The 57,671-nt window shown below is 43.1% G+C and carries 44 protein-coding genes, 1 tRNA gene, 1 other RNA gene and 1 other annotated feature (2 of these 47 cut by a window edge); of the genes, 4 read left to right on the forward strand and 42 right to left on the reverse strand.

Annotated features, from left to right (window positions below; genetic code table 11):
• The 22 genes from proB to LJE09_RS03185 all read right to left on the reverse strand — a co-directional run.
• Nucleotides 1-662, reverse strand: partial view of a glutamate 5-kinase gene (gene proB / locus LJE09_RS03080; RefSeq protein WP_227310956.1) — the 5' portion only. It extends 196 nt beyond the left edge of the window; 662 of the gene's 858 nt are visible here — the first part of the coding sequence; the start codon lies at nucleotides 660-662; its stop codon lies off the left edge, out of view.
• Nucleotides 663-766: 104 nt separating this feature from the next.
• Nucleotides 767-1,261, reverse strand: coding sequence for an rRNA maturation RNase YbeY (ybeY, locus tag LJE09_RS03085; RefSeq protein WP_022381407.1), 495 nt, complete (start codon nucleotides 1,259-1,261; stop codon nucleotides 767-769).
• Nucleotides 1,258-2,268 carry a PhoH family protein gene (locus LJE09_RS03090; RefSeq protein WP_008703224.1) on the reverse strand — a complete coding sequence of 337 codons (1,011 nt, stop codon included), beginning with the start codon at nucleotides 2,266-2,268 and terminating at the stop codon, nucleotides 1,258-1,260. The genes ybeY and LJE09_RS03090 overlap by 4 nt, the downstream gene beginning before the upstream one ends.
• A 140-nt stretch (nucleotides 2,269-2,408) precedes the next feature.
• Entirely contained in the window at nucleotides 2,409-3,593 is a 1,185-nt protein-coding gene (locus tag LJE09_RS03095; protein WP_227310957.1) for a sporulation protein YqfD, read from the reverse strand.
• Entirely contained in the window at nucleotides 3,587-3,871 is a 285-nt protein-coding gene (locus LJE09_RS03100) for a YabP/YqfC family sporulation protein (protein WP_020993926.1), read from the reverse strand. The genes LJE09_RS03095 and LJE09_RS03100 overlap by 7 nt, the downstream gene beginning before the upstream one ends.
• A gap of 73 nt (nucleotides 3,872-3,944) precedes the next feature.
• Nucleotides 3,945-4,481, reverse strand: coding sequence for a DUF2284 domain-containing protein (locus LJE09_RS03105; protein WP_118341928.1), 537 nt, complete (start codon nucleotides 4,479-4,481; stop codon nucleotides 3,945-3,947).
• Nucleotides 4,482-4,519: 38 nt separating this feature from the next.
• On the reverse strand, nucleotides 4,520-4,999 hold the full coding sequence (gene rlmH / locus LJE09_RS03110; protein ID WP_022381411.1) for a 23S rRNA (pseudouridine(1915)-N(3))-methyltransferase RlmH: 480 nt from the start codon (nucleotides 4,997-4,999) through the stop codon (nucleotides 4,520-4,522).
• Nucleotides 5,000-5,049: 50 nt separating this feature from the next.
• The gene (locus tag LJE09_RS03115; protein ID WP_022381412.1) at nucleotides 5,050-6,141 is read right to left on the reverse strand and encodes a chitobiase/beta-hexosaminidase C-terminal domain-containing protein; all 1,092 of its coding nucleotides are present in this window, start codon (nucleotides 6,139-6,141) and stop codon (nucleotides 5,050-5,052) included.
• A 13-nt stretch (nucleotides 6,142-6,154) separates the two neighbouring features.
• Entirely contained in the window at nucleotides 6,155-8,845 is a 2,691-nt protein-coding gene (locus LJE09_RS03120; protein WP_227310958.1) for an FtsK/SpoIIIE family DNA translocase, read from the reverse strand.
• Between the two features lie 42 nt (nucleotides 8,846-8,887).
• Nucleotides 8,888-9,766, reverse strand: coding sequence for an undecaprenyl-diphosphate phosphatase (locus LJE09_RS03125; RefSeq protein WP_020993930.1), 879 nt, complete (start codon nucleotides 9,764-9,766; stop codon nucleotides 8,888-8,890).
• 262 nt (nucleotides 9,767-10,028) lie between these two features.
• Entirely contained in the window at nucleotides 10,029-10,925 is an 897-nt protein-coding gene (locus LJE09_RS03130; protein WP_008703238.1) for a YihY/virulence factor BrkB family protein, read from the reverse strand.
• 231 nt (nucleotides 10,926-11,156) lie between these two features.
• Nucleotides 11,157-12,218, reverse strand: coding sequence for an aldose epimerase family protein (locus tag LJE09_RS03135; RefSeq protein ID WP_022381415.1), 1,062 nt, complete (start codon nucleotides 12,216-12,218; stop codon nucleotides 11,157-11,159).
• Between the two features lie 78 nt (nucleotides 12,219-12,296).
• A non-coding RNA gene (gene ssrS / locus LJE09_RS03140) (6S RNA) lies at nucleotides 12,297-12,478 on the reverse strand.
• A gap of 92 nt (nucleotides 12,479-12,570) precedes the next feature.
• Nucleotides 12,571-14,061, reverse strand: coding sequence for a threonine synthase (gene thrC, locus LJE09_RS03145; RefSeq protein WP_022381416.1), 1,491 nt, complete (start codon nucleotides 14,059-14,061; stop codon nucleotides 12,571-12,573).
• Between the two features lie 283 nt (nucleotides 14,062-14,344).
• Nucleotides 14,345-15,181, reverse strand: a complete 837-nt coding sequence (locus tag LJE09_RS03150) for a cell wall hydrolase (protein WP_020993931.1) — start codon at nucleotides 15,179-15,181, stop codon at nucleotides 14,345-14,347.
• Between the two features lie 195 nt (nucleotides 15,182-15,376).
• Nucleotides 15,377-17,890, reverse strand: coding sequence for a methyltransferase domain-containing protein (locus LJE09_RS18105; RefSeq protein WP_227310959.1), 2,514 nt, complete (start codon nucleotides 17,888-17,890; stop codon nucleotides 15,377-15,379).
• Nucleotides 17,891-18,348: 458 nt separating this feature from the next.
• A complete protein-coding gene (gene pflA, locus LJE09_RS03160) occupies nucleotides 18,349-19,089 on the reverse strand; it encodes a pyruvate formate-lyase-activating protein (RefSeq protein ID WP_022381418.1) in 741 nt (246 codons plus the stop codon).
• A gap of 18 nt (nucleotides 19,090-19,107) precedes the next feature.
• Nucleotides 19,108-21,363: a formate C-acetyltransferase gene (gene pflB, locus LJE09_RS03165; protein ID WP_020993932.1), complete on the reverse strand. Its 2,256-nt coding sequence runs from the start codon at nucleotides 21,361-21,363 to the stop codon at nucleotides 19,108-19,110.
• A gap of 406 nt (nucleotides 21,364-21,769) precedes the next feature.
• Nucleotides 21,770-23,425 carry a 2-isopropylmalate synthase gene (locus LJE09_RS03170; protein ID WP_022381421.1) on the reverse strand — a complete coding sequence of 552 codons (1,656 nt, stop codon included), beginning with the start codon at nucleotides 23,423-23,425 and terminating at the stop codon, nucleotides 21,770-21,772.
• Nucleotides 23,426-23,519: 94 nt separating this feature from the next.
• Nucleotides 23,520-23,783, reverse strand: a binding site (T-box leader).
• A gap of 95 nt (nucleotides 23,784-23,878) precedes the next feature.
• Nucleotides 23,879-23,952, reverse strand: a tRNA-Pro gene (locus tag LJE09_RS03175).
• A 164-nt stretch (nucleotides 23,953-24,116) separates the two neighbouring features.
• Nucleotides 24,117-24,527, reverse strand: coding sequence for a hypothetical protein (locus LJE09_RS03180; RefSeq protein ID WP_227310960.1), 411 nt, complete (start codon nucleotides 24,525-24,527; stop codon nucleotides 24,117-24,119).
• 124 nt (nucleotides 24,528-24,651) lie between these two features.
• Nucleotides 24,652-25,893 carry a DUF1015 domain-containing protein gene (locus LJE09_RS03185; protein ID WP_022381423.1) on the reverse strand — a complete coding sequence of 414 codons (1,242 nt, stop codon included), beginning with the start codon at nucleotides 25,891-25,893 and terminating at the stop codon, nucleotides 24,652-24,654.
• Nucleotides 25,894-26,151: 258 nt separating this feature from the next.
• Here LJE09_RS03185 and dpaL point away from each other — a divergent pair, with 258 nt between their 5' ends.
• From dpaL to arcC, 4 genes are all read left to right on the forward strand, one after another.
• On the forward strand, nucleotides 26,152-27,381 hold the full coding sequence (dpaL, locus tag LJE09_RS03190; protein WP_022381424.1) for a diaminopropionate ammonia-lyase: 1,230 nt from the start codon (nucleotides 26,152-26,154) through the stop codon (nucleotides 27,379-27,381).
• Between the two features lie 145 nt (nucleotides 27,382-27,526).
• A complete protein-coding gene (locus LJE09_RS03195; protein WP_025581111.1) occupies nucleotides 27,527-28,837 on the forward strand; it encodes a YgeY family selenium metabolism-linked hydrolase in 1,311 nt (436 codons plus the stop codon).
• A gap of 206 nt (nucleotides 28,838-29,043) precedes the next feature.
• Nucleotides 29,044-30,237: a knotted carbamoyltransferase YgeW gene (ygeW, locus tag LJE09_RS03200; protein ID WP_008703264.1), complete on the forward strand. Its 1,194-nt coding sequence runs from the start codon at nucleotides 29,044-29,046 to the stop codon at nucleotides 30,235-30,237.
• 201 nt (nucleotides 30,238-30,438) lie between these two features.
• Nucleotides 30,439-31,383 carry a carbamate kinase gene (gene arcC, locus LJE09_RS03205; protein WP_008703267.1) on the forward strand — a complete coding sequence of 315 codons (945 nt, stop codon included), beginning with the start codon at nucleotides 30,439-30,441 and terminating at the stop codon, nucleotides 31,381-31,383.
• Here arcC and LJE09_RS19095 read toward each other — a convergent pair.
• The 20 genes from LJE09_RS19095 to nifJ form a co-directional block, all read right to left on the reverse strand.
• Nucleotides 31,319-31,612: a DUF6783 domain-containing protein gene (locus tag LJE09_RS19095; protein ID WP_368196351.1), complete on the reverse strand. Its 294-nt coding sequence runs from the start codon at nucleotides 31,610-31,612 to the stop codon at nucleotides 31,319-31,321. The two genes, arcC and LJE09_RS19095, sit on opposite strands and share 65 nt — an antisense overlap.
• A 175-nt stretch (nucleotides 31,613-31,787) precedes the next feature.
• The gene (locus tag LJE09_RS03210; RefSeq protein ID WP_022381426.1) at nucleotides 31,788-32,474 is read right to left on the reverse strand and encodes a nucleotidyltransferase family protein; all 687 of its coding nucleotides are present in this window, start codon (nucleotides 32,472-32,474) and stop codon (nucleotides 31,788-31,790) included.
• 6 nt (nucleotides 32,475-32,480) lie between these two features.
• Nucleotides 32,481-33,197 carry a selenium cofactor biosynthesis protein YqeC gene (gene yqeC / locus LJE09_RS03215; protein WP_055059498.1) on the reverse strand — a complete coding sequence of 239 codons (717 nt, stop codon included), beginning with the start codon at nucleotides 33,195-33,197 and terminating at the stop codon, nucleotides 32,481-32,483.
• Nucleotides 33,157-34,035, reverse strand: coding sequence for a selenium-dependent molybdenum cofactor biosynthesis protein YqeB (gene yqeB / locus LJE09_RS03220; protein WP_055052752.1), 879 nt, complete (start codon nucleotides 34,033-34,035; stop codon nucleotides 33,157-33,159). Before yqeB ends, yqeC begins: the two co-directional genes overlap by 41 nt.
• Nucleotides 34,032-34,532 (reverse strand): xanthine dehydrogenase subunit XdhC, encoded by a 501-nt coding sequence (gene xdhC / locus LJE09_RS03225; protein WP_008703273.1) that lies wholly within the window; start codon nucleotides 34,530-34,532, stop codon nucleotides 34,032-34,034. The genes yqeB and xdhC overlap by 4 nt, the downstream gene beginning before the upstream one ends.
• Complete coding sequence (xdhB, locus tag LJE09_RS03230) at nucleotides 34,529-35,413, reverse strand: xanthine dehydrogenase subunit XdhB (RefSeq protein ID WP_227310961.1); 885 nt, start codon at nucleotides 35,411-35,413, stop codon at nucleotides 34,529-34,531. Before xdhB ends, xdhC begins: the two co-directional genes overlap by 4 nt.
• 15 nt (nucleotides 35,414-35,428) lie before the next feature.
• Nucleotides 35,429-37,702 (reverse strand): xanthine dehydrogenase subunit XdhA, encoded by a 2,274-nt coding sequence (gene xdhA, locus LJE09_RS03235; protein WP_055052750.1) that lies wholly within the window; start codon nucleotides 37,700-37,702, stop codon nucleotides 35,429-35,431.
• Nucleotides 37,703-38,041: 339 nt separating this feature from the next.
• Entirely contained in the window at nucleotides 38,042-38,533 is a 492-nt protein-coding gene (locus LJE09_RS03240; RefSeq protein ID WP_022380733.1) for a 4Fe-4S binding protein, read from the reverse strand.
• 2 nt (nucleotides 38,534-38,535) lie between these two features.
• Nucleotides 38,536-41,118, reverse strand: coding sequence for a selenium-dependent xanthine dehydrogenase (xdh, locus tag LJE09_RS03245; RefSeq protein WP_022380732.1), 2,583 nt, complete (start codon nucleotides 41,116-41,118; stop codon nucleotides 38,536-38,538).
• Between the two features lie 428 nt (nucleotides 41,119-41,546).
• On the reverse strand, nucleotides 41,547-44,546 hold the full coding sequence (gene ygfK / locus LJE09_RS03250; protein WP_055052749.1) for a putative selenate reductase subunit YgfK: 3,000 nt from the start codon (nucleotides 44,544-44,546) through the stop codon (nucleotides 41,547-41,549).
• A 113-nt stretch (nucleotides 44,547-44,659) separates the two neighbouring features.
• Nucleotides 44,660-45,991 (reverse strand): putative aminohydrolase SsnA, encoded by a 1,332-nt coding sequence (ssnA, locus tag LJE09_RS03255; protein WP_008703281.1) that lies wholly within the window; start codon nucleotides 45,989-45,991, stop codon nucleotides 44,660-44,662.
• 306 nt (nucleotides 45,992-46,297) lie between these two features.
• Complete coding sequence (locus tag LJE09_RS03260) at nucleotides 46,298-46,897, reverse strand: histidine phosphatase family protein (RefSeq protein WP_022381051.1); 600 nt, start codon at nucleotides 46,895-46,897, stop codon at nucleotides 46,298-46,300.
• Complete coding sequence (locus LJE09_RS03265; protein WP_022381052.1) at nucleotides 46,890-47,270, reverse strand: bifunctional adenosylcobinamide kinase/adenosylcobinamide-phosphate guanylyltransferase; 381 nt, start codon at nucleotides 47,268-47,270, stop codon at nucleotides 46,890-46,892. The genes LJE09_RS03260 and LJE09_RS03265 overlap by 8 nt, the downstream gene beginning before the upstream one ends.
• 10 nt (nucleotides 47,271-47,280) lie before the next feature.
• On the reverse strand, nucleotides 47,281-48,057 hold the full coding sequence (locus LJE09_RS03270; protein ID WP_008703284.1) for an adenosylcobinamide-GDP ribazoletransferase: 777 nt from the start codon (nucleotides 48,055-48,057) through the stop codon (nucleotides 47,281-47,283).
• Between the two features lie 45 nt (nucleotides 48,058-48,102).
• Nucleotides 48,103-48,645, reverse strand: coding sequence for a bifunctional adenosylcobinamide kinase/adenosylcobinamide-phosphate guanylyltransferase (locus LJE09_RS03275; RefSeq protein WP_022381053.1), 543 nt, complete (start codon nucleotides 48,643-48,645; stop codon nucleotides 48,103-48,105).
• Entirely contained in the window at nucleotides 48,645-49,697 is a 1,053-nt protein-coding gene (gene cobT / locus LJE09_RS03280; RefSeq protein ID WP_022381054.1) for a nicotinate-nucleotide--dimethylbenzimidazole phosphoribosyltransferase, read from the reverse strand. The genes LJE09_RS03275 and cobT overlap by 1 nt, the downstream gene beginning before the upstream one ends.
• Nucleotides 49,698-49,721: 24 nt before the next feature.
• On the reverse strand, nucleotides 49,722-50,138 hold the full coding sequence (locus LJE09_RS03285) for a GtrA family protein (protein WP_022381055.1): 417 nt from the start codon (nucleotides 50,136-50,138) through the stop codon (nucleotides 49,722-49,724).
• A 14-nt stretch (nucleotides 50,139-50,152) separates the two neighbouring features.
• On the reverse strand, nucleotides 50,153-51,088 hold the full coding sequence (locus LJE09_RS03290; RefSeq protein ID WP_022381056.1) for a glycosyltransferase family 2 protein: 936 nt from the start codon (nucleotides 51,086-51,088) through the stop codon (nucleotides 50,153-50,155).
• A 310-nt stretch (nucleotides 51,089-51,398) separates the two neighbouring features.
• On the reverse strand, nucleotides 51,399-54,134 hold the full coding sequence (locus LJE09_RS03295) for a YfhO family protein (protein ID WP_022381057.1): 2,736 nt from the start codon (nucleotides 54,132-54,134) through the stop codon (nucleotides 51,399-51,401).
• A 494-nt stretch (nucleotides 54,135-54,628) separates the two neighbouring features.
• Nucleotides 54,629-57,671: the 3' portion of a pyruvate:ferredoxin (flavodoxin) oxidoreductase gene (gene nifJ / locus LJE09_RS03300; protein ID WP_055059496.1), read on the reverse strand. Its footprint extends 494 nt past the window's final position; 3,043 of the gene's 3,537 nt are visible here — the last part of the coding sequence; its start codon lies off the right edge, out of view — the gene reads right to left on this strand; it ends in the stop codon at nucleotides 54,629-54,631.

Genomic DNA, 57,671 nt, shown 5'->3' on the forward strand with positions numbered 1-57,671 from the left:
ACCTTACTTCCAGAAGTACCTTTTCCCATGTTAAGCAGATTATCATCCAGATTTTCTACCACATCAATGAATTTTGCATCAGGATTAGTATTGGGATCATCTGTAAAAAGACCATCAATATCTGATAACAGGATCAGCAGATCTGCCCGTACAAGTGCGGCAACCATTGCAGACAATGTATCATTATCTCCGAATTTCTCCAGATTCTGAAGCTCATAGGTGGAAATGGAGTCATTCTCGTTTACAATGGGAATCACTCCCAGACTGAGCAGTTCATTGAAAGTATTCTGAGCATTCTTTCGGTTAATATTATTAACCATAGTATTTTTGGTCATAAGGATCTGAGCGGAAAGCTGATTATATTCAGAAAAAAGTTTCTGATAAATCATCATCAGTCTGGCCTGTCCTACTGCTGCACATGCCTGTTTTCCTTTCAGTTCTGTGGGTTTCTCATGCATTCCAAGAGCTGCCACACCTGTTGCTATAGCTCCTGAAGAAACCAGTATGACATCTTTTCCCTGATTGCGAAGGTCACTGAGCTCTCTTGCCAGCACTTCCAGTTTGCGAAGGTTCAGTCTTCCTGTCTCCGAATGAGTCAGGGAAGAAGAACCGATCTTAATTACAATACGTTTTTTATCTTTAAGTCGTTCCCGGTAATTCATCTTTTTGTTACTCCATATAAATATATTTTTTGTAACTGTTCAGTGTCTTTACAGTTACGAGACAAAATCCATCAGAAATTGCCTGCAATAACAGAATTTGAAGATCAGCGTGTAATCCCAAGCTCCTCCAGGGCTTTCGCCTGTTTTGCCTCCATGACTGCTGCTTCCCCGGGAGTCATATGGTCATATCCCAGCAGATGCAGCATACTGTGTGCAACCAGAAAACAGAATTCTCTTGTCACACTGTGTCCGTATTCCTCTGCCTGCGCAAATACCTTGTCAACTGAGATCATGATATCTCCAAGAAGAAGTTCGTCTGTATCCAGATCAAAGTAAGATTCATCTTCCTCCACAATATCATATCCTGCCGGTGTCTCAAAAGGAATCATAGGGAAGGATAAAACATCCGTAGGTCTTGCGATATCGCGAAACTCAGTATTAACTCTCTCAATCTCTTCGTTATCTGTAAGTACAAGATTCACCTGTGCATCATAGGGACATTTTTCCATTTCAAGAACCTTGTCAGCTACCTTTACTGCCAGTGTCTCATAGTCGATCCCCAGTTCACGCTCTGTCTCATAATCAATCTGCATGTTCATCGTTCATTTACCCCGTTTCTGCGTCTTGCCGGTCTTTCAGGTTTTTGTTTCTTCTCATAGGCATCATAAGCCTGTACGATCTGCTGTACCAGAGGATGACGGACAACATCCTTGCTGGTAAGCTGGCAGAAGCCAATGTCATCTATTTTTTTCAGTACTTTCATTGCCACGTCAAGTCCGGATGTGGTATCTCTTGGAAGATCTTTCTGCGAGGCATCTCCGGTGATGATAACCTTGGAACCAAATCCGATACGTGTCAGGAACATCTTCATCTGTGCCGGAGTAGTATTCTGTGCTTCATCGAGAATGATAAATGCATTATCCAGTGTACGTCCGCGCATATATGCAAGCGGTGCAACCTCGATCAGGCCGCGCTCCATATTTTTCGCAAAGCTGTCCGCTCCCATGATCTGGTACAGTGCATCATAGAGTGGTCTCAGATAAGGATCTACCTTGCTCTGCAGATCTCCCGGAAGAAATCCCAGCTTCTCACCGGCCTCAATAGCAGGACGTGTCAGGATGATCCTGCTGACCTCCTCATTTCGGAAGGCTGTGACAGCCATTGCCATCGCCAGATAGGTTTTGCCGGTACCGGCAGGACCTACACCGAACACGATCATTTTTTTGCGTATCTGTTCTACATAATCTTTCTGCCCCAGTGTTTTGGGCTTGATAGGTCTGCCCTGTATGGTGTTACAGATAAAATCTTTGTCTATTTCTGTGAGAACTTCGTTTCTCTGCTCCATTGCCAGAGAAAGAGCATAATTGACATTCTGTTTCGTGATCGTGTTGCCTCTTTTTGCAAGTACTGTCAGTTCTTCTATCAGTTTCTTCGCAGAAGCCGCATTCTGTTCATTGCCAAGTATCTTAAGGATTCCGTCTCTGGAGATCACTGTCACATTCAGTGTTCTCTCAATCAGCTTAAGATGCTCATCAAACTGGCCAAATACATTTGCTTCCAGTTCTGCGGGGACTTCTGTGTGTAATTCAATAATATTGCCAGCCATCCTGTGATGTCCTTTCCTGTTGATAAGTTAATAATGGATTATTGCCTCGTTTATGGACGATAATCAAAGTCCGGTTAAAACCAGATGCATCCATTGTAACACCTCCCTGCAACTTTTTAAATACAAATTTTTATGGAATTTTATGTTATCCGGCTTTTTTCGCCTGTCTGTTCGATGATAAGCAGGGTTCCTCCGGTAATGCACAGAGATTCTGTCAGCCTGGTAGTAATATGATTTTCACTGATCTTAATGCCATTTTGAAGCAGCTTCTTTTCATATTGATGAAATCTTCGCACAGCTTCCTTCTCGGCTTCTTTTCTGGTATAGGTTTCTTCTTTTACTGTATAATCAGTAGTTTCGGTCCATCCGATCCATACAGGAAGTATAAAATTTTCTGTGATACGCAGAGGAATTTCCTCTGTGATACGTTTCTGACCTGTATGTAATGCCGGATACAATCCCAGATACCAGTGCCCAAACCGGAAGTACATTTCTTTTTTCTTTTTGCCGGCAGGGATTTCTGTACGGTATTTTAATGGAAATTCCTGATAATAGGAAATTTGTCTGGAAATAAAAATATCCGCATCTGCATGAACGTATTCCTTTCGCAGGACTTCCTGACTGTCATTCATGATATGAAGTTCCCCGGATACCAGAAGTTCCCCTTTTTTGCAGGAATCCCCGGGCTTTTTTACCGGTATGCCCCTTCGGACGATCATATCTGTGATCACTCCGTCCTTGTCTGCGAGCAGATTACAGGGTGAGGTATTACTGTTGGTTTTTTGGGGGATAATTCCTTCCTGGATATTAAGAATCAGACGGGTTCCTTCTATTCTGGCAGATACCCAGGTAATCTCCGGAAAATTTTTCCGTACAGCTGCTGCAACTTCTGAACAGTTGATCTTTTTTTTGGACATCCCATGGTTTATATCCTGCGTATCCAGAAAATCGAGGATTTCTCCGGTACTGTTTCTGACATTTCCTTCAATATGGATATTCCAGATTCTCCCTGTCAAAAAAAATATCAGGATACCTCCCAGAATCATGCCTGTAAAAAAAGCCTTTCTTTTTTTATTCCTTAAAAAAAAGAAGGGCATTCCCCGTCTCTGTATGATCTGAATATGTACACCTGTTTTATTCCGGAGAGGTCTCAGGCGAAAGAAATCAGCGGCCTGCATTTGTGCCATAAGCTGGCCGTCCTCTCTGTACCGGATCTTTTCCATATAAACTTTTCTGCTTTTGCAGAGATTCAGAAAGCGTTCCAGATTTTCTCCTCTTATAAGGATGATCACATAACCATATATTAATTTCAAAAATTTCAACATTCGCTGTCACCCGCTTTTATATCATAAATACTTCCCGTCACTTTCATTGCACTGGAATTGTACCAGCGGATTTCAAGATTTTTCCCGGATATGGTCACTTTTCCGCAAAAAGACTGTATCACAATTTCAGAAGGTGTATATTTAAAAACAGATTTATAATTTTCGATAACAGCTTCCGTCTGACCGGTCAGTGTGACGATCGTTTCATTATATGCCAGATCAGGCGGAAGTTCTAATGCCAGCACCATCCGGTTTTTCCATTGTCCTGCTTTTTTCATAAAAAAAGCTCCCCCGGCTTTTACTATCAGTCTATGCCGGAAGAACTTTCTTTAAAACACGTTTCAGCAGCAATCATCGAAACAAAACCATAGAAAACCACAGAATTGTATTTCCACCCAGATTATATTCCATAGATTCACGCTCTACAATCTCATTTACTACTACACCATGACTTTCCAGACATGGATGCATCCGATCAGGATATCTGCATGGCTTTCCCTCTTTATAGGCACATTTTTCACAGATATCACAGGATTCTGTAGACAGGATGTAAGTTTCATACCCTTCTTTATTCAGATATTTTCCCACCTCTGTAGTCAGGTCCTCGTGTGCCCGTCTTGTAGAAAGCATTTCTTCCATGTTCATGATATCCGAAACTTCCGCTACACTGGAAAAGAAAACAGCCTGAGGATAACTTTTTATTTTTTTTTCACATTCCTGCAGGGTTCCTACTGCGGGGGGACAGGCCCAGGTAGAATCATAACGTTCGCATTCTTCTTGGCAGATCGTGCGCACGCGTTCCTGAATTGTAATATCTTTTGTGTCCAGTATGCGGTATTCAAAAATCGGGTACTGTGAAATAAATTCTTCAAATTTTTCTATGTTCATAGTTTTCTTCTTTCTTTTGGACTTGTTGGTACATTCGTTCATTTATGATAGGGTTCGTGATTCATAATGCGGTAGCTTCTGTATATCTGTTCCAAAAGGATCATCTGCATCAGCTGATGCGGAAAAGTCATTCTGGAAAAGCTGAGCTTATAATCTGCACGTTTCAGAACACTCTCACTCAGTCCTAAGGAACCTCCGATCACAAATGCAATGGAACTGATACCGGAAACTCCCAGTTTCTCAATTTTTTGAGAGAGTTCTACAGAATCCGGCGTTTTTCCGTCAATTGCCAGTGCGATAACATAATCCTGTTCGCGTATATGTTTCATCAGACGTTCGCCTTCTGTATTTTTAATCTGTGTGTTCAGTGCTTCTGACGCTTTATCCGGTGTTTTTTCATCTGCTACCTGACAGAAAGTCAGCTTGCAGTATCTGCTCAGTCGTTTGGCATATTCTGCGATTCCGTCACACAGATATTTTTCTTTGATCTTTCCAACTGTAACAATACGGATTTCCATGATCTTCTTCCTTCTATTTTAATAAAATCAGCGATAAAATCACAGTATTTTTAGTACTGCAGATAATATTCCATAGCAGTCATCTTACTGGTCTTGCCATTTGCTGCAACAAGAATAACATTCAGCCTATGGTAACCCACAGGCATGGAGATTGGCTGTTCATAAACAGTACTGTTAAGATCCGGTTCAGAATCAAATGCATAATATGCTTTACATCCATCTGGGACAGTGATCTTAATCTCTGTTTTTTTATTGTAATCCCCTGATTTAGGTGTTACTTTGGGGGCTTTCGGTGCATTTAAAACAATCACATATTTCCTGCTGATCACATCACTTTCAATATTTTTATCATTTACACCAAAGGCTTTTAATTCAGTTGTGCCTTCCCTCAGAATAATAGGTTCTGTATATACTTTACTTTTTCTGGTAGGTGTGCTTCCATCTAATGTGTAATAAATCTTTTGGCAGTTACCTTCTAGTTTCAGAGTCTGCGTTGTAGTATAGGTTCCGGGTGCAGGATTTGATACAGGTGTTTCGCAGATATATTCTGCGCAGGCATTCTGCACCTCTCTGTCAGCAGATTTCAGGATCAGTCTGACTTCGTTGGTCTTTCCCTCCTGTGTAAGAAGCTTCACATACTCTTTATATATTCCTGTTCCCGCAGTTTTGTTCTGGATAAACGGGCGCAAAACAAGAAGTGCGGATCGTTTATCGCCTGATTTCTCCATACTTTTGGCCAGAAGAAGATTGGCGGCTTCATTTTTGGGATTTTTATCCAGAGCATTTTCTGCAATCCGCTGTGCTTCTTCATAGTTTTGCTGTGCATATTGTTTTTTTGCCCTGGAATATAAGGCAGAAAAAGTATTTAACTGCCGATAACAAAAGAACCCCAGCAGTGTCGCCGCACACAGAAGCAGGCATAGAAGCTGTTTTCTGCTGAATTTCAGCTTTCTTCTTTTGGGATGTTTGAAATATTTTATAATTTCTGTTTTCTGTTTTTTTTCGGATGGGCGGTTCTGCTGCTCCTTTTTCATCAGAGTTTCCACTGTGCTGAATTCTCTTACCCAGGGTATCTCCGCAAGGCAGTAGGGGCAGTACAGAGAGCCTTTTTCCACCTCTTTATGACATTTAGGACATTTCATAGACAGTCCTCACTTACTGATTTTCCAGATAATTCTGAAACTCCTCCATAGACATAAGAACTTTTCTCGGTTTTGTTCCCTCTTCCGGTCCCACTACACCTGCGTCGCAGAGCTGATCCATGATTCTTGCCGCTCTGTTGAAACCAATCTTAAACATTCTCTGCAGCATACCAATAGAAGCTTTCTCTTTCTCTATGATAAACTTACCTGCTTCTTCAAAATGGATGTCCCTTTCATCTCCGGACATACCTGTTGTTACAGGAGAATTTACCTGCTGCTCGATCTGTTGGTTATACTGGACACCCGGATTTTTATCTGCAAGAAATTCAACCACAGCACTTACCTCATCATCAGATACAAATGCACCCTGAAGTCTTGCAGGCTTCTGATATCCCTGAGGATAAAAGAGCATATCACCTTTTCCAAGAAGCTTCTCGGCTCCGTTCATATCCAGAATTGTCCTGGAATCCACACCGGAAGATACAGAGAAAGCAATTCTGGAAGGCATATTCGCCTTGATCAGACCGGTGATAACATTTACAGACGGTCTCTGTGTGGCAATGATCAGATGGATACCTGCCGCACGTGCAAGCTGGGCCAGGCGACAGATAGCATCCTCCACCTCTCCGGGCGCAACCATCATAAGGTCTGCAAGCTCATCCACGACGATCACGATCTGCGGCATTTTCACAGGTTCTTCTTCAGCTCCTGCCACCTTGATCTGCTCTGCTTTTCTATTATATTCATCCAGATTACGGACACCGTACTCCGCAAATGTATTGTAACGGTTTGTCATCTCCTGTACTGCCCAGTTTAATGCGCCTGCTGCTTTCTTCGGATCTGTCACAACCGGAATAAACAAATGTGGAATTCCGTTATACACACTGAGCTCTACTACTTTAGGATCGATCATGATAAGCTTTACTTCATCCGGATTTGCCTTGTACAGGATACTGATGATAAGTGTATTGATACATACTGATTTACCTGAACCGGTTGCACCTGCGATGAGAAGATGTGGCATTTTGGCAATATCCGCAACTACAGTCTTACCTGCAATATCCTTTCCTACTGCAAAAGAAAGTTTGGATTTTGCCTTCTGAAATTCTTCTGACTGGAGCAGATCTCTGAGCATAACCGTACTGTTCTCTTTATTGGGAACCTCAATGCCCACTGCTGCTTTGCCGGGGATCGGTGCTTCAATACGGATATCAGGAGTGGCAAGATTCAGTTTGATGTCATCTGCAAGACCTACAATTTTGCTGACCTTCACTCCCATCTCGGGCTGAAGTTCATAACGGGTAACTGTTGGTCCGCAGCTCACATTAGTGACAGTCACGTTCACGCCGAAATTGTGAAGTACTTCCTGGAGTTTTTTTGCAGTCTTACGCAGATAGGCATCAGAATCCCCCTGAGCTTTGCTGCTTCCTTTCTTCAGCAGATTTAAGGCTGGAAATTTATATTCTTTTTTTACGGCTGCTTCCTGTCGGGTGATCTCATGCTGAATGTTTACAATTCCGCTCTGTATCTCCTTTTCAGAAGATTTGGGGTTTTTCGAAGGCGGCCGCACTGCCTTCTCATCCTGAAAAGGGGGCAGATCTTCCTCCGGTTCTGAAACCACAGATTTCTTCCGGTCAGTGACAGCATCTTCAAATGGAAGGTCTTCCTGCTGTTGTGATTCATTATCTGCCTCGTATGTATCCGGGGATGTATCCGCTCTGTGAATCTCAAAATTCATCGGAGCATCGATGTATGGTTTATTATCCGCATCATCAGAGGATTTAATCCCTGTGTTCTCGGTATTCTCCGCAGCTTCGGCTGCTGCTTTATCTGTATCTGCTGCTTTTTTCAGAAGTTTCCCCTTTTTCTTTGGCTTCTGTTCAGAATAGCCTGTCAGCTTGGTTCCTTCCAGAAAGCCGCCTTTTTTCATTTTTTTTGCTTCCGAAGGATCCATGAGAAAGTCATCATCTGAAAATTCATCATCGCCAATTTCTTCCTCCAGTCTGCGGACTCTTTCTTCACGCCGCTGTTCTCTTATAAGCTGACGTTCTCTGGCACGTTCTTCTCTATATCGCTCACGTTCAGGCTGCCCCTGCATATAGCGCATATGTCTGTCTTTTACAAAATCACACACCTTTATAACCAGCCGCGTTACAAAATCAAGCAGAGAGCGCTGTGTGATAATGATCATACATACAACAAATGCCAGTATAATGATCACATATCCGCCGATAGTTCCAAAAGCAGATGTGACAGAAATACAGATCGCTCCTCCGATCAGACCACCGCCTGTTTTATAATCTGCGCTTAAAGCATAATAATCCAGCAAAGTTGTACTCTGCATATATCCATCTGTGAGAAGCTGCGCTGCCCCACACAGAAACAGAAACATCACAAACGCCGCTGCAAGTTTCTTATATGCCAGCCGGTTTGTTTTATTGATCAGAATAAATGCTGATTCAAGGAAAAATACGATTGGAAACAGATATGCCATCAGTCCCATCAGTCCGAAACAGAAATTACTGATCGCATCTCCCACAAAACCACCTGCTCCAAAATTGCTTGCCATCAGGATTACACATGCGGCCAAAATCACAAATAATATGATTTCTGTCTGAAATCTGCCGACTTCCTGTTCCATTGCTGTCTTCTTTTTTGTATTTCTTCCCGAATGCCCGGTATTCTTACTCTTTGATGCTGCCATTCTAAGGCTCCCCTCCTTGATCTTCTCGTAAATATCTTCCCTTTACAGGGCAAAATTTAATGCCAGTGTAATAATACCGACTATAAATGAATAATATGCAAAATAGCGTAATTTTATATTCTGAGTCATGGCTATTGTATTTCGGATAACAAGACATCCCGCAAAACCGGCGATGATCATTGCAAATACATATGTAAACCCAAGTCCTGCTGTCATTTCAGAAGCACCAAAATTTCCGATTTCCGTAAAAAAAGCACCTATGATAGCAGGCAGACTCATAAAAACAGAAAAACGAACCGCAAATTTGCGGTTATATCCGCATAACAGTGCAGCACATAACGTAAATCCCATTCTGGAAATCCCCGGAAAGACAGCAATCCCCTGACAAATTCCAATCCACATGGCGCTGTCATAAGAAGCCTCTCTCGGTCCCTTTTTTCCACCGGATTTATTCAGATCTGTTACCAGAAGAAATACGCCTGTAAGTAAAAATCCGATTCCCGGAACAATCTGAGAGTCTGCGGCCAGAAGAGCCAGCCGTTTTCCTGTAAGTCCCAGAAGTGCTGTTGGAATCATGGAAATCACAAGAAGTGCACCTGTTTTCCGATATGTTCCGGTGACTATTCTGGCATAGCCCAAACTTTCCCCTGTCTTCTTGTTATGGATATATAGATTCAGATTACCGATCATATCCATAAACATCCCCAGAAGTCCCAGTCCGATTTTTTTTAAATCTTTGCGGAACAAAAATATAATTGCTGCCGCACTTCCAAGATGGAGCATCGTTTCTGACAGCAATCCGGTTTCGTGGCCGATTCCCATATATTGTTCCAATATGCATAAATGTCCCAGGCTGCTGACAGGAAGAAATTCCGTCACAGCCTGAATGACAGCCAAAAATATCAAATATACAACGATCATAGAACTGATTCCTTTTTGTTTCTCCAAAATTATGGTTTATTATAGCACACTCAGAAAGGCTTTACAATAAAAAGCCCCCTGACTGTCATGTTCACAACGTAGCCAAAAGTTACTGTTCACTCCGTTCCCAGCAACACGCTTCGCGATGCACAGAATTTATGCTAATCGCATAAATTCGCGCAGTATGTCTCGGGTTTTCTGTGACCTTCGCTCACAAAAAACACCTCGCGGGATATTACCAGTGAACAGTAACAGCCAGAATTCATTCATTTTCCTGCTGCTTTTTTTCTTTTTCATGTGCCAGCAGTTCCTGTACCGATTTATGTGCAATCCGGAATTCTTTTTCAAAATAAGCATTGATCTCTGCACCGTATAACAGAAGATTCATACAGATATACAACCATACCATGACCATGATGATCGTCGCAAGGTTTCCGTACATATTACTGAATCCCGGAAAAATCTCAAAATAAAAAGAGAATCCGTATGAAAATATCGACCATGCAACTGCTATGATCAAAGCTCCGGGAATCTGGCTTTTGAATGTGGCTTTTCTGTTCGGAAGAACCTTATACAACATAAGAAAAACCAGAAACAACACACCAAATACCAACAGTGCTCTTGCCCCCAGTATTTTTCCCAGAACTCTTCCAAGAAAAGGAATATATCTTGATACAACTTTCTGTATTTCGTTTCCGAGTACAAGCATAAGCAGAGACACGATTACCGCAATCACCAGTGATAAAGTATAGAATACTGCATAAATTCTGGTTAACAGCCAGTTACGGGTTTCTTTTACGTGATAAATGGTATTTAATCCATTGATGATAGACTGCATTCCTTTTCCGGCAGACCACAGTGCCACAATTGCTGACAAAGGGACAATTGCAGTACTTCTTTTGTATACATCTACCACGATCCCCAGAACAAAACTCTGCAGATTCTCCGGAATAAAAGCAACGATCGCATCCCTGACTACATTATAGGTCAGAGGTGTATACCGTACCAGTGTAGTCAGAAACAGAATGCAGGGAATAAAAGACATGATCAGAAAATACGCTGCCTGTGTCGCATAAGCTCCTACGTGATCTCCGGATACACGTTCCATAAACCCGAATAAAAGCCCTGTAACAGACCGGGTTTTATTTTTCTTTTTCATATATGTCTCCATTCTGTTATTTTACAGCAGTCATTTCTGATAATGCATTTATGGTGATTGCTGTAATTATAAAGATAACTGTTTCGAATATCTCTGTTTACTATCATACCATGAAACTGCCGTTATGACAAACATGAATTATGGATAATAAAATCCGGTTCTTTTCATGCTGGAATGCTGTAGATATGAAAAAAACCGGATCAATATGTAATTAGTTTTATGGTCAGATTTTTACTTTATGATGTAGAAATGATAAGCAGTCACAGAATCATACTGTTCACCTGCATTAAGAATCGGGGAGTGGAAATCTTCAACATTGACCGCATTCGGTTCAACCTGCGTTTCCAGACAGAAAGCATCCCGCTTATTGTAAGTATGACCATTTTTACCATGTTCATTTTCGACAAAATTTGCTGCGTAAAACTGTACACATGGACAGTCAGAAGTGACATCCATGGCAATTCCGGTTTTATCACTGTATGCGGTTGCGATCAGTCTTCTGTTTCCTTTTGCATAATTGTCTGTCACATAATTGTGGTCATATCCGCCTGTGAATTTCAGCTGGTCAAATTCTGCTTCAATATCCTGCCCGATCTTTTTGGCAGTTCTGAAATCCATGGGAGTCCCTGCAACTTCCCCATACACTCCTGTAGGAATGGAATGACTGTCGGCTACAGGTGTATAATATTTTGCATGGATTGTAAGATACTGATCCATGGCGGTTCCGCTTCCCTCACCATTCAGATTGAAATAAGAATGATTTGTCATATTGGCAACTGTCGGTTCATCGCAGATTCCCTGATAATGGATCCTCAGTTCGTTGTCTTCCGTAAACTCATATTTTACAGACACATCAAATTCTCCCGGGAAACCATTCTCGCCATCCGGACTTATACGGTTAAATATAACACTGTTTTTATCATCGGAAATCTCAGCCACTTTCCAGAGCTTTTTTTCAAATCCGTCAGGACCGCTGTGAAGATTATTGTCATTCTCATTCTGAGCAAGAACTACTTCTTTGCCATTGACAGAGAATTTCGCACCGCCGATGCGGTTTCCGTTTCTGCCGATGGTTGAACCGAAAAAGCATCCATTTACTTCATAAGATGCCAGATCATCATATCCAAGTACTACGTCTGTTAAAGTACCATCTTTATCAGGTACGCAGACCTTAACCAGGATTGCTCCAAAATCTGTCACTTCCGCATATGCCCCGGATTTGTTTTCCAGATGAAAAATTTTTACTGTTTCCCCAGTCTGTAATATGCCGAACTTTCTTTCAGAAACACTCATTGTTTCCAACCTCCCGTATCATAAAATAATATTAAATCCAAAAGATAATAAAAAAGAGCCTCTCTACGGCTCATTTTTACAGTTCCCGAAATGCCGTTCCCTTCCCATTGACGCCTAGCCGCAGCTAGGTGGGTATCCTCAACAGACCTTCTGTCTTCCGCTGCATAATGACGGCCTGACATCCGGCCTGCGATGTTGGGTTCCCGTTAAAGTCGATGTAGGTTCAAAAAAAGAAGGGGCCTCGTACATTTCAGGATATTCACTGTTTTTAACTGATTTTTATTATACTCCAGTATATGTTCTTTTTCAACATAAAATGTAGAATTAATTATATTTTTTTATAATATGGAGATTATCGGATTCCAAGGATATCTTTTACTGCCTTTGGCATATCCGGCGCATCTACCACCCGGTTATGAAGTACCGGTGCTGTGCGGATCGTCTCAACTGCCTGTGGAAGTTTCACTCCGGAAAGCGCACTCAGTTCATCAGCCAGTGCAAAATCATCCTTACCGTCTGTATCTGCTCCAAGTGCTTCCATTACACTTCTTGTAAATTTATATGGGCTTGCTGTGGATGCAATGACAGTTGGTGTGGTATCATTGGTATCTTTTACATATTTGTCATAAACACCTGCTGCAACTGCAGTATGGGTATCTATCACATAATGACTGTCTTTGAAGATTTCTGCGATTGTTTTTGCTGTTTCGTCTTCTGTACAGTAATTGCCATAGAAGTCTGCAAGCTGTGCCTTCATGTCTTCTGTGATGGTATACTCGCCGCCAGCAGTAAGAGACTGCATCAGCTCTGCACATTTTTTTGCATCACCGCCTGCGATACGGTAGATCAGACGTTCCAGATTGCTGGAGATCAGAATATCCATGGACGGTGAGGTTGTAAGGATAAAGTCACGCTTTCTGTCATAAGTTCCTGTGCGGAAGAAATCATACAGAACCTTGTTATCATTGGAGGCACAGATAAGTTTGTGAACCGGAAGTCCCATCTGTTTTGCATAATAAGCAGCCAGGATATTTCCAAAGTTTCCGGTAGGTACTACCACATTGATCTCCTGACCGTCTTTGATCTTGCCCTGACGTACAAGTGATGCATATGCATATACATAATAAACAATCTGCGGTACCAGACGTCCAATATTGATAGAGTTCGCAGATGAGAACTGATATCCTGCAGCATCAAGTTCTGCTTCCAGTTCCTTATCATTGAACATTTTCTTTACGGCAGTCTGTGCATCGTCAAAGTTTCCGGTAATTCCCACAACATATGTATTGTTGCCTTTCTGAGTTACCATCTGTTTCTCCTGGATAGGACTTACACCATGTTTCGGATAGAAAACGATGATCTTGGTTCCCGGAACATCTGCAAATCCGGCCATTGCCGCTTTACCTGTATCTCCGGAAGTAGCGGTAAGAATAACAATCTCATTTTTTACCTGATTCTTCTTAGCAGCTGTAGTCATAAGATGTGGAAGAATTGATAATGCCATATCCTTAAACGCAATGGTCGCACCATGATACAGCTCAAGGAAATAAGCTCCGTCTGCTTCATGAAGCGGTGCGATCTCTTTTGTATCAAATTTTTCATCATAGGCATTGTTGATGCAGTTCTTTAATTCTTCTTCTGTAAAATCAGTAAGGAAACATTTCATTACTTCATATGCTGTCTCCTGATAGCTCATCTTTGCCAGCTCATCCATTGGGACATCCAGCTTCGGAATCTCTGTCGGCACAAATAAGCCGCCATCCTCAGAAAGCCCCTTTAAAATAGCCATAGAAGCTGTTACGGTTTCTTCTTTTCCTCTTGTGCTTTTGTATAATACCTGCATGATATTTCCTGCCTTTCCAAAGTTATTCGTAACTGTTCAGTATATTGGCAGTAATAATAAACCGCTGAACAGTTACAGTTATTCATTTCGCCAATTGAGCACATTATAGCATATACTTTAGCAAAATACTATCCTAAATTATTTCTCTTTTTTCTGTCTTTTTATGATTGATTACTATAAATCAAAAATATGGACATATTCTTTTGTTCCCGAAGAATATGTCCATATTTTGAGCAGTATTACCGCAATCCTGTTAAATGAGTTATATGAAGAGTATCGTTTATTACGATCCTGTGGAACTTTCTGCTGAATCCGGATAGGTATAAAATTCATGTACGCCGTATTTAAACAGCCTTTTCAGATCTTTCTCAAACCAGGAGACATTCTGGCTTTCAGCTTCAGATTTCTGGATAAAAAACAGTGCTCCTTCTGAATAATCCACACCTTCAAGAGCCTGTCTGACGGCTTCTCTTGTCTCATCTGTAACAGTTACTTCATTGATACGTCCGTCATAAGTCGGTGAAAACTGCGGAACACCATTGGTATTCTGCCATACCACTTCTGTGACTGTATCGGGAAATTCCTTATTCTTTATACGGTTCATGATCACATTGGCAACCAGAATGCGTCCCTTGACATCCTCAGTACCTGCTTCAGCCTCTACAATATGAAGCAATGTATCATAGTCCTCATCCGACATCATCCGGGCGCTCTCTGCAAGAGCCGCTGTCCTTGCATCCAACTCATTGATGCTGCTCTCCATAGAAGAGCTGACATCGAATTCTGCCATATTATCTTCAATAACTTTGATTCTCTGACCGACCATTACCTGTTCACAGGAAGTTCCGATACGTGTGACTGATTTTTTTGGAGAAGCTGTATCATTCATTCCAGATACTACTCCTGCAATTCCTGTTGGCAGTACATCTGTTTCGTCAGCATCAGAGGAAAAAGTTTTCTCCCTATTTTCAGAAGCTGCATATACTTTGTTTTTTCCATTAAAATCTGCTATTCTGCCGCCTGCTGCAAACGCAATCGCCGTACAGGTACACACTGTAACCAGTATCAGACTCCGCGCCGGATTGCCGGACTGTTTTGACTCTTTTTTCTGAACTTTCATACTTATCATTCCTTGAGTTTTTTTAATTACAGGTTTTTATGGTTGTAACATTTCTGTAACTTATAAGAAAATTATATTTAATATAATTGATTTTGTCAAGCTTTTTTCATATTTTTGTAACATTTTAGCTTGCAAAAAAGAAAAAAAGGAAGGCTCCATCAATGAAATCTCCCTTTAATATATGCTTCATTTTTCTCAATTATTACATTTATTTTTTTCGCCGCAGATCAGGAACATAGGGGTTGGATTATAAAACTCATCTTTCTTTGTATAAATTCTGCTGCTGATACCCAGATCAATGGAGAATCTGTTGATACCCAGTTTTCCCAGTGTCTCCAGATCCCAGGCAGGGCGTACATAGGAACTGATAGGAAGCTGACGTTTAATTTCCTCGCATTCCTGCATCATGGCATCGCCTACTGTAAAATGAGCATGATTGGCAGGCAAATCAGCAGTATCTGAGAAATCATCTGCACCATAATTGGCATCTGCGTTGATCAGGATTCCTCCCGTTTTCAGCACACGAATCCATTCTTTATATGCTCTTGCTGCATCCGGAAGTGTCCAGGTAAGATTTCTGGACACGATCACATCAAAGGTACCATCAGGAAAATCCGGATTTTCCGCATCCATTACTTCAAACGTACAGGAGGCGTTCTCTTCTTTTGCCAGTTCCCTGGAATGAATGATCATATCCGGTGTCAGATCGATTCCTGTAACTTCATGTCCCAGTTTTGCTAAAAGAATGGAAAAGAAGCCTGCACCGCATCCCACATCCAGAATCCTTAATTTTCCATCAGGAAGAAAAGTCCCGATCTCTTTCAGCCATTTATCAGCCATATCACTGTGAAGCTCAGCTCTTCTCTGTTCCATAAAACTGTCGCTTCTTTTCGCCCAGTAATTTGTGATCTTTTTCTTGCGTTCATCCTTTCTTCTGCTGAAACTGCCATATGCGATCATCGGACCATCCTTAATAACCTGAAGACTTCCCGTCTGATATAGAACCACTCCATTTAAATCGGATAAACTTGTCTCCAGAATATTTCTCTCATAATCCTTAACACAGCCAAGATACTCTCCAACCTTAATGATATCTCCCGGTTTTTTGGCAGGATACCACAGCCCGGATACACTGGCAGACTGATAACGCACATCTTCAATTTCCATGGGATAATAATTACTGTAACTTCTCATGCCATCGTAAACACCCAGCGCACACAGAATATTACGCACATCTTTTCTTGTAGAATGAACCTCCTCCGGACTCCAGCCTCCCATCTGGCCACGTTCGATCAGAACACTGGGAATGCCACATGCGGCAGCATAATTGTAAGAACCACCGGATGCCACATTAGACTTTACCATATAGGGAACATCTGCCTGCTCTGCCATCTTCCTTGACATCTGAACCACATCTTCATCTGCACATCCGGCATAGTAAATATAAGGCGTAAGCTGCTCATAATCATCCCCGCTGTGAAGATCAATATAATAATCTGCTGCACTGTGAAGCTTCTGAACCACCTCATACGCCAGACGGTCCATCCTGGTTCCCTGCGGATTCCCCGGAAATACACGATTCAGATTCTTCTCATCCTCCGGGCAGACACTGCCGCTCCTCTCCTCAAATTCCTTCCTGCACACAGTCTTAACCAAGATTACTCTTCCATGGATCTTCTCAGGCTTCAGTTTATCTGCAAGCTCAACAGCAGCCTGGATTCCCACATATTCTCCTCCATGGACCGCAGCGGTGATTAGAACTGTCTTTCCGGGATGAGAACCGCAGATTACTGTATAAGGAAGCGAAAACTCACCTCCGCCCAGTCTCAGAAATCCACTCTTTTTCATACCCGGAGCAGTACACAACGCGGCATCCTCCAAATCTCTTTCCCTGTCATATCCGCTATCAGAATCACCCATTCCATCATTCTCGGACCAGAAGTTTTTCTCTTCCTTCACAGCGCTGATCATAAACATCGGCGTAGAATGATAATTCAGCTTCTCTTCCTGACTCCACACCCGCTGCCAGATCCCGGTATCCACTGCCACAGACTCAAACCCGTTCTCCTTCAGAAACTTCCTGTCCCAGGACGGTCTGTTAATAGAAGAAAGAGGCATCTGCAGTGCAATCTTCTCCATTCTGTCAATATCCGTACAGAGGTAATGATCATCCAGATGCTCACTCTCCACACTCTTTCGGTCTTCCTCATAAGACAGGCGTTTCTCCTCATCATAAAGATAACCGTACCAGTTTGCATCGAAATTAAGAAGCTTTCCGCCCGGTTTCAGTACACGACACCACTCTTCATAAGCTCTCTTAGGATCCTTCAGATTCCATGTCAGATTCCTGCTGATCACAACATCAAACACATCATCCTCAAATTCCAGATTCTGAGCATCCATCTTATAAAAAGAAATCCGCTCACAAAGATTACCGGCATTCCTCTTCGCGGTATCCAACATCTCCTGCGTATAATCAACAGCAGTCACCTTATATCCCGCCTCAGCCAGAATAACAGGAAAAAATCCAGGTCCTGTTCCGATATCCAAAATCTTAATCTCATCCTTCGCTTTCTCCGGGAACTGCCCTTTCAACACCTCAAGCCATGCCCCCTTCTGCATCCCATTCAATTCCTTATGATTAACTTCAGAATACCCCTCAGCCCGGGTAGTCCAGTAACTCTCAATCTCCGATAATAAATCCTTCACCTTATGCCAACCTCCATGCACGCAATTTATAATCATATATGACCCAAATTATATCAAATCCACCCTTCCCCCAACAAGCCCTCCCGGGGGATATATTTCGCATCTCAATTCATTTTTATATAAACAAAGTCCTTCTTATAATTCACACTCCACCTTGTATTATATCTTAACCAAAACCAGCGAAGCAGGCGTATAGTTGTACCGGATGCATTTGCAGGCATCTTAGAGATTCTTAGTTCTCAGAAATCTGCGTTATGAGACGAAAAGTCCCTTGTCTGAGCGGCAGCGAGTAATCCCGGACTTTTCGTTTCATGCTTTTAGCAGATTTCTGAGGACTTAGAATCTCTTAGATGCCGAAACCGTATCCGGTACAACTATACGCCTGCTTCGCGTCCCTTTTTTAAACAAATAAAGCTGCCATACCCCAAAAAGAGGATATGACAGCTATATATTTTTACTCAGATAGCTCCAAGAATCTTCCGGGCATTATCAATCCTTTCCTGCGTCGGAGGATTAACCCCCTCCAGTGGATAAGAAAGCCCCAGATTCTCCCATTTAAACTTACCAAGCGTATGATAAGGGAGCACCTCCACTCTCTCCACATTGGAAAGAGTATGGATAAAATCAGCTAACCGGTGCAGATATTCATCCTTATCACTTCCGTCCGGCACAAGCACATGACGGATCCATACAGGTTTTTTCATATCAGAAAGTTCCCGCGCCATCGCAAGAATATTCTTATTGGAATGACCGGTAAGCTTAATATGCTCCTGCTCGTCAATCTGCTTGATATCAAGCATTACAAGATCTGTATACTTCATAAGCTCCAGCCATCCGGAATGCCATGGTTCCTGATCAGTGAAGGGATTTCCACTGGTATCAAGATTCGTATGCACACCCTCTGCCTTTGCCTTCTTAAAAAATTCTGTAAGAAAATCCATCTGAAGCAATGGCTCACCACCGCTTACAGTGATACCGCCTTTGCTGCCCCAGTAGCCCTTATAACGTAAAGCTTTCTTAAGAAGCTCATCTGCCGTATAAAGCTCTCCCTGCTTCATCTTCCAGGTATCCGGATTATGACAGAACTGACATCTCATAGCACAGCCGCTTAAAAAAATCACATATCTTACTCCGGGTCCGTCAACGGACCCGAAGCTTTCTAAAGAATGAACATAGCCTTTTATCTGTTTATTATCCATTATATCATCATCCATTAATTACATTCTGTCGTGGCAGGTTCTGGCAATAACGTCTAACTGCTGCTCTCTTGTAAGGTCGATGAACTTAACAGCATATCCGGATACACGGATTGTGAAGTTTGCATACTCTTCTTTTTCCGGATGTTCCATAGCGTCGATCAGTTTCTCTTTACCAAATACGTTTACATTGAGGTGATGAGCACCCTGATCAAAGTATCCGTCAAGTACATGTACCAGATTCTCTGAACGCTCGTCATCACTGTGTCCCAGAGCATCAGGATTGATTGTCTGAGTATTGGAGATACCGTCAAGAGCATCTTCATAGTCAAGCTTGGCAACAGAGTTCAGGGAAGCAAGAAGACCGTTCTGCTCTGCACCGTAAGATGGGTTTGCACCAGGTGCAAGAGGTTCACCTGCTTTTCTTCCATCCGGAAGAGAGCCTGTAGCCTTACCATAAACAACGTTGGAAGTAATAGTAAGGATGGATGTGGTTGGCTTAGAATCACGGTAAGTATGAATGTGTTTCAGCTTCTCAAGGAATGTAGACAGAAGAGTTGTTGCGATCTCGTCTGCTCTGTCATCATCATTACCATAACGTGGGAAGTCACCCTCAACCTGGAAATCTGTTGTAATGCCGTCTTCATCGCGGATAGCTTTAACTTTTGCATATTTGATAGCGGACAGGGAGTCTACTACATGAGAGAATCCTGCGATACCTGTTGCAAAAGAACGCTCAACCTTTGTATCGATCAGAGCCATCTCTGCTGCTTCGTAGTAGTATTTGTCATGCATGTAGTGAATCATGTTCAGTGTTCCGACATACAGATGAGCCAGCCAGTCCATCATTTTATCATATTTTGCGATTACTTCATCATAGTCAAGATATTCAGAAGTGATCGGCTGATAGTTCGGTCCTACCTGCTGTTTTGTCTTCTCATCAACACCGCCGTTGATCGCGTAAAGAAGGCATTTTGCAAGGTTTGCACGAGCGCCGAAGAACTGCATCTCTTTACCTGTCTCTGTAGCAGATACACAGCAGCAGATGCTGTAGTCATCGCCCCATACCGGACGCATAACATCATCGTTCTCATACTGAACAGAACTTGTTGTAACAGAAATATTTGCAGCATATTTCTTAAAGTTCTCAGGCAGTCTTGAAGAATAAAGTACTGTAAGGTTTGGTTCCGGAGCCGGTCCCATATCTTCCAGTGTGTGCAGGAAACGATAGTCGTTCTTTGTTACCATGGAACGTCCGTCCTGTCCCATACCTGCTACTTCCAGAGTTGCCCATACCGGGTCACCGGAGAATAACTGGTTGTAAGAAGGGATACGTGCAAATTTAACCATACGGAATTTCATTACCATGTGGTCAACAAGCTCCTGAGCTTCTTTCTCTGTAAGAGTTCCGTTCTGAAGATCTCTTTCAATATAAATATCAAGGAATGTGGAAATACGTCCGACACTCATTGCAGCACCGTTCTGAGTTTTGATGGCTGCAAGATATCCGAAGTACAGCCACTGGAAAGCTTCTCTTGCATCTTTGGCCGGTTTGGAGATATCATATCCATAAGATTCAGCCATAACTTTCATGCCTTTCAGAGCACGGATCTGATCAGCGATCTCTTCACGAAGCTGGAAGTCATAACGTCTCATACCCTGACGGTCGCATGCTGCGAAGTCTTTCTGTTTTCCTTCGATCAGAGCGTCGATTCCGTACAGAGCCACACGTCTGTAGTCGCCAACGATACGTCCACGTCCGTAAGTATCCGGAAGACCTGTAAGGATCTTGTTGTGACGTGCTACTTTCATCTCAGGTGTGTAGATATCAAATACACCCTGGTTGTGAGTTTTAAATTCATAGTTGTGGAAAACATCTTTAATCTTGTCACTTACTTTATATCCGTAAGTTTCACAAGCCTGCTCTGCCATTTTGATACCGCCGTATGGCATGAAAGCACGTTTCAGAGGTTTATCTGTCTGAAGACCAACAACTTTTTCAAGGTCTTTTGTTTCTTCATCAATATATCCGGGACCATATGCTGTCAGAGATGTAACTACCTCTGTCTCCATATCAAGAACTCCGCCTTTAGCACGTTCTTCTTTCTGAAGTGCCTGGAGCTTGCCCCACAGTTTGTTTGTAGCTTCTGTAGGTCCTTCCAGGAAAGAAGCATCACCGTCATATGGTGTATAGTTCATTCCAATAAAGTTACGTACATCGATTTTTTCTTTCCAACGGTTGCCCTTAAAGCCATTCCACTGTTCGAAATTTTTCATTCTTTTACCTCTTTCTCTAAAATATTTCCGCGCATTTCTCACTGGCCTGGAGTGAGATAATAAAATGTAAATTGTACTTATTTAGGACACTTTTCTGTCCACGCTGTCAGTATACGTAAACATGAGTGTTATGTCAATTAATTTCCCTTATGATTTTAATTAAATACAATTCTGATAGCTTTTCATCGGAGTTTGCTTCTTTATTGTACTTTATCGCGTACATTAAGACTTTCTTGTATTTTTATAAATACAAAAAAAATACCGGTCAGGAAGTCCTCTGGACAATCTGACCGGTATCTGATTTTTGATATTTTATGTAAACTATATTATTCCCTGCCAAGCGGATATTAGCCTGACCTGCAGAAGTCAAAAAACAGCAGGAAAAAATCGGGCGTGTCGGAACAATCTAACGGTTATTGATCGCTGTTACAAGTGCATCAATAGATGCGCGAATGATATCCGCGTCTACGCCTGCACCCCAGGCAAGGGTTCCATCCGGCTTTTTGATACCGACATAAGCAATAGCTTTGGAACTTGAACTGCGCTCCAGCGCATGTTCCTGATATGTTTCCAGGGAATATTTCAGCTCATATGCCTTCTTCAGTGCATTGCTGACTGCATCAAGACGTCCGTTACCGGATGCCTCTGTAGTGATTGTCTTTCCGCGGAAAGTAGAGGTAACTTTTGTTATAATACCACCATCTTTCTGCTGGAAATGTACTTCATTGATGCTGTACGGTTCTGTGATATTCTCAAAGGTCTGTTTAAACAGATTGAAAATTTCGTCAGGATGAAGCTCTTTATGTTTGTGGTCTGAAACAGCTTTTGTGGCATATCCCATTGCTTCACGCATTTTCGGAGGAAGATTAAGCCCGAATTTGGTCTCAAGAATATATCCTACGCCGCCTTTGCCGGACTGGCTGTTGATGCGGATAACATCTGCGTCATAATTTCTTCCCACATCTGTCGGGTCGATCGGAAGATACGGAACATTCCAGTGATCCGGATCCTTGTCATCTCTCCAGTGCATACCCTTGGCAATTGCATCCTGATGAGAGCCGGAAAATGCGGCAAATACAAGTGCACCACTGTACGGACTTCTTTCGCCTACTTTCATTCCGGTACATTCTTCATATATTTCACAGATATGCGGCATATCAGAGAAGTCAAGTTTTGGATCTACACCCTGAGAATACATATTCATACCAAGTGTAACAATATCTACATTTCCGGTACGCTCACCGTTTCCGAACAGAGTACCCTCGATTCTGTCTGCACCTGCAAGTAATCCCATTTCAGAATCTGCAACACCGCATCCTCTGTCATTGTGCGGATGGAGAGATACGATTACATTCTCGCGGTATTTCAGATTTTCACACATATATTCTACCTGGCTTGCATATACATGCGGCATGGAATGCTGTACAGTTACAGGCAGATTGATGATGCATTTGTTATCTGCTGTAGGCTGCCATACATCAAGAACTGCATTGCATACTTCCAGAGCGTATTCCGGTTCTGTGCCTGTAAAGCTTTCAGGGCTGTACTCAAACTGGAAATTTCCTTCTGTTTCATCAGCCAGTTTCTTTAATAATGCGGCACCATCCACTGCAATCTTTAAGATTTCTTCTTTGGATTTCTTAAATACCTGTTCTCTCTGAGCTACAGAGGTGGAATTGTACACATGTACAATTGCCTTCGGTGCGCCTTTGACAGCTTCAAAAGTTTTGCGGATGATATGCTCTCTGGCCTGAGTCAGAACCTGAATAGTTACATCCTGTGGGATCAGATTCTGCTCGATCAGGGTACGCAGAAATTCATATTCTGTTTCAGAAGCAGCCGGGAAACCTACTTCAATTTCTTTGAAACCGATTTTTACAAGAAGTTTAAAGAATTCAATTTTCTGTTCCAGACTCATCGGAATCACCAGTGCCTGATTACCGTCACGAAGGTCTACAGAACACCAGACAGGTGCTTTGTCCACATATTCTTTTTCTGCCCATTTCATGCATTTAACAGGCGGCATAAAATACTGTCTCTGATATTTGCTTGGATTCATCATTTTTTCTTCCTCCGTTATGTAAATATTATGTTTGGACTGTGGGGATTGACTGTAAAAAGACATAAAAAAATCTTCCATCTCCACAGACTTATCTGCAAGAGACGAAAGATATTATCATCTTACGCGGTACCACTCTTATTTATGAACAATGTCATACACTCATGGGATACGGAATCTCCGGATATCCGGTATTCTTATATCCTCTCCATATAACGGTGGAAACCGTCTGCACCTACTCTTGTATAATTTCAGGCAGCTGCTCAAAGGCGAGTTCCACAATTTCCTTCCACTGCTTCTCAGCAACCAGCAGTTCTCTGTGCTCCGGTCCGAGTGTACTATTCCCTATCATTGCATTTTACTTATAACTTTATTTGGCTTTTTTGAAATGAAATGAACATACGTCTGAATCATTCATTGTAAAAATATACTACAAACGATTTAACCATATGTCAGTCGGGGCAACAGGATTTGAACCTGCGACCTCACGGCCCCCAGCCGTGCGCGCTACCAAGCTACGCCATACCCCGTAACGCAAGTTAGTATAACAAATTATTTCTGTGATTTCAACTGTTTTTTGAAAAATTTACAAAAATTATACAAATTTAGCAGGAAGAAATTTCATGTACTTTTTTATGTTATAAAATTTCTTCCTGTTTATCCTATGTACAAGCCTTACAATCATCTGTTACAGTTACGCTGGCATGATGGCTTTTTCCAAATTGTCTACACGCATATCCAGTTCAAAAACTTTCTCTCGAGTTTCCTTATTCTCCTTTCTATAGCGAAGCTCATCCATACGTGCATCAAATAGGGCAGATATTTTTCTGTCAATTTCATTTTCCAGTTTAAGTTCTATAGTTTTTACGCTTCCCTTGAGTTGCACAATATCTGATTTCATGTTCGTGATATCCGTCTTCATGTTTGTGATATCCGTCTTCATGTTCGCAATATCTGTCTTCATGTTCGTAATATCCGTCTTCATGTTTGCAATATCTGTCCTCATATCTGCGATATCGTTCTTTACATCGGACATATCATTTTGAAAACCGGCAATGCTTCCCTGTATAGAAAAAAGGATATTTCTCAATTCCGCATCTTCCACATTCTTCCCTCCTTTCGTTATAGTACGTCTCGTTCTCTTTTGTATAGAACCAATTGTACCATTAAAGGAAGAAAAAGTCTACAGCGAAATTATTATAATATTTTTATAAGACATCTTCGGCAAATTATAACTTATGTATAAACAGCCCACTCCGAAGTTTTGGCTCAAACCAGGTGGATTTTGGAGGCATTAATTTGTTCTCGTCTGCAATCTTCATCAGGTCTTCCATAGATGTCGGGTACATGACAAAGGCTACACCGCCGGTTCTGTCCGCAATCTCTGCCAGCTCTGCTGCCTTATGGCTTCCGCCCACAAAGGAGATTCTCTGGTCTGTGCGCGGATCTTCGATTCCAAGGACTGGTCTGAGGACTTTTTCCTGAAGAATGGATACATCCAGCTGTCCGACCACGTCCTTCTTCTCATAGATATCCGGCCATGCTTTCAGGTGATACCACTGTCCGTCCACATACATTCCCATACAATGCTTCTCTACAGGCTTGCATGGAAATCCCGGCATCAGCATCAGTTCAAAGTTGAACTTCAGGGCGCCCAGAAATGCCTTTACAGTCAGGCCGTTCAAATCTTTTACAATCCTGTTATAAGGAAGAATGCAGAGCTGATCATAGGGAAATACAACAGACAGGAAATAATTAAACTCTTCCTCCCCTGTATATCCCGGATTCTGTTCTCTTCTCTTTAAACCTACTTTTACAGCGGAAGCTGCGCGGTGATGTCCATCTGCGATGTACAGAGAATCAATCCCTGCAAATTCCTTATTTATTTCAGAAATAACCTCATCTTCATCAATCACCCATACTCTGTGTGTGATCTGATCCTCTTCTGTAAAATCATATGCTGCTTCATGATGATCTTTCCAGTTATTCATCAGTGTAAGCAGAGAATCCGGATATCTGCATGCCAGAAAAATAGGACCGGTATTTGCATTACAGGAATCTACATGGTGGATCCTGTCCTGTTCCTTATCTTCTCTGGTAAGCTCATGTTTCTTCACTACACCATTCATATAATCATCAATGGAACTGCATCCTACGATACCGGTCTGTGTCTTTCCTTTTCTTACAAGTTCATATATATAGTAACAGGCCTTCTGATCCTGAACAAGAATTCCCTTTTCTTCCATATTGTCAAGATTTTCTTTTGCTTTTTCATAAACCCGATCATCATACAGATCTGTCTCAGGTTCCAGATCCATTTCCGGTCTGTCAATATGAAGAAAGGACAGGGGATTCTCATCTCCGATTGATTTTGCTTCTTCCCGGTTTACCACATCATATGGAAGTGCTGCCACATCAGCAGCCTTTTCCGGTGTAGGTCGAAGTGCCCGGAATGCATGAAATACTGCCATAATATTTTCTCCTCTTCTGTATCTTTTGTATTGCTCTTTTATACCCACTTTACTGTCTATCCTGTAAAAATAAAACGAACATTACTCATTATTTTATCATATCCAAATCCTTATATCAATGTACAAATTATGAAACCTAATTTTTTTTTGAAAAACCTAAAAATTTTTGTATTTTTCTATTGCAATTTTTAAAATATATGGTATGATAGAATCACAAGTTAAGGAAACCAAATGATAATTTTTAAGGGAGGTCATTTTATGACAGAAGGATTAAAATGGACTGTAAACGAGGTTCCGAAATCAGATGATAAACACCTGGAACTGATGTCCGAAGAAAATGTAAAGAAAGCAAATGAGTTCCACAGAAGTTTCCCACAGTACAGTGTGACGCCTCTTCAGAACCTTTCATCCCTTGCGAAATATTTAGGAGTAAAAAATATTTTCTGTAAGGATGAATCCTATCGCTTTGGCTTAAATGCTTTCAAAGTACTTGGAGGTTCTTATGCAATGGGCCGCTATATCGCAAAAGAACTTGGACGTGATATCAGCGAGCTGCCATACAATGTTCTCTCTTCTGATAAATTAAGAGAAGAATTCGGACAGGCTACATTCTTTACTGCAACAGACGGTAATCATGGACGTGGAGTTGCATGGGCAGCTAACCGCCTTGGACAGAAAGCAGTTGTAAGAATGCCTAAGGGAACAACAAAGACTCGTTTCGATAACATTGCCAAAGAAGGTGCTACTGTTACGATCGAAGAAGTAAACTATGATGACTGCGTAAGAATGGCTGCAGCAGAAGCTGCCAAAACAGAACATGGTATCATCGTTCAGGATACCGCATGGGACGGATATGAAGAAATTCCATCCTGGATCATGCAGGGATACGGAACACTGGTTCTTGAGGCTGACCAGCAGTTAAAAGAAATGGGTGTTGAACGTCCGACACATGTATTTGTTCAGGCCGGTGTTGGTTCTTTAGCAGGTGCCGTAGTCGGTTATTTCGCTCATAAATATAAAGATAACCCGCCGGTTATGGCTGTCTGTGAAGCAAGTGCTGCTGACTGCCTGTACCGCTCCGCTGTTGCAAAGACAGGAAATCTGGTAAATGTTACAGGTGATCTTCAGACAATTATGGCCGGTCTTGCATGCGGTGAGGGAAATATGATCGGATGGGATATCCTGAAAAATCACGTAGATGTATTTGCATCCTGTCCTGACTGGATGAGCGCAAAGGCAACACGTATCTACGCTAATCCACTGGGAGATGATCCACACGTTGTCTCTGGTGAATCCGGTTCCGTTCCGCTTGGTTTCTGCTTCACTGCTCTTCACGATGAAGATGCAAAAGACTTAAAAGAAGCGCTGAAACTGGATGAGAATTCCGTAGTACTTGTTATTTCCACAGAAGGTGACACTGATCCTGTTCGCTACCGCGAGATCGTATGGGACGGATTATACGGAACAAACGAATCTTTAAGCAAATGATGTTTTTGGTGAACACAGACAGGTAAGTGGTATGGTTATCTCGAAAATGATATACCAGTAACTAATAATATGATATCAGATTAGGGGCAAAATACCTTTTGACCCTAACATCATAATATTTTATACATATTGGGAGGGTAAAAAAATGGATTACGCAAAAATTAACGAAGCTGCAATGGGTTATAAGGATGATATGACTAAGTTCCTTCGCGATCTGGTTCGCATTCCTGGCGAAAGCTGCGGAGAAAAAGGACATATCATGAGAATCAAAGAGGAAATGGAAAAAGTCGGATTCGACAAAGTTCAGATCGATCCGATGGGCAATATCCTCGGCTACATGGGAACAGGTAAAACTCTCATTGGTTTTGACGCTCATATTGATACAGTCGGTATCGGTAATATCAAGAACTGGGAATTTGATCCATACGAAGGTTTCGAATCTGATGAAGAAATTGGCGGACGTGGAACATCTGACCAGATGGGCGGTATTGTTTCTGCAGTATACGGTGCTAAGATCATGAAAGACCTTGGTCTTTTAAACGATAAATATCAGGTACTTGTGACAGGTACTGTACAGGAAGAAGACTGTGACGGTCTCTGCTGGCAGTACATCATCCATGAAGATGGTGTTCGTCCTGAATTCGTTGTTTCCACAGAACCAACAGACGGCGGTATCTACAGAGGACAGCGTGGACGTATGGAAATCCGCGTAGATGTAAAGGGTGTTTCCTGCCATGGTTCCGCTCCGGAACGTGGTGACAATGCAATCTACAAAATGGCTGATATTCTCCAGGATATCCGCGCATTAAACGAAAACGATGCTGCTGATACCACAGAGATCAAAGGTCTTGTAAAAATGCTTGATGAGAAATACAACCCTGAATGGGAAGAAGCACGTTTCCTTGGACGTGGCACTGTTACTACTTCCGAAATCTTCTTCACATCCCCAAGCCGCTGTGCAGTAGCTGACTCCTGCTCTGTATCTCTTGACCGTCGTATGACAGCAGGCGAAACATGGGAAAGCTGCCTGGATGAGATCCGTGCTCTTCCGGCTGTACAGAAATATGGCGACGACGTAACAGTATCCATGTATGAATACAACCGTCCGTCCTATACAGACCTTGTATATCCGATCGAGTGCTACTTCCCGACATGGGTAATCCCGAAAGATCACAAAGTAACACAGGCTCTGGAAGAAGCATATAAAGGACTGTACGGCGAAGAGCGTCTCGGAAATGCTGAGACAGAAGGCATGAGAAAAGCTCGTCCGCTTACAGACAAATGGACATTCTCTACTAATGGTGTAACAATCATGGGACGTAACAGCATTCCTTGTATCGGATTCGGACCTGGTGCAGAAGCACAGGCTCATGCTCCGAACGAAAAAACATGGAAGATCGACCTTGTAAGATGCGCTGCTGTATACGCTGCTCTTCCAACTGCATACTGCAAATAATAAATAAATTTTCAAATTTTTTTAGGCGACGGATTTCCTATCATCCTAAAGGCTTAATATGTGTCCGGACAGAATCCCTGCTGTAACAGGCAGGGACACAAGATAAACAGATACAGCCGGATAACCGGTGTTCTGCCAAACGCAGAGATTCAATTATTTCATATCAGGAAAGGATAAGCTATCAAAGCATAGCAGGTATTGATTTTATGAAAACATTACAGGATTACATTGATAAATTAAACAGCTTAAACTTCAAAGAAATGTACAACAACGATTTCTTCTGGACATGGGACAAAACAGATGATGAACTGGAAGCTGTTTTCACAGTTGCTGATGCTCTCCGTTTCATGAGAGAGAACAATATCTCCACAAAAGTATTCGAGAGTGGTCTTGGAATCTCTATCTTCCGCGATAACTCCACACGTACACGTTTCTCTTTTGCTTCCGCATGTAACCTTCTTGGTCTGGAAGTACAGGATCTTGATGAAAAGAAATCTCAGATCGCTCATGGTGAAACTGTTCGTGAAACAGCAAACATGGTGTCTTTCATGGCTGATGTGATCGGTATCCGTGATGATATGTACATCGGAAAAGGACATGCTTACCAGAAAGAATTCATGGAAGCTGTTACAGAAGGAAACAAAGACGGTATCCTTGAGCAGAGACCTACTCTTGTAAACCTTCAGTGCGACGTTGACCATCCGACACAGTGTATGGCAGATATGCTGCACATCATCCATGAATTCGGCGGTGTTGAGAATCTGAAAGGCAAAAAGATCGCTATGACATGGGCTTACTCTCCATCCTATGGTAAACCACTCTCCGTTCCGCAGGGCGTTATCGGTCTGATGACACGTTTCGGCATGGACGTTGTTCTTGCTCATCCGGAAGGATATGATGTAATGCCGGAAGTTGAAGAGATCGCCAAAAAGAATGCTGAGAAAAACGGCGGATCCTTCACAAAGACAAACGATATGGCTGAAGCTTTCAAAGATGCTGATATCGTATATCCAAAGAGCTGGGCTCCATTTGCAGCTATGGAAAAACGTACAGACCTTTATGCAGAAGGCGACTTCGACGGAATCGATAAATTAGAGAAAGAACTTCTTGCACAGAATGCACAGCACAAAGACTGGGCCTGCACAGAAGAACTTATGAAAACAACAAAAGACGGAAAAGCTCTTTACCTGCACTGCCTGCCGGCTGATATTACAGGTGTAAGCTGCGAAACAGGTGAGGTTGACGCTTCTGTATTCGATCGTTACAGAATCCCGTTATACAAAGAAGCAAGCTTCAAACCATACATCATCGCTGCTATGATCATGCTTTCCAAATTTGAAAATCCACAGGATATCCTGAAGAAACTTGAAGTCAAAGCAGCTCCAAGAATCCTGAAATAATCAGGCGCAGATTAACAGTTGGATTGCAGTAATATTCCAGCTGCTTTCAAACAGATATTTAATTTTGAAAGCAGTTTCAGAATTTAAATATATTGAAAAATAGTACTCATCATATTGTATAGCAGGCGGGGCTGTCGCAGAAAGCACACAATCTTTATTGCGGCGGCCCTCTTTGCCTTTAAAATCAGGAGGTTTTTACAAATGTTTACAAGAAAAAGAATCGTTATTGCGCTCGGTGGGAACGCTCTGGGAAATACTCTCCCGGAACAGATGGTAGCTGTAAAAACTACTGCAAAAGCATTATGCGATCTGATCGAAGAAGGTCATCAGGTTGTTGTTGTACATGGAAACGGGCCACAGGTTGGCATGATCAACAATGCCATGTCTGCTCTCTCCAGAGAAGATGAGAATCAGCCAAACACTCCTCTCTCTGTCTGTGTTGCCATGAGTCAGGCTTACATCGGATATGATCTGCAGAATGCTTTGAGAGAGGAACTTCGAATCAGAGGATTTGTCCGCACACCTGTCGTCACTGTTGTCACTCAGGTTCGTGTAGATCCCAATGATCCTGCTTTTGAAAATCCATCCAAGCCGATCGGCAAATTCCTGACAAAAGAGGAAGCAGACCATCAGGCCAAGGCATATGGACATATCATGAAAGAAGACGCAGGGCGTGGTTATCGTCGTGTAGTTGCATCTCCAAAGCCTGTTGAAATCGTTGAACAGGATGCGATCAACAGTCTTGTGGATGCAAATAAAATCGTTATCTGCTGCGGTGGCGGCGGAATTCCCGTTGTTCTTAACGGACATCATCTCAAAGGTGCATCAGCAGTTATTGATAAGGATTATGCAAGCTGTCTCCTGGCCAAAGAGCTGGATGCAGATATGCTTATCATTCTTACAGCAGTGGAGAAGGTTGCTGTAAACTTCGGCAAGGAAAACGAAGAATGGCTGGATGACATCACTGTAGATGACGCTAAGAAATATATTAATGAGGGACAGTTTGCCCCAGGTTCCATGCTCCCGAAAGTTCAGGCTGCCGTTGATTTTGCAAGCTCCAAAGAAGGAAGAACTGCCATGATCACTTTACTTCAGAAAGCCAAAGACGGTATCCAGGGAAAAACCGGAACCAAAATCCATCTTTAATCTGTTCAGCAGATATCTTATTATATATCAGCTGTTTAATACTGATATATATAACTGCCACATATTCAGGATATCTGCCATATAGCGAAATAATTGCGCAAAAAAAGTTCCGGTGACCTCGCCCGGAACTTTTTTTGTGATGAGTGGACCAGAGTGTCTGGAAAATCATTCCTGCAATCTGCACGCCCCACTTTTCGGTATATTTTGACATACATCTTGCGGAAAGCATTTTTCAGACACACTTTAGTACATCGTTTTCGAAATAACTATACCACTCACTTGTCTGCGAATCCGATTGCACAGGTCTAAAAGCCTCAGCGTAGCCCGCTACGCCTGCGTTTTTATACCAGCACACTCGAATCCGCATCCTACGCGATTGGTATAGTTATTTACGAAACGATGTACTAGTGGACTGCTATAGATTCATAATAATCAATATCTTCCAGTTCCCTGCCTGCTTCTATCTCATAAATCTGTGTATCATCCAGATGTTTCATGATCACTTTTTTACCGCCTTTATCTCCTTCCAGAGAAAGCAGCTCATTGTAATATTTCCTGTCAAAAATACATGGATTTCCCATTTTCCCCTGACAGGAAACACAGGCGATTCCTTTGGAAGTGTTTAAAAACACATGGATCAGTTCACAGATTGTCTCACTGGTAAGCCAGGGCTGATCAGACACAGTAAAAAGCACTGCATCTGCATCCAGGCTGGCATTCAGACCGATTTTTACAGAGGAAGAAATTCCATCTTCCGGATGGGGATTATACAAAACCTGTATTTCCTTTGTTTTCACTGCTTCTGCAATGGCATCATATTGAGTAATAACAATAATATTACAGATTATTTTTGCTGTGATATTATTTCTGTACAGGTTATTTAACTGAACAATATCTGAATTATTATCATTATTATTATCCTCAGTAATATCTGAATATTCCGAATAGATATTTTCTATTTTCTTCTTTGTATCATCCAGTTGTTCCAGCACATGTCGATACATAGGTATTCCGTCTATTTCATATAACAGTTTATTTGCCCCAAAACGGCGGCTGTTTCCAGCCGCCAGCATGATCATTGCAATTTTCAAAATAATTTATTCCTCCAAAAGGCTTCCGTAAGCCGCTACTGTATTCTTCCTTTCCAGTTCCTCAACAATGTGCTCTGCAGGTTCTTTCTCTTTGAGTATATCTGACTTGTTCAGATACACTCTGTATACTCTTTCTTCCACATCCTTAAAAAGTCCGCAGATAGAAGTCGCAATCTTTACAATATCTTCTTCAGTGATCGGAGCTTCTAGACTTTTCCTGAGAAATTCCGAGGTACGTTCCATACGGTAAGCACTCTGACTGATTGGCTGCCCCAGACAGTCCAGCCCGATCACACTGATCACAATGTCCGCACATCTGGGGATTACAGGCTCCCATTTCTCCGGGACTTTTACCGGATGATGCTTTGCTCCGTCCGCTTCCACAAGCATTACATCGCATAATTCTCTCAGTTCTTCCAGTTTTTCATCTGTCAGAGACGCATATTTACCTGTGTCCTCCTCATATTCCGCAGCAATCACATATCTTTCTTTGTCCAGAAGTTCTTTTACCCTGACTGCATCTCCGCCCCTGGCAAACGGAAGTTCAGATTCTCCTGCCATATGGGTGGTCGTGGTAATGATCACTCTCTTTCCCTTATCGATCAGTTCATCTGTAAGGCGGTAGATCAGGCTGGTTTTGCCGCCGCCGCCAACTACAGCGATCACAGGGTATTTTTCATAATCAATCTGCAGCAGTTCCAGAAAATCGACCTGGTGCTTCATATGGCATCACTCCTTCTGAAAGCAGGATTTCCAATACACTGCCGGCAATACAGCGGGCTTTGTCGGAAATCGTGAAACAGTTTTTCTTTTGTTCTTTGCGCGGATCAATATCTGCAATTTTCATCCCCTTCGGCACTGTAAATCCATCTCTGATCATGCCACGCAAAACTCCTGTAAGAGAAGCCCTGACAGGTGTATCTCCGATCCAGGCAAGGACCTGATCCTTCTCCACGATATCTGCAATCTTTGAGATACAATGGATTTCCCCTGTAGCAGGAGCATGGAGCACGCGCTCTTTTCCAAATCCTCCAATGATACCCGGAACTCCTGTGTTTGGCATAGCAGCGCCTTTTGTGATGATCCTGGCAAGATTGTGGCCTCTCATAGTCTCCACTACATAATCCACATCCTCACCTGCCACAAATCCCGGTCCAAGACCAACGGTTAGATCTGCCATCTCTCTGGTGGTTCCAAGATTCTTTTTTGCAAGAATTGCATCTATCAGTGCTGCAGGTCTGTATTTCTTAAGGACAGTTCCTTCTGTGTCTGCCATAAGAGGAATCTCCCCGGCTTTCCAGACTGCCTCGCATTCCTCTACACTGTCAACTTTTCTGCAGAGAACTCCTTCCACAGAAGACTGCCCGTCGTAAACAGCCTCGCAAAAAGAAACCATTCGCCTGATCGCAGTGGGTTTCTCACATTCCAGTACCAGAAGACGGTAGCCGCATCGGTATAATCTGTGGATCGTACCGCTGGCCAGATCACCGCCACCTCTTATTATTACAACATTTTCCGGTTTATTGTCAGATTTTGGGACATTTGTGTATCTGTTTGTCATCTTACTGTCTTTCCTCTTCTTGTCTCATTTTCATCCATTACTTTTTCCACCGCATTTACAATGTTCTCATAACCTGTGCAGCGGCAGAGATTTCCTGCCATATGTTTCCGAATCGCATCTCTTGATAATTTCTCTCCACGTTCCAGTAAAACAGTGGCAGACATGATAAATCCGGGAGTGCAGAAACCGCACTGTATGGCACCTTCTTCGATAAATGCCTCCTGAATCCTGGTAAGTTCTCCGTTTTTCTCCAGACCTTCCAGTGTACGGATATTTTTACCCTCCGCCCAGACTGCCAGATAAATACAGGAGTCAATAGTCTCTCCGTCTATGATTACTGTACAGGCACCACATTCTCCTACTTCACAGCCCTTTTTTACAGAAGTCAGTCCAAGCCGGTTGCGAAGCATATCAAGCAGTGACTCCCTTACATCTACATATTCTTCAACTTCTCTTCCGTTTACTGTACATCGTACAAGCTGCATCTGCTTTTTCATATGCGGTCACCTCCTGCAAGTTCTACGGTACGTCTCAATGCCCGTGCCGCAATTTCTCCGCCAATCTGAAGACGAAATGCCTTGGATGCTCTCCAGGAATCTCTCGGATTGATTTCCTCCCGGATCAGCTGTGCTGTCTTTTCATAAAGGCTTTCTTCTATCTTCATGCCCTTCAAAGTCTCTTCTGCCTTTGTGCAGCGGTACGGAACCGGAGCTGCAACTCCAAAGGTAATGCGCACATCTTCTATCACTCCTGCCTGTTGATCTACCTTGCCCACCACACTACAGCTGATCGTTGCGATATCCATGGCATTTCGCATGGAATACTTAATATAATGACCATGATACCCTTCATATTCTTTTGCAGGAATGATCACATAGGTCAGGATCTCTCCCTGCCGCAGATCCACCCTGCCGGGTCCAAGATAGAAATCTTTTACAGGTACAAGACGGCCTTCCTTTCCATCTTCCAGCCTCAGCAGTGCGTTCAGGGAAAATACGGTCGGTGCACTGTCCGCACTGACTGCTCCGTTGCAGATGTTTCCACCGATAGTACCAATATTTCGTACCTGTGGTCCTCCTACCTGATCTACAGCCTCGCCAAGAACCGGAATATATTTCCTGATAATTGCATCATTTGTTATATGTGAGAAGACAGTTCCGGCACCAATATAAATATCTCCGTTATCCGCCATTTTTACACCCTGGATTTCTTTGATCCCATGGATGCTCACCAGAGAAGTTCCGGCAAATTTTCCCTCCCGGATTTTGATCAGCACATCACTTCCTCCGGAAATGATCCTGGCATCCGGATGTTCATTCAGTAATCTCACAGCATCTTTTACACTTTCAGCCTGATAATAGTTCTCAATATCGTACATAAAATCCCCTCCCCTCTAAATAAGTCCGGCCCTTATAAAGCCATCGATCAGTCTCTGTGGTGTCAGAGGATTTTCATTAAAGGCTACACCTGTTGCATGAAGTACTGCATTACGGATTGCCGGTGCACCCGGAATTGCCGGCGGTTCACCCAGTGCTTTGTTTCCGAAAGGTCCAATCGGATCATCAAGTTCCACAAAATCTGCCTTGATATCAGGAGTATCCATCATTGTCATCAGTTTATAGTCCAGCAGGGTTCCGTTCAGTGGTCTTCCTGTTTTCTCATCCAGAATGAGCTGCTCTGACAGACCGTATCCCATTCCCATAGACATACCGCCCTGTACCTGCATTTCAGCCAGTTTCGGATTAATAAGCTTACCGCTGTCATGCACATTAATGATATGAAGGATTTTGATCTTGCCAAGCTTTATATCAACTTCCACTTCAGCAAAGCAGCATCCTGTAGCAATCGTATTTTTCTTTACCTGCTCGGAAACCTCTGCTGTAATAACAGAAGAATTGCCAAGACTGTAATAACTTTCCAATGCAAGATTTCCAAGAGATATTGCCGGATCCTTTCCTGCCATGATCCATCCATGATCAAGCCTCAGTTTCCTTGTCTCTTCAGGCAGCAGCTCTTTTGCATAAGCCAGAATCTTTTCCTTCAGAAGATTTGCGCAGTCTTTAACAACTGTTCCTGTTACAAACGACTGTCTGGATGCATAGGCACCGGTATCAAATGGCGTTACATCAGTATCCTGGACTGTCTGGATATGAATATCACTGATATCCATATTTAAAACCTCAGCCGTCATCTGGGAAAATACCGTATCAGCACCCTGACCGATTTCAGTAGCTCCCAGCATCAGGCCAACACTTCCATCCTGATTCAGAGTCATTCTTGCACCTGCAATTTCCAGTGAGATCGGCCATACACCCGTCTTATAGGAGAAAAGTGACATTCCGACGCCTCTGCGGATATTACCTGTCTGGTTTGTATATTCTTTTCGTTTTTCTTCCCAGTGGATATAATCTGCACCTTTTTCCAGACATTCAAAAATCCCGTTGGTGTTTGCTGCGATCGGCTTCAGGTAAGCATCCTCATAATATCCTTTGATAAGATTTTTCTTTCTGAACTCCAGAGGATCCATCCCGATCTCTTTTGCAATATCATCCATAAAGCACTCAATTGCAAAACATACCTGCGGGATCCCGTATCCACGCATCGCTCCGCCTACCGGTGTATTCGTATAGACAGTATATGCTTCTCCTTTGATATTCGGACATGCATACTGCAGCCTCCAGGCAGTCAGGCCATTGGCTGCTATGGCGTGTCCATGGGAGGCATATGCTCCCTGATTGGAAATAGCCAGCATATCCTTTGCCAGAAGATGCCCCTCACTGTCAACACCTGCCGTCAGATCATACTCAATAGAATGACGGGTTCTGGTGTTGCAGAAAGTTTCCTCTCTGGTTATATCGAGTTTGACCGGTCTGCCGCCAACCTGCGTGGTAAGAAACGCATTTAACGGTTCATACAGCACATCCTGCTTATTTCCGAATCCTCCACCTATGTATGGCTTAATGACTCTGATCTTTCCCCATGGGATTCCAAGAGCCTGCCCGATCACACGCCGGACAATATGCGGAATCTGAGTGGAAGTCACAACTATGATCCTGCCATTTTCCATGTATGCACAGGAAATCGGATTCTCAATGTGGCAGTGCTGCACGATCGGGGTTTTATAACTGCGTTTTATAACTGTTTCGGATTCCTTCAGCCCTTCTTCCACATTTCCGATAAAGTAATTGGAACGGACAAGTACATTATCCTTTTTGTCGAGATGGATTGGCGGTTTGCTTCCATACATGGATTTACGCGGATGGATTTCTACCGGATATTCTTCATATTCAACTTCGATCAGGCGCAATGCCCTCTGGGCTGTGATTTCATCTTCTGCCACTACAGCAGCAATATCATCTCCGTAATAACGGACTCTTCCGGTAAGGATATTGCGGTCTGCAACATCCTGATGTGCCAGCTCCACAGACCAGGGATGTCCCGGCGTAGGATAACAATGATTCGGTACGTCTTTAAAAGTAACCACTTTTACTACGCCGTCCAGAGCCTCTGCTTTACTGGTATCGATTGATTTTACGATACCGTTTCCGATCTTTGCGTGATAGATTTTTGCCACCAGACAGTTGGCAGGAACCAGGTCATCAGTAAATTTTGCACGTCCTGTAACTTTGTCATAGGCATCTACTCTTGGAACACTCTTTCCAATCATGTTTTCACCTTCTCTGTATTTATTTTTGGTTATTATATAGAAGGAGCCGGACACACCCCAAGGTATCTGTCTGTTCCCCTCAGGACTTATGTCCGGCTCCGAACCATGCTACTTTCCTTCACCTTTTTTCTGACATCAGGCGAATTTACTTTTTATTTGCATAATTGTTATCTGTTTTCTGATTTAAGTATAGCATATTTGGATATGAAATTGCAATCTTTTATTCAATTTTTACGTATTATTTTCCTATTAACGAAGTTGTTTGATTGGGTTACTGTTCACTGAGAATATCCTTTGTAATGTATTACTAAGAACAAAGTGAACAGTAACCTGATTTACTTAACGTATTTCTGTCAATATTCCATGCAGGTCATGGATAACGTGTCTTGGGCATTTCACTGCGCACATACCACAGCTCAGACATATGGATTCCTCGATCACTGCACAGTTGTCTTTTACTTTTATCGCACCGGCTGTGCAGGTCTTCTCGCAGATTCCACAGCCGATACAGCTGACGTTACATTGCTTCTTTGCTTCTGCACCTTTTTTCTTATTGGAACATTTTACCACAATGTAGTTTGCACACTCATGGACATGGATCACTTTCTGTGGGCAGACTTTCGCACAGGCGCCACAGCCAATGCATTTCTCCTCATCCACTTCCGCCACACCATACTCATTGATGGAAATGGCTCCGAATTTACATTTATCTATACAGGCTTTACATCCGATACATCCATCTGCACAGCCGGCCTCACCTTCGGCTGATCTGCATCCCCCATTACATGCAACTACAGCCGCGCGATATGGAAATTTCTTCTTTACTGCCATATTCAGCACTTCCTTTCATATGGTGTTCCGGTCAGAGGAAGACTATATTGTCTTTCACCATTCCATCTGAAATATGCATCTGCAATTGCAGGTGCAGTTGGGATAGAGGTGATCTCACCGATTCCAATGGCACCACAGGCTACATTCAGTCCCGGTTTGTCAACAACGATGGCATCGATTTTCGGAATCTCATGAGAGCGGAACAGACCAAGAGATCCATACTTGTCAATTGGTTTACAGTTCTCATCGATCGGATAATGCTCTCTCAGTGCAAATCCTATGGACATCACTACGCCGCCCTCAATCTGACCTTCACAAGACAGTGGATTGACTGCCTTGCCCACATCATGTGCAGCAACCATTTCCTCAATCTTACCTGTTTTCTTATCCAGGATACACATCTGCGTCGCATAGCCGTAGGCTACATGGGAAACAGGATTCGGCACATTTGCGCCAAGAGGATCTGTCTTTGCAAGATATTCCCCATAATAAATTTTACCGATCACATCATCAATGGTCTTACCTGCATTGCGGTCCTCCATAACCTTATCGCAGGCTCTGCGGCAGGCTTCCCCTGTTACCAGAGTCTGTCTGGAACCGGAAGTTGTACCTGAATCCGGTGCGAACCAGGTATTACTTCTCTCATATACAATATCTTCATGCTTCAGATCTGTATTGGTGACTACCATCTGTGTCAGGACTGTACCAAGTCCCTGGCCGATACAGGAAGCACCGGAATAGATGTGCAGCTTTTTATCTTTCTCAAATACGAGTTTCACGCGGCCTGTATCCGGGATACCGACACCGACACCGGCATTCTTCATGGCGCAGCCGATTCCCACCGGTTTTCCTTCTTCCAGAGCAGCATCATACTTCTTCTTTACAGCTTCCAGTGTCTCCACAAGACCTGTGGAATTATCTACGATCTGACCATTCGGAAGCGTCTCACCGGGACGGATCGCATTGCGGTAACGGATTTCCCATGGAGTGATACCTACTTTGTCTGCCATCATATTCAGTAGGGTTTCTGTTGCAAAACAGGTCTGGGTTACACCAAAACCGCGAAACGCTCCGGCAGGCGGATTGTTGGTATAATAAGCAGTTCCTTCAATCTCGAAATTCTCATAATGATAGGGACCTGCCGCATGAGTACATGCACGTTCCAGCACAGGACCGCCAAGTGAGGCAAATGCACCTGTATCTGATGCTACTTTCGCTTTTACCCCCATGATATTGCCGTTCTCATCGCAGCCCATGGTCATATCCATATAAAACGGATGACGCTTCGGATGAACCAGCAGGGATTCTGCTCTGGTCAGTTTCATCTTCACCGGTTTCTTAGTAGCATAAGTGAGCAGCGCAGCCAGATGCTGTACTGTCATATCTTCCTTTCCGCCGAATCCGCCGCCTACAAGTGCATTCTGTACCTTTACTCTGTCCGTTCCAAGTAACAGGGAACACTCATGTAATGTCTGGTGTGCAGACTGATCTGTGGAATATACGAAAATATCTCCGTCCTCATCATACAAAGCCACTGCGCACTCAGGCTCAAGAAATGCATGTTCTGTCCATGGGGTTTCAAAATGATGACTGATCACATATTTGGAATTACGGATTGCTTCATCTGCATTTCCTCTGCTGATATGTTTATGTGCACAGATATTATTTTCTTCTTCATCAAATACCTTCGGTGCATCCTCTGCCGCTGCTTCCTCAATTGTACGAATATGAGGCAGCACTTCATATTTTACTTTGATCAGTTTCTTAGCTTTCTCAGCTGTTTCTCTGTCTTTTGCAGCAATAACGGCAATGGCATCTCCAAGATAATGTGTCAGACCCCCTACAGGTATCAGTGAATACTGATCATGTTTCAGATGTCCGATCTTATTCTCTCCCGGAATGTCCTCTGCTGTTAATACCGCTTCTACCCCGGAAAGTGCCTTTGCTGCTGCTGTATCGATCTCAAGTACACGTGCACGTGGATATTTACTTCTGAGTGCCACCCCATACAGCATTCCGTCAAAGTAAAAATCATCCGGATATTTGCCGGTTCCCAGTACTTTCTCCTCCACATCCACTCTGGATACTCTATGTCCTATATTCCAGTCCGGATCCAGATCATCCGGAATCACACCCGTCTTTAAAACTTTCGCAGCCAGCCTTACTGCATCCATAATTTTTACATAGCCCGTGCAGCGGCAATAGTTATTGCGCAGTGCATATTTAATCTCATCATCTGTGGGCTCTTTGTTCACGTCCAGAAGAGCCTTTGTACACATTACCATACCCGGAATACAGAATCCACACTGAACAGCACCTGCTTTTCCATAAGCGTAGGTATAGACTTCCCTCTCCCATTCAGTCAGTCCTTCTACTGTGATCACTGTCCTGCCATCCAGTAAATCTGTGTCCGGCACACATGCCTTGCATGTTTTTCCGTCAATTATAACTGTACAGGCTCCGCAGGCTCCTTCACTGCAGCCGTCCTTCACTGAAGTCAGATGAAGTTCATCCCTCAAAAAGCGCAGTAGTTTCTGATTTCCGGTCGGTTCGACCTTTTGTCCATTGACTGTAAATACTGCCATATCGGACTCTCCTTTCTTTTTCGCACGTCTGCCAATTAGGGCAGTCAGCCAGAGTTTACCTCTTTCTGTTTTTTATCTGCCTGTGATACCGCATGAATTTATTACAAAAGTAACATGCGGCCGCGATTCAGCCTGATATGCAACGCTGTCCACAGCCTTTTTCTGCTGTGGACAGAGTTAAATATTTCTTTATAAGTTATCTGATATTACAAATTTAAAATTATTTTACAGCTCTTTATTCCTGTTTTCAGACACGCTCTAGTACAGTGTTTCGTAAATAACTATATCAATCGCGTAGGATGCGGATTCGAGTGTGCTGGTATAAAAACGCAGGCGTAGCGGGCTACGCTGAGGCTTTTAGACCTGTGCAATCGGATTCGCAGACAAGTGAGTGGTATAGTTATTTCGAAAACGATGTACTAGGATCATCATTTCATGATCAGATAGCTGTAATCATCGATTACTGCACAGATCAGTCTGCGAAGACCTTCGTACAACTTATCATTTGCATCATCTGCCTTGCAGTCGGAAATCTGACCAAGGAGACGAACCTTGCACTCTTTTGTCTCCGGATTGATCACTGCAAATCCATCATTTGTGCTGTCTGCCATATCTGCCTCAGAAGCAAATAATGTAAATTTATCCTTGTACGGTGCACTTGCATATGGACAGAAGCTCTTGCAGTTGCCGCATTCGTTACACATATAATCTACATGGATCACCTGATTCATTGCCATTCCCGGAACTTTGATGGAGATGTTTGCTCTGTTTGGACATACATCTACACAATTCTCACAGACTTTATTACAGGTCAGACAGCGCTCACTTTCGCTCGCAGCGTCCTTGCTTTCTTTGAGTATTGCTTTTTTGGAGTAACAGTCTTTTTCTGTTCCCGGTACAGGCTGTCCTTTTACAATATCATGTCCAAGGATTGCTTTTGCAGCAACCTGTGCGTCGCGGATCGCTTCTACGATCGTAGCAGCTCCCCTTGCACCGTCACCGACAACGTAAACGCCTTCTGCACTTGTCTCCATTGTCTTATCATTGATGCGGGCTTTTCCGCGCTCATTGACCGCAATACCATTTGCTTCATAGAACTCAGTCGGAACTTTCTCGCCAACTGCAACGATCACTGTATCAGCCAAAACTTCTTCTGTTTCGCCCGTTTCTGTTACACCTGCACGTCCGGAAGCATCCATGCTGCCAAGTTCCATCTTCTTACAGAGCAGTTTGCCGTTTTCCAGAGATACAGGAGAAAGAAGTTCTTTGAACTCTACGCCCTCTTCCAGTACTTCCAGTAACTCATCTTCTGCTGCTGGCATATAGCGTTTGGTTCTTCTGTATACCAAGTAAACATGTTCTACACCTTCTGTACGTTTCGCAGCTCTTGCAGTATCCATGGCAGTGTTACCGCCACCGATCACAACTACGTTTTTACCCAGCGCAACCTTACCGCCAGTTGCTTTGAAATCTCTTAAGAATTTCAGAGCATTGATGGTTTCACCCTTTTCAAGCTTCAGAGTACCCGGTTTATTTGCACCTGTTGCAACGATCACTGCGTCATAACCCTGTGCTTTTAATTCCTGTACGGATTTCACTTCTGTACCTGTTTTGATCTCCACACCCATCTTCTGGATGAAGGAAACATCTTTATCGATTGCATCATCAGAGATACGGAATCCCGGGATCACATAACGGATCACGCCGCCGGCTTTCTCTTCTTTCTCAAATACTGTTACAGAAGCACCTGCTCTTGCAAGGAAGTATGCAGAAGCAATACCTGCAGGACCTGCACCTACAACAGCTACTTTCTTACCGTCTGCTGTGCCTGCTTTGATCTCATCGATCACTGTATCATATCCGTTTTGTGCTGCGATGAGCTTAGTGTTGCGGATATTTACAGGTTCTTCATAGAAGTTACGTGTACATTTGTACATACAGTTGTGCGCACAGAGAGTACCTGTGATAAATGGAAGTGCATTTTTCTCAAGGATAACTCTTAATGCCTGTGCATAATCGCCTTCTCCTGCCAGCTTCACATAGGTTGTGATATCCTGGTGGATCGGACATCCTTCTTCGCATGGAGCAAAGAAACAGTCAAGGAGCGGAACCTCTGAATCAGTTTTTCTCTTAGGAAGCGGTTTGATGCTCTTTACATGGTGAGTATCTTTTTTCGCATCCTCGGCCAGCTGCTCAAGTGCAGCTACATCAATGCCTTTCCATTCTTTCACACCGTCAGCCATTACTTTCTCTGCCATCTGGGTAAATCTCTGATATCCGCCCGGCTTCAGAAGTGTAGTTGCCACTGTTACAGGCCATACACCACATCCGACGATACGGTCGATATTATAGTAATCAGCACCGCCTGAATAAGCGATACGGAGTTTTCCGTCAAATTCCCGGGAAAGTCTGGCTGCAAGAGAAATGGATAACGGGAAAAGAGATTTTCCGGACATATACATTTCTTCGCTTGGAAGTTCATTTCTTGTAACATCTACAGGGAATGTATTGGTGATCTTCACACCAAACGCAAGGTTCAATTCATCTGCAAGTGCCTGCAGTCTCTTAAACATCGGAATCGCATCTTCGTACTGTAAGTCATCTTTGAAATGGAAATCACCAAATACCATATAATCATATCCCATGTCATCCATGGTCTTTCTGGCAAATTCATATCCCAGGAGAGTCGGGTTACATTTGATAAATGTGTTCAAATGTTTCTCTTTAAACAGATGATTTGCAATGCTCTCAATCTCGTTTGGAGGACATCCATGGAGAGTAGAGATTGTTGCGGAATTACAGATATCAGACGGAATCGCCTCAATATCTTCTTTTGTAACTTTTTCAAATTTATCTACATTGTCCAATAACCACTGTTTACATTCTTTAAAGATTTCAGTATCTTTTGCTTCCATCATACTGTCAATGAAAGTATTAACCTTTGGCTCTTTGATCCCTGCAAGATCATATCCAACGGAAATATTGAACTGGAATCCGTCCTGTGCACCCAGATCAAATTCTTTGGCGATCACATGCAGGATAAACCATGCTTTAATATATTCTCCCATTGCCTGAGGAACATAAAGCTCTGTAGACCATTCACAGTTATATCCTTCATCATCTGCAAGGATACATGGTCTGTTGATACAGGCTGCAAGCTCTGCACCGTCCATCTTCTGAACTGTTTTCAGCTCAAAGAAACGTGCGCCTGCATAGTAAGAAGCAACAATGTTCTGTGTTAACTGTGTATGCGGTCCTGCAGCAGGTCCGATCGGTGTTTCCAGATTTCTCTCAAATATATTCAGCTTCCTGTCAGTTTCCGCTGCATAAGCTCTGTGCTGTCCGAAAACTGTTCCTTTTGTTTTCTTTTCTTCTAATACCCAGTTCATTAACTGTTCAAAGGGCATACAGGTCATGACTTCACTCATAATCCGATCCTCCATTATTTCATACGGTATGGCTTCTCTCCATCCGTTCTATATTTTATTTACATTTATTTTTGCCAGGCAGAAAACTTATCTTTTTTACAATTCTTTACAGATTAACCATTAATATCATCTGCAAGTTCTTTTGCAGCCTGACGGCAGTCTGCCATAACTTTTGCCTCGTCGCATACAAGGACTTCGCGGTCTTTCATCAGGACTTTACCGTTACATACAGTAGTCTGGACCATGCTTCCGTTTACACCGAACATCAGATGTCCGTTAATGTTGCTTTCATTCATTGGTGTCAGCGGATCATAATCGATCACGATCACGTCTGCTGCCGCACCCTCTTTCAGGACACCGAGCTGTTTCTTAAAGTATCTGTTTGCAATCTTTGCATTTCCTTCAAAAAGCATCTGTGGAACTTCTCCCCAGGCTGCGTTCGGGTCGCAGAGGCTGTGTTTGTGTAAAACATTTGCAACCTTCCAGGATTCCATCATATCATGAGTATATCCGTCTGTACCAAGACCTGTGAGGATTCCCTTCTGTACCATTCTCATGGTTGGAGGACATCCGCATGCATTACCCATGTTAGATTCCGGGTTATGTACAACCATGGTATCTGTATCTTTGATCAGATCCATTTCATGTTCATTCACATAGATACAGTGACCGAGTAAAGTCTTCGGTCCAAGGATGTTCCAGTCATGAAGACGGTCAACAATACGTTTGCCATGCTCTTTCAGACACTGATGGAGATCGTAAATGCCTTCTGCTACATGGATGTGATATCCAACACCTTCCGGTTTCAGTTCATTGCAGAGAGCCATTGTCTCATCAGAGATTGTAAAGGATGCATGCATACCCATCATTCCGGCGATCATATCACTGTCGTCTGCAAGTGCATGCTTGATAAAATTCACGTTCTCCATTACAGATTCTCTGGATTTCTCCATTCCGTCACGGTCAGAAATCTCATAGCAGAGGCAGGTACGCACACCTAAATCCTTCGCAGCTTCCTCGATCGCATTGAGGGAACCTGTAATATGGCCAAAACTTGCATGATGGTCAAACACTGTGGTTACACCGTTCTTGATAGAATCAATGTATGTAGCATATGCAGAAAGCTTTGTCTGCTCCAGTGTCAGATGACGGTCAACTGTCCACCATAAGCCATCCAGAATATCCAGAAATCCCTGAGGATTATATCCGTTAATGCTTAAGCCTCTTGCGAAGGAGCTGTAGATATGCTCATGGGCATTAATAAATGCCGGCATGATAACCCCACCCTTCGCATCAACAAATTCAGCATCCGGATAAACTTTCTTTACCTCTTCAGTTACCCCCACCATTACTATGGTGTTACCATCCATTGCTACAGCACCATTCTCCAGAAATGGATTGGATGCGTCCTGTGTGATCATTCTTCCATTACCAATTACCAGCATATAGTTCCTCCTTTCACTTGTCAAAAACTACCAATTCGATACTGCTTTTTACCTTTTGTTTAGGAATTATGTACTAATACTGTAACATACTTCTCCGAATAATGCAAGTAGAATTTACAAAAACTTTTTGGTTTTTCAAATTTTTTTTAGGTTTTATACTATCTCCGGTGAACAGATAAAAAAGAACGGGGCAGTCATTGATGACAATGAACAACCTCGTTCTTTTTTTGATTTTCCTGTTTTCTGATGAAGCTGATTTTATGACAAATTTTCAGGTTTGTCAACAATTTTTGTAAGATAGGAGAGTTATCCTTCCATAATCGCAGAATTAACCCTGAGCTGTTTTCGTCCATTCTTCCAGAGATTCTCATCCAGCTCCACCTCATAGCCGCCGCCATTTCTCACATGCCACTCATAAAATGGTTTCTGTATATCTGCATACTCTTCCATGATATTCATGATCGTACCGCCATGGATGACAAGTGCCGCCTCTGCCACATGGCTGCGGATACATCCGGACACAACCCTGTCAAATCCTCTCAGGTTTCTGCTTTTAAACCCTTCCCTGCTTTCTCCTCCCGGAAAAGGCAGAGTACCGTTGCTGTCAATCCATTCCTGATAGTGCGGATTACCTTCCAGCTCTTTATAGTTCTTATTTTCAAACTCTCCGAAATCACATTCTGCCAGCTCTTCAATAATATGTACCGGCTCTCCCGGAAAAAGAATCTCTGCTGTCTGCACGCATCGTTTCAGAGGACTTACATAAACCGCCTGAACCTTTGGATAATCCATCTTATGCAGAAACTCTGTTCCCTCCTGACATAACGGCTCATCCGTTGTGCCGATATATCTGGAAAGTTTATTCCCTTCTGTTTTTCCATGTCTGATCAGCCATAATTTAATCATCTTTGATCACCGTTCCAATCCCGCAGATCACGCGCGTCACCTTATGGCTGTATGCTGCCAGCTTCGTACATACACGCCCTACAGCCTCTCTGTATTTTCTGTCAAAAGCATCCACAGGTACAACCCCGTACCCTACTTCCTGAGAGACAAGGACAATATCCGGATTCTTACAGATGATTTTTTCCGCAAGATCTGACACATCCTTTCCATTCTCCAGTTCACTGCGGATATACTGCTGAAAACCAGTCACACCCTGAGCATTCATCAGTTCCTCCTCTGTGACAGAACCGCCGTCACTCCACCTTAACTGTGGATACTGTTTCCTGGCATATTCAGTCTTTCCCTGATATGCACCGCCGATTATCATTTCCATACTCTTCTCCTCAAAAATTAGAAACCACCGCCAGGATCAATGCCATCCCAACTTCACAGATACAAAGAAAGAATCCTGAAATATCCCCGGTTGTCCCGCCAAAGTACTTCATCGCAATATGATGATAATACCAGAAAATCAGCAAAGCTCCCACAAAAGCCAGACTTCCCCATACAGGCCGGATCAAAATCATTCCCGCAGCCAGAAGCACCAGATAGACGATCAGCACATTTCTCGAGAGCACATCTGAAGAATTTCTGGAAAACTCAGCAACTGTACCGTCTGCCTTTGCTTTCGGAAAGGTAATAACTCCAATCCCTGACAGACATCTGGAAACCATAAAACCAAGGCTCAGAATTCCGATCGCCCTCATATTCTCTGCACTGTTAAACAACTGACTGTAAGCGCCGTACCAGGCAATGAAATATACCGCCGCAGTAATAACGGCAAAAGCACCTGCATGGGAATCCTTAAGAATCTCCAGCCTTCTGCTTCTCTCCTGCCAGGAACTCAGGGCATCCGAAGTATCCAAAAGACCATCCACATGGATCCCGCCTGTCACAAATACCGGTACCAGCACCAGCACTGCTGTCACGAATCCCGGCTGATACCCAAACCGAAGTCCCAGATATGCCACCAGCATAGTCAGCCCGCCGATCACAGTTCCGATAAACGGAAAAAAGCAGAACATATACTTCATATTTTCCTTTGTCCAGTCAGCGCGGGGCATGGGAATCTTAGAAAACATGGCAAATGCCACCTTAAAATTATTCCATAAAGATTTCATTGATCAATTCCTCTTTTTCATATTATGGCAATCCTGTCAAATATATTATTTGCAAAGATTGCTGCAGGTATCTGCAGATTTGTGAAAGACTGGTATCCCATATATAACTTCCACCACTTCATCAGCTCTCTGCGCAGCAGCCTGATTGATTTTTCCCAGATATTCCAGATAAGAATCCATATCTCCGTCAAACACAACCGCATCTGAAAAAATCTCATTTGTAACGATTACCACATGAGCAGCCTGTTCCAGCAGATTCTCAATCCCTTTTGTAACTTCCGAAACTGTCCGGTCATGGGCTCCCTGTTCTTCAAACATTTCATTTGCCACCAGATTCGACATACATTCCAGAAGCACCACACATCCGGCAGGCAGTTTCACATTTTTGAGCCCTGTATAGCACTCAACTGTCTCGAAACCTTTTCCTGCACGCATCTTTTGGTGTCTCTCGATCCTTTTATGGCTCTCTTCATCAAAAGGGTGCATGGTCGCTATATAAATCCTCTGTGCATCCCCGAAAGAAAGCACCCTGTCTTCCGCAAAAGCAGATTTTCCGCTCCCGCTTCCCCCTGTCACAAGCGTCAGCATTATTTCAGCTCCTCATACTGTTCCACATGGATATCGTCAAAAGTACTCATAGAATGATAAACCGCTGCTGCCAGATCAAGGATCGGGAATAAAGCTACTGCTCCGGTTCCCTCGCCCAGACACATATCCGCATGAATGATTGCCTCTTTCCCCATATTCTCAAGGATCAGATGGGCAGCCGGCTCATTTGATACATGGGATGCAAGAATATAATCCCTCGCAGCCGGGCAGATACGCATGGCGATCAGCGCAGAAACACAGGAAATAAATCCGTCCATGACTACAGGAATACCATAAACCGCACCTCCCAGAAAGACACCTGCCATTCCAGCGATATCAAGACCGCCTACCTTTGCCAGAACATCAATGGCATCCTCAGGATCCGGTTCATTTAATGCAATGGCTTTTTTGATCGCATTGATCTTGCGCACAAGTCCCTCGCTGGTCAGACCTGCGCCGCGCCCTGTCATCTCTTCCACCGGCTGTTTCAGCAACACAGAAGCAACTGCACTGCTGGTGGTTGTATTTCCGATTCCCATTTCCCCTGTTGCCAGAATCCGGTAGCCCTTATCATTCAGTTCCCTTACCATGTCAATGCCTGCTTCAAGCCCCTTTACAGCCTGTTCTCTTGTCATGGCAGGACCCTTGGTCATATTCTGTGTACCATAGGCAATTTTATGGTCTGTGCGGACTTTTGTATCCGTCACCATCCCCATATCCACCGGAAAAATCTCCGCATGGTTCTGCTTACACATCACACCGACAGATGTGTCATATTTCAGAAAATTCTCGGCAACGATGGCAGTAACTTCCTGTCCGGTCTGTGTCACACCCTCTTCTACCACGCCATTATCCGCGCACATGGCAATCAGACCTCTCCTGGAAAGATCCACCTCTGCGTTTCCTGTAATTCCCGCGATCTGGATCAAAAGAGTCTCCAGTTTTCCAAGAGAATGCAGTGGTTTCGCAATACTGTCCCATCTTTTCTGTGCAATCTCCATGGCATTGTGATCTAATGGCTTAATCTTTGCAATAGCTTCTTCCAGAGTCATGAGTTTTCCCTCTCTTTTCCTTCATTATTTTGATTTCCCTGTTGTAAACACAAAAAATTTACTGAATACATAATTCAGTATCAACACAATAAACTGTGTCAGGAATTTCCCGATCATATCATTAAGCCCCATCACTGACACAAGCAGCCATACACCGCCAACCTCGATCACCATAGTGATCAGTCTGGCACTGACAAATTTGCAGAATGGCTGAACATGATCCTTCAATGTCTCGCATTTATCCTGAAAAACATACTTCGAATTTACCACATAGGCAAACAGGATCGCCAGGATGATTGAAATAATATTGGCGATATTCAGCTCCACCTTCAGCTTTCTGAGAATGAAAAAGCTGACCAGATTTACCATAGTGGTACATCCGCCAAAGAAAATATAGCGGATAACGGAACTTTCATACATTTTTCTGATCCATTGCTTCATACAAATATATCCTCTCAGTCCTGTATATTTCCATTCTTAATTACTTTTGAAATAATATATCTCGGTCTGCGCTTTACTTCTTCATAAATCTTGGAAATATAATATCCAATAATTCCAAGACTGATCATCATGGCGCTTCCCACCAGAAGTAGCACCATCAGCAGGGTGGTATAACCTTCCACTGCAGAACCTGTAAAATACTGCACAAGCGAATAGACCATAAGGACCAGCGAACAGGCAAAACATATCGCTCCTGTGATCGTAACAAACTGCAGCGGAAAAGTAGTAAATGCCACGATATTTGTGAACGCATATTTCACCAGCGCCCAGGGAGACCACTTGGAAACGCCGGCCTCTCTCTCCTGCACCTCAAATTCCACACTGGTAGTCTTATATCCCACCCAGGAAGAAGTAGCCCGAAAGAACATATTCCTCTCAGGCATAGACAGAATACTGTCCACAGCCTTCCTGTCCATCATCTTAAAATCCGAGGCATCCTTCATATTTACCTTAGTTGCCTTAGACATGATATCATAGAAAAATCCGGCACATTCTTTATGTAAAAAGCCCTCTTTTCCTCTGTCTGCCTTCACACCCTCGATCACTTCATAGCCTTCCTGCCACAGCCTGTACATCTCAATAAGCGTCTGCGGCGGATGCTGCAGGTCACAGTCCATGACAGCCACCACATCTCCACAGGCCTGCGCCAGTCCTGCAAAAATCGCTGCTTCCTTTCCGAAATTTCTGGAAAAAAGAACGCCTGTCACATTCGCATCCCTCTCTCCTGCCTTCTGAATTTCTTCCCATGTCCGGTCGCCGGAACCATCGTTTACAACCACCAGCTCATAGGGAATCTTCGCTTTTGTAAGAACTTCCGCCAGCACCCGACAGGTTTTCCCAACCATCAGCTCCTCATTATATGCCGGAAGTACCACTGATAATTTACTCATGATGTCATTCCTCATTTTGTTTCATTCATATACAACAGACTAGTTTCTCATTCACTGTCTGTTACTCCTGTAAATATTTTCTATAATGTCAGGGGCAAAAGGTTATTTTACTCCTAAGCACTTTACAGCTCCCGCAATTCTTATTTCTACTTTATTATACACAAATTTACAGAAATGTCCATTCCAACAATCTGCATGCTCCAGTGTGTCAAACACTTCACAGGATAATAGCACGTATGTTACTGTTCTCTTCGTTCTCAGTAACGAGACTCAGATACATTCCAGACTTCCTGAAGCAATGGAATTTGGATTACTTTTTCTTCCTGAACACCAGCATTACATATATAACCAGCCCCAGAACAGAAAGAAGCATTCCCGCTTTCAGATAAGGTGTGCAATATGTAAGGCGTATCTCATGTGAACCAGGTTCCAGTTCCAGAGCCATAAACATGGTATTCGCCTTCTGAAGCTTCGTTTCTTTCCCGTCCACATAAGCCGTAAATCCCTTACTGTACGGAACAGACAACACAAGAGCTTTCTTTTCGGAAACACTGATATCCCCTGTAATCTCATTCGTTCCCATTTTTACATTCTCGAGAGCTTCTTCACCCAGCTTCACAGTTTTTTCCTCAATCCCCTGCACCGGCTGACTCACAACCCTTAATTTATCATAGGTATAAACACCCGTATTAGCAAAGGTGATCGTCATAGTACGAACTCCTGATCTGGAATATCCCATATTGCAGAGAAAATCATGCCGTCCACTGTAGGCATTATACTTATCTGTAAAAATCTTTATGGTCTTGGTCACATCATTGGAGCTGACTGTCATAGCCGCTTCCTTTGATTCCTTCCAGTATCGCCACCGGCTGTCCTCATCAAGAACCTTATTTTGGTCATACTCAGACATCTTCTTCCACTGACTGTTACCAATCAGTTCTCTCGGTGAAAGACTGTCATAATCCAGATTATCTGCGATCAGGTAATTCTCACTGTCCGTAAGACCATGGAACACAAGCTTCAGCTGCGCCCCTTCCTTCGTCACCCTGATTGCTCCCTTAGACAGAGCACAACCATCCCCTGTCTCCATACGATACTGGATATTCTCATTATCAGCATCAACAGATGCCTCAGGCAGTGTACTCTCCTCAAGCACCACACCGTCCATCAAAGCCTGCTGCTTTTTTACCACATCCATTTTCTCATATTCCGATTCAGGAATATAACTGTCATAAGTATAACCCAGAGGCAGTGCATTCTCATTCTCATAAGCCCTGCACTCACTTTTTCCCTTTCCTGCAGAGCCCTTCTCTTTATTATATCCATAGGAAAGATAGCGGAAATTATCACCACTTATCACAAAATATTTCACAGAAGCCAGCCTGTCCAGGATCGTCCTTCCGTCCAGGTTCTCATAATGCTGCTCCCATGGCGTATTCAGATACATTTCACTGAAAAAATCACTGATACTGCTGTTTGCAAGACTGAAATAATAAGCAGTACTGTTCGTACCCATATACATAGAAGTATTATCATAGGGCAATGCCCCATACTGGTCATAACGATAGACACCTGAATCCCCGGCGGCAAGAACCGCCTTATCCGTATTCGACTCCAGCTTATCCAGCGACTCCTCTTCGGCTGCAAACTCTGACAGATAATCCTTCTCATAAGAATACTGATAAGAAACATTCAACATAATGCTCACCACAAGCAAAGCACTGAGAAGCCCGCACATATACTTCCCCTGCAGAAAAATATTTCCAAAAGAAGTAACCGTAAACACAGCCAATACCAGAACCAGCACACCTGCCATATTTCTCTGCGTTCTGGCAGCTTTCGCAAACAGAGCCAGCACACAATACGCCACCGTCATGACAAAAATCTTCTTCTTTTCCCTCACAGTCAGAGTAAACAGCTCAGGATATGCCTTCACAAAAATATACGCGATCATCATCCCATAAGCCCAGATCCACCTGTTGGACACATAAGAGAAACCATTGAGCACATGCCCTGCAAAAGGCACCAGCAAAAACAGATTCAACAGCCCAAATCCTAATTTCAGATCCAGGTACTTCTTCTTCCTGGAAAAAAGCACAAACACACCTGCCATAGCAACAGCAGAATACCCGGCAACCCCCCACTGGATCATATTCTCCCCGATCAGATCACCCAGATACTTCTCATAATAAATTTTATCATATAAAAGAGGCACATAATTCTCAGCCTGAAACCTATCCGTACCAAAAATCGTCATGACCACCGGAATAAAAATAACCGCCGCGATCATCAAAGCCACCACATAATAGCCGATAAACTTCACCAGCCATCTCAGAACATCCTTCACACTTCTCTCACTGAAAATCCCAAAATACCGGAAAGCCGCATAAATAAACATAAAAATACAGATCATATAAAAGAAATAGAAATTCGACATAGCCGAAACCGCAGTCGCCCAGATAAACAGCCATGGCTTCTCCCTCTTATAAATCTTATCAATCCCCATCAGAACCAGTGGCAGATAAATCATAGGATTGGAAAAATACGGATGCTTCATAGCCGCATAAATCGTCCATCCCGCAAAAATATAGATCAACGTTCCCATAAACGTCGCCTGCTTCGGATTCTTATGATAAAAACAAAAAACACTAAAAGAAATCCCTGCCAGATAGATCCTCAGAAAAATCAGAACCTCATACAAAACCTCCGTCTTATCCGCCGGCACAAACACAGACAACAAAGTCAGCGGATCCCCGATCACATAATAATGCAAAGTTGTAAGAATATCTGAACCATACCCGATATTCATATCCCACATAGGCAATTCCAGCTTATGCTCTACAAAAATCGTATGCAGAACCTCCCTCAGATACCGCCCATAATACGCCAGAGAATTCAAATGCTGCGGAATCCCATCATGACTCCACACCAAAGACTTCCCATTACCCGCAAACTGATAATAGATAAAAAAAGAAATAACCCCAAATACAAGCGTATATAATAAGTAGAAATCCTTCTTACTATCCCTGCTCACAAATTTCCTCATAACCGCTCCTTTATATTCTATCATTCTAAACCGAGTTATAAAGTTCTCACTGATTATAGACAAATATCCAATACTTGTCAAATTTATAGCCAACATTATTTCATTGTTTAAGAACGACGAAAGTATTTAAATCAGCCAACAACCAGCCGGGGAATGACAGAACATCTGAGGCGAATCTCGAGGGTTCATGTAATTTCTTAGTATTTGGAAAGCCGCGTTATTCAGAAATTGCTCACTGTTTGAGCGAAGCGAGTTTGAGCAATTTCTGAATGTTTTTAGCGGTTTTTCAAATACTTAGAAATTACATGGTTCCGAGACTGAGCCTCAGATGTTCTGCCATTCCCCGGCGTCCCCTTTTTAAGCAATACATAAAAGGACCGCGATACAAAAAGTACCGCGGCCCACATATATCGTCTGGACACTATAAATAGCTCTATCTATTTATTTTTTAATGATTTATAAACTTGTTTACAGTCGTTCAAAAACCGAAAAGATTATTCAGCGCTATGAAGAGCGATCAGCTTCTGCAGATATTCAAATCTAGCCTTAGCCTCAGCCTCATTCTTAGCAAACAGTCTTGCAGCCTTCTCAGGATTCTGACGTTTCAGAGAGTTGTAACGAACCTCACCGTCAAGGAATGCCTGATAATCTTCCATGCTCGGAGCCTTGGAATCAAGAGAGAACTTGTTTCCTTCAGCTGCAGGATTGAATCTGAAGTTATGCCAGTATCCAACCTTAACTGCTAATTCTTCCTCTGTCTGAGCTTTTGCCATACCTTTCTTAATACCATGATTGATACATGGAGCATAAGCGATGATCAGAGATGGTCCCGGATAAGCCTCAGCCTCTGCAATAGCTTTTACAGTCTGGTTGAAGTCAGCACCCATGGAAATCTGAGCAACGTATACATAGCCATAGCTCATAGCGATGGAAGCCATATCTTTCTTCTTAGTCTCTTTACCGCCTGCAGCGAACTGAGCGATAGCACCTGTAGGTGTAGACTTGGAAGACTGTCCACCTGTGTTAGAATAAACCTCTGTATCGAATACCATAACGTTGATGTCACGTCCACTAGCGAGAACATGGTCAACACCACCGAATCCGATATCGTAAGCCCATCCGTCACCACCGAAGATCCACTGGGATTTCTTAGCCAGGAAATCTTTCTGAGCAAGGATTTCTTTTGCTTTGTCACATCCGCAAGCTTCAAGAGCAGCAACAAGTTTGTCTGTAGCAGCGCCGTTTGTAGCACCTACAGCAAATGTATCCAGCCATTCCTGACCAGCTGCCTTAACGTCTTCGTTTGTTCCGTTAGCAACAACGTCTTCAACTTTTGCTTTTAAGCCATCGCGGATAGCTCTCTGAGCAAGAAGCATACCATAACCAAACTCAGCGTTATCTTCGAACAGAGAGTTGGACCATGCAGGACCCTGTCCCTTAGCGTTTACTGTGTATGGTGTAGATGGTGAGGAGTTACCCCAGATAGAAGAACATCCTGTTGCGTTTGCGATGTACATTCTGTCACCGAACAGCTGAGTGATCAGTTTAGCGTATGGTGTTTCACCACATCCTGCACAAGCTCCAGAGAACTCAAGCAGAGGCTGTTTGAACTGGCTGCCTTTAACAGTTGCTTCTTTAAATTTAGCGATAACATCTTCTTTAACCGGCAGTTTAACTGTGTAGTCAAAGTATTTCTGCTCGTCTGCGCTTGCTTCAAGGTTTTCCATAGCAAGTGCTTTCGCACCCTTCTTACCTGGGCAAACGTTTACACAAGAACCACATCCTGTACAGTCAAGTGCGGATACGGACATTGTGAATTTATATTCTTTCATACCTGTAAGGTCTAATGTCTTCATGCCTTCAGGAGCATTAGCTGCTTCTTCAGCTGTCAGAGCTACAGGACGGATAACTGCGTGCGGGCAGACATAAGCACATCTGTTACACTGGATACAGTTTTCCGGATTCCATACAGGAACGTTAACTGCGATACCACGTTTCTCATATGCAGCTGCACCTGATGGTGTAGTACCGTCTACATAATCCTTGAATGCAGATACAGGTAAGGAGTTACCTTCCTGAGCATTAACTTTAGCCTGGATATTGTTAACGAAATCGATAACATCCTGACGTCCTTCTGTTGCATGAGTCATATGAAGACCTTCGTCCTCAGCGTTCTTCCAGCTTTCCGGAACCTGGATCTCTACAACCTGTTTAGCACCAGCGTCGATAGCTGCCCAGTTCTTCTGTACGACATCATCACCTTTACGTCCGTATGTTGCCTTGGCAGCAGCTTTCATAAGGTCGATTGCCTGATCTTCTGGAATGATTCCTGTCAGTTTGAAGAATGCAGACTGAAGGATTGTGTTGATACGTGTTGGTCCCATGCCAGTTTCAATACCGATCTTAACACCGTCGATTGTGTAGAATTTGATATTGTGGTTAGCGATGAAAGCTTTTACCTGTCCTGGTAAATGTTTCTCAAGACCTTCCATATCCCATGCACAGTTAAGGAGGAATGTACCACCGTCAACAAGTTCCTGAACCATGTTGTATTTGTTTACGTAGGATGGATTATGACATGCTACGAAGTTTGCTTTGTGGATCAGGTATGTGGATTTGATCGGTTTCTTACCGAAACGTAAGTGGGACATTGTAACACCACCGGACTTCTTGGAGTCATAATCAAAGTAAGCCTGTGCGTACATGTCTGTGTTGTCACCGATGATCTTGATGGAGTTCTTGTTGGCACCTACAGTACCATCAGCTCCCAGACCCCAGAATTTACAGTTTGTTGTTCCTTCAGGAGTTGTTACGATCGGAGCACCTGTCTCAAGGGAAAGGTTAGTAACATCATCAACGATACCGATTGTGAATTTTTCTTTAGCAGTGTTCTCATAAACAGCTACGATCTGTGCAGGTGTAGTATCTTTGGAACCTAAACCATAACGTCCGGAGAATACTTTTACGCCGCCGAATTTGCTGTCTTTTAATGCTGCTACAACGTCAAGGTACAGTGGCTCGCCAAGTGCACCCGGCTCTTTAGTTCTGTCAAGAACTGTGATCTGTTTTACAGATTCCGGAATTGCATCGATGAGTGCCTGTGCGCAGAATGGTCTGTAAAGACGAACTTTAACAACACCGACTTTCTTTCCTGCTGCTGCAAGGTAGTCGATTGTCTCCTCGATTGTATCGTTTACAGATCCCATAGCAACGATTACGTGTTCTGCATCAGCAGCTCCGTAGTAGTTGAATAATTTGTAATCTGTACCGATCTTAGCGTTAACTTTATCCATGTATTCCTGTACTACTGCCGGAAGAGCATCGTAGTATGGGTTACATGCTTCTCTTGCCTGGAAGAAGATATCCGGGTTCTGAGCGGAACCTCTCTGACATGGGTGATTCGGATTCAGGGCATGGTTACGGAATGCAGCGATTGCATCCATATCTGCCATATCCTTCAGATCTTCATAATCCCATGTTTCAATCTTCTGAATCTCGTGAGATGTACGGAATCCATCGAAGAAGTTGATGAACGGA

The sequence above is a fragment of the Blautia sp. DFI.3.45 genome (genome assembly GCF_020593505.1).
GTDB lineage: Bacteria > Bacillota > Clostridia > Lachnospirales > Lachnospiraceae > Blautia_A > Blautia_A wexlerae.

Excerpts from the sequence above, each read along its gene's own strand:
- ygfK (WP_055052749.1), bottom strand. The coding sequence starts at position 44,546 with ATGAGTGAAGTCATGACCTGTATGCCCTTTGAACAGTTAATGAACTGG.
- LJE09_RS03285 (WP_022381055.1), bottom strand. The coding sequence starts at position 50,138 with ATGAAGCAATGGATCAGAAAAATGTATGAAAGTTCCGTTATCCGCTAT.
- LJE09_RS03295 (WP_022381057.1), bottom strand. The coding sequence starts at position 54,134 with ATGAGGAAATTTGTGAGCAGGGATAGTAAGAAGGATTTCTACTTATTA.
- LJE09_RS19095 (WP_368196351.1), bottom strand. The coding sequence starts at position 31,612 with ATGCTTTCCGCAAGATGTATGTCAAAATATACCGAAAAGTGGGGCGTG.
- xdhC (WP_008703273.1), bottom strand. The coding sequence starts at position 34,532 with ATGAAAAAGCAGATGCAGCTTGTACGATGTACAGTAAACGGAAGAGAA.
- thrC (WP_022381416.1), bottom strand. The coding sequence starts at position 14,061 with ATGCAGGTATTATACAAAAGCACAAGAGGAAAAGAAGAAACCGTAACA.
- ssnA (WP_008703281.1), bottom strand. The coding sequence starts at position 45,991 with ATGCTGGTAATTGGTAATGGAAGAATGATCACACAGGACGCATCCAAT.
- LJE09_RS03260 (WP_022381051.1), bottom strand. The coding sequence starts at position 46,897 with ATGATTAAATTATGGCTGATCAGACATGGAAAAACAGAAGGGAATAAA.
- LJE09_RS03105 (WP_118341928.1), bottom strand. The coding sequence starts at position 4,481 with ATGAACATAGAAAAATTTGAAGAATTTATTTCACAGTACCCGATTTTT.
- xdhA (WP_055052750.1), bottom strand. The coding sequence starts at position 37,702 with ATGATTGGAAAGAGTGTTCCAAGAGTAGATGCCTATGACAAAGTTACA.
- LJE09_RS03120 (WP_227310958.1), bottom strand. The coding sequence starts at position 8,845 with ATGGCAGCATCAAAGAGTAAGAATACCGGGCATTCGGGAAGAAATACA.
- LJE09_RS03195 (WP_025581111.1), top strand. The coding sequence starts at position 27,527 with ATGGATTACGCAAAAATTAACGAAGCTGCAATGGGTTATAAGGATGAT.
- LJE09_RS03150 (WP_020993931.1), bottom strand. The coding sequence starts at position 15,181 with ATGAAAGTTCAGAAAAAAGAGTCAAAACAGTCCGGCAATCCGGCGCGG.
- LJE09_RS03275 (WP_022381053.1), bottom strand. The coding sequence starts at position 48,645 with ATGCTGACGCTTGTGACAGGGGGAAGCGGGAGCGGAAAATCTGCTTTT.
- LJE09_RS03170 (WP_022381421.1), bottom strand. The coding sequence starts at position 23,425 with ATGATGAATCCAAGCAAATATCAGAGACAGTATTTTATGCCGCCTGTT.
- ygeW (WP_008703264.1), top strand. The coding sequence starts at position 29,044 with ATGAAAACATTACAGGATTACATTGATAAATTAAACAGCTTAAACTTC.
- pflA (WP_022381418.1), bottom strand. The coding sequence starts at position 19,089 with ATGGATAATAAACAGATAAAAGGCTATGTTCATTCTTTAGAAAGCTTC.
- yqeB (WP_055052752.1), bottom strand. The coding sequence starts at position 34,035 with ATGACAAACAGATACACAAATGTCCCAAAATCTGACAATAAACCGGAA.
- yqeC (WP_055059498.1), bottom strand. The coding sequence starts at position 33,197 with ATGAAGCACCAGGTCGATTTTCTGGAACTGCTGCAGATTGATTATGAA.
- LJE09_RS03130 (WP_008703238.1), bottom strand. The coding sequence starts at position 10,925 with ATGAAAAAGAAAAATAAAACCCGGTCTGTTACAGGGCTTTTATTCGGG.
- xdh (WP_022380732.1), bottom strand. The coding sequence starts at position 41,118 with ATGGCAGTATTTACAGTCAATGGACAAAAGGTCGAACCGACCGGAAAT.
- LJE09_RS03270 (WP_008703284.1), bottom strand. The coding sequence starts at position 48,057 with ATGAAATCTTTATGGAATAATTTTAAGGTGGCATTTGCCATGTTTTCT.
- xdhB (WP_227310961.1), bottom strand. The coding sequence starts at position 35,413 with ATGTACGATATTGAGAACTATTATCAGGCTGAAAGTGTAAAAGATGCT.
- LJE09_RS03265 (WP_022381052.1), bottom strand. The coding sequence starts at position 47,270 with ATGGAAATGATAATCGGCGGTGCATATCAGGGAAAGACTGAATATGCC.
- LJE09_RS03125 (WP_020993930.1), bottom strand. The coding sequence starts at position 9,766 with ATGATCGTTGTATATTTGATATTTTTGGCTGTCATTCAGGCTGTGACG.
- dpaL (WP_022381424.1), top strand. The coding sequence starts at position 26,152 with ATGACAGAAGGATTAAAATGGACTGTAAACGAGGTTCCGAAATCAGAT.
- rlmH (WP_022381411.1), bottom strand. The coding sequence starts at position 4,999 with ATGGAAATCCGTATTGTTACAGTTGGAAAGATCAAAGAAAAATATCTG.
- LJE09_RS03090 (WP_008703224.1), bottom strand. The coding sequence starts at position 2,268 with ATGGCTGGCAATATTATTGAATTACACACAGAAGTCCCCGCAGAACTG.
- LJE09_RS03100 (WP_020993926.1), bottom strand. The coding sequence starts at position 3,871 with ATGAAAAAAGCAGGACAATGGAAAAACCGGATGGTGCTGGCATTAGAA.
- cobT (WP_022381054.1), bottom strand. The coding sequence starts at position 49,697 with ATGACTCTGGAAGAAGCTATTGCAAAGATTAAGCCATTAGATCACAAT.
- pflB (WP_020993932.1), bottom strand. The coding sequence starts at position 21,363 with ATGAAAAATTTCGAACAGTGGAATGGCTTTAAGGGCAACCGTTGGAAA.
- LJE09_RS03095 (WP_227310957.1), bottom strand. The coding sequence starts at position 3,593 with ATGTTGAAATTTTTGAAATTAATATATGGTTATGTGATCATCCTTATA.
- LJE09_RS03115 (WP_022381412.1), bottom strand. The coding sequence starts at position 6,141 with ATGAAATGTCCTAAATGTCATAAAGAGGTGGAAAAAGGCTCTCTGTAC.
- LJE09_RS03135 (WP_022381415.1), bottom strand. The coding sequence starts at position 12,218 with ATGAGTGTTTCTGAAAGAAAGTTCGGCATATTACAGACTGGGGAAACA.
- LJE09_RS03290 (WP_022381056.1), bottom strand. The coding sequence starts at position 51,088 with ATGAGTAAATTATCAGTGGTACTTCCGGCATATAATGAGGAGCTGATG.
- LJE09_RS03240 (WP_022380733.1), bottom strand. The coding sequence starts at position 38,533 with ATGGCAGTAAAGAAGAAATTTCCATATCGCGCGGCTGTAGTTGCATGT.
- ybeY (WP_022381407.1), bottom strand. The coding sequence starts at position 1,261 with ATGAACATGCAGATTGATTATGAGACAGAGCGTGAACTGGGGATCGAC.
- LJE09_RS03185 (WP_022381423.1), bottom strand. The coding sequence starts at position 25,893 with ATGGCAGTATTTCATGCATTCCGGGCACTTCGACCTACACCGGAAAAG.
- arcC (WP_008703267.1), top strand. The coding sequence starts at position 30,439 with ATGTTTACAAGAAAAAGAATCGTTATTGCGCTCGGTGGGAACGCTCTG.